The organism is Desulfitobacterium sp., from assembly GCF_035539115.1.
GTDB lineage: Bacteria > Bacillota > Desulfitobacteriia > Desulfitobacteriales > Desulfitobacteriaceae > Desulfitobacterium_A.
Window position 1 is genome coordinate 1 of the sequence record NZ_DATLJA010000107.1, and the last position, 43639, is coordinate 43639.

Below are 43639 nucleotides of genomic sequence, written 5' to 3' on the forward strand. Positions count from 1 at the left end.
AAAATCACCTCAAACTACAGTATAGATAAATTATATTGAGATATCTATGGTTATCTCCACTATACTATATAATTCAACACAATTGAGGTAGATTCCTGCTTTTTGATGAAAAAATCAGAGGGTTTCTGCACCAGAATCAAAGAATATATAAAAATTCCTACGGACGTTCGGACTGTTCCAGTCGAATATTATACTTGGAATTGGTTTTCTTTTGCACATAATACATTCAAGTTTTCGCAATTGCCTTCAAAGGTTATGTTGCTTGACCGCTCCGAGCAAAAACTACAGGGCGGCTCTGACAAATATATATCAAAAATAATTGAGGATACTTTAGAAAAATCTGAAAGTGCCTTATTATCATTGTTATATCGAAAGCAAAAGGAAATATTTTCCAGTCAAGAAAGTATGCAAAAGATTAATGAGCGTTTATCCGAAAACAAAGCAGAGATTACTGACAGAGAAATATCCGTTTCCATTGATATCTCTGCCCGTAGTAATTGGGATTCAAATCTTACACTTTACATTGATGATGTACCTTTTAGATATATAGGCAAAGGTGAACAAGGGGCAATCAAAACAAAACTTGCATTGCAGACTAAAATGGAAAAATCACAAATTGTTATGATTGAGGAACCCGAGACAAATTTGTCATATACTAATCTAAACAAGCTCGTATACAGTTTAGTAAAGGCTTGTTCAGAAAAGCAATTGATTATCACCACTCACAGCACTTTTATGATGAATAAGATTGGAATAGATAAAGTTATATTTATGAGCGGTTACGCAATAGCAACTATGAGTGGTATCAGTGATAGTACGAAACAGTATTTCCAAAAGCTGCCTGGTTATGATACGTTAAGAATGATTATTGCTAATCGCTCTGTATTAGTGGAAGGCCGATCTGACGAATTGATTGTACAAAAAGCATATCACCAACTCCATAAAAGACTTCCCTTAGATGATGGGATCGATATTATTACTGTTGGTGGTCTTGCATTTAAGCGATTTATGGAAATAGCAGAGAAACTCAATAAACAAATTTCTGTTATAACAGACAACGATGGCGATTATGAAGCTACTAAAGCTCGGTATAAGGCATTTGACAAATCCACAAACATTTGCCTTTGTATTGATGATGATATAGCATATCCGACATTGGAGCCACAAATAGTTAAAGTAAATAATTTGGCGGTACTTAATACTCTTTTCCAAAAAAGTTTTACTACTAAGGAAGAAATGTCGGAATACATGCTAAAGAATAAAGCTGATTGTGCTTTGCAAATTTTCGAGAACATTGTTATGCCAAAGTACATTCTCGATGCCATACGATAACGATTTTTTTCTTAGCTTCTGCTGGGGCGGGGAAAACAACGATGGTTGCTGATTATGCGATTAAGCATCCTCTCCAAAAAATACTGTTGACAACTACGCATGAAAACACCTCTCACCTCCATAAGACTATCTGTAAACTTTATGGTGTACAACCTGAAAATGTATCAATAATGAGTTGGTTTTCCTTCCTTTTAACAGAGTGTGTACGTCCATATCAAAATTTTTTATACTCTGATAAAAGATTGAAAATCTTCACTTCATTCCGTATATATCAGCTAAATTTAAGAGTAGAACAGATACAAGACACTATTATTTATCGAATGATACCCATATTTTCAGTGATAAAATGTCTGATTTCGCTTATCATTGTAATATGGCTTCTGATGGGTTAGTTATCAAGCGTCTTGAACAGCTTTTTGATGTGTTTATTCTTGATGAAGCACAGGATATTTCTGGTTACGATTTTGATTTTATTGAATTATTATTGCACTCAAAAATAAAAGTCATCATGGTTGGCGATGTTCGTCAGAAAACATATAGTACTACTAAGTCTACAAAAAATAAGAAGTTCTCCAATGATATTTACAAGTGGTTTCAGCATTTAGAAGCTAAAGGATATGGCGAATTAACAATACTCAATCAATCACATCGGTGTATTCAACAGATTTGTGATTTTGCCGACGCATTATTTCCGGCACTTCCTAACTCAAAATCATTAAATCTTAATATTAGTAACCATGACGGCATCTTTCTTGTAAGCCCTTGTGACTTGACAGCATACTACGCATTATATAAACCACAGATACTTATTTATGATAAAAGGGCTGCTTCAAAAGCTAATGGCTTGCCCGTTAATAATTTTGGGGCAGTAAAAGGACAAACCTATAACCGAGTAGTAATCATTCCAACAAAACCAATAGAGAAGTACCTTTGCAATGGCAGAATAGCTGAAGTGGAGAGCAGCATTGAAAAATTCTATGTCGCGATCACTCGGGCAAGGCACAGTGTAGCTTTCTTGGCAACCAGTACTCCGTCATTACCGTCTATATTAAAATGGGAATGTCCGCAGACAGATTGAAAAAGAAGGAGGAGCTTTATGTCTTTATGGGATAATAAAGGCATTCCACATAAAGGTTGGACTTGCGTAGGTATGATTGACTTGGGCGAAGATGCGGACGACATGGACTTTGAAACTCGCAAGTCTGAATTATATGAGCAATGTCAAATGTGTAACCAAGAAGGTATCCGTTATGTCCACATCATGGAGCATCCAGCGTATGATGGCCAACTTAGAGTTGGTTGTATTTGTGCTGAAAAAATGGAAAATGACTATTCTACTCCTCGCGAACGAGAAAACGCTATGAAGAATAGGCATTACCGTAAAATGAATTTCTTAAAGCGTGACTGGCAATCACGGGCTAATGGATATCTTGTCTTAAAGTATAAGGGAAAGTATATTACAATAATGCGTAGCAAATTTAACCAAACAGAATTTGGCATTGCTTATAACGGAGAATTCATTTGGCACTATCAAAGCCGAAAAATCAAAGACATTCGGACAGCCAAATTAGTAGCTTTTGAAATCTTTGACCAATAAAAAGTTGTGGTGCCCGTGGTGCCCAAATGGTGCCCCACCTTGCAAAACCACTTGATAAAGAGATATAACACTCAAGAGCATGAATTGAGGAAATGCCTATTATAAGCCACTTTGAGCCATTATGTTATAAGAAGGAACGGGCTTTTATAAGTAAAAATATGGGAATAACATTCCTCGAAATCGTTTGACGGGTAACCGTCCGTGGGTTCGAATCCCACCTCCTCCGCCACTACATACGTTTTGGGATCATGCTTGTTTTAGATGCCAGTCTCTTAGCCGATAATCTTTACTTTATTAAAACCCGTGAAGAACAATGCAAGAATATGAGCATCCGCGAAATTATGCGTGCCATTTCTGATAACGCTGATATTATTTATTTTTCCGCTCGAAAATTAGGATGTGCCCGTGGAGGCGCGATCTGTACGAGCAATGAAAAACTATTTGACAAGATGCGGATATTTATCCCGCTTTATGAAGGTTTTCTGACCTATGGTGGGATGTCCGTCCGTGAGATGGAGGCCATGACTGTGGGTCTTGAGGAAACGATGGATGAAGATATGATTAATCAGGGACCCCAGTTTATTGCGTATATGACTGAGGAGCTTCAGAAAAAGGGCGTACCGGTCGTTACACCGTCAGGAGGTCTTGGCTGCCATCTTAATGCGATGGAGTTTGTGAGTCATATTCCTCAGCAGGAGTATCCTGCAGGTGCGTTAGCAGTTGCTCTCTATATCGTCAGTGGAGTTCGTGGTATGGAAAGAGGAACGATGTCCGAGGAAAGGGATGAAAATGGAATCGAACCACTCTCAAATATGGAGCTATTGCGTTTAGCTATGCCACGACGAGTCTTTACGCTTTCTCAAGTTAAATACGCTATCGATCGGATTGTCTGGCTTTATGAGAACCGTAAACTTATCGGTGGATTGAAATTTGTTGATGAACCTAAGATTTTACGCTTTTTCCTTGGAAAATTAGGAACAGTTTCGGATTGGCGAAATGACTTAATGAAGAGATTTAGACAGGATTTCGGAGATAGTTTATAAAAGGAAAAAAGGGGTTTCGCGTTGCGAAGCTCCTTTTTTAAATGCCATTTACACAACAAGTTAAAAAAAGTTTGAAAAGTAACATAAAAACTTCTTATTGCGACATAATTTGCGTGGATACTATGTTATTCTTAAACAAATTGAAATTATAATAAAGCAATTTAAAATTTGTGTAAAAAGGCAAATTTACTGAAAGGTGGAGACGCAAAGCTATGGGTCTAAGGCTATAACATGCTATGACTGCTAGGTTGCTGAGACGGAATAGAGTATGTTTATGATAATGGTCTTTCTCCTAATTACATAGGAGAAAGACCATTTGCTTTTAAAAAATTTATATTCATAAGAGGGGATGGTTTTGTGATGAAAGCAAGAATAAACCAAAAGGTCTAACCGGTTCAGGCATTGTAAATGATGAGATAGCGACTATATTATAACCATTTATATAACCAAGGTCAGCCACAATCGGTGGGGCTTGATTAATCAGATCGGCGAACGGTTGAAAACTAAACGCAGGAATGGGTTTATCATTAAAATCCAGAATACTTATTCCACTATAGCTTACCGTCGCATCACGGGTAAAACCAATACCGGTAATCGTTATAACCCCTGCGGTGTATATCGCTTGGGGGGTCGTACTCCCGGATACTCGGAATTGTTACCCAAGTGACGTGTGATGGAAGTTATATTACGATTACGGGTATAGGTTTTTCGGAAGCAATGATTATTGGTTACGATGGCAGTGCAGGAATTAAGTATGTGGATGGAACTCTAGTTGAACCGTTCAGCTTTCATTACCCATGGTGGTAAAAATATGTAGTCAAACCTGTTTAAAAGACAGCAGGGCGTAAAGCTATGGGTCTAAGGCTATAACGGCTATGGTTGCCAGGTTACTTACAATTCAATTTTAATAGGAAAGCTGCACGACCTAACCTTTTTATCATCTTATGGTACCGCGCAGCGGCATGGGGGTCTATCCAGAAAAGGAGAGAGAAAATGAAAAAGCTTATCGGAATTCTCACAGTGCTTGTGTTAATGCTTAATATTCCAACATTAACACAAGCCAATACCTCGGTTACCAGTAGCTCGACATCGGTCCAAGTTAAACGTCTTTATGGGCAAGATCGCTATCAAACGGCGACTAAGATTGCTGATGAAGTGGCACTTGAAAACGGGATTGACTTTAGTAAGGGACAAAAGTTTAAAGCTGTGGTACTCGCTTCGGGTAATGACTATCCCGACGCAATAGCAGGAGCACCTTTGGCGCAACTGTATGGAGGGTCTATTTTGCTCGTTGATCGTACTCCGGAGGAAAGCACAACGACATGGGATTATATCCGTACACATGTAAATTCAGAAGGCCAAGTTTTTATTCTCGGGGGTAAGGGTGTCATTCCCGAGTCTTTTACAAATTATCTACAGAGCATGGGTTTTAATGTAGGTAATATTCATCAAATTGGTGGGAAAGATCGAAACGAAACCTCCCTTTTGATTGCCAAAGAGTTATTAAATCCGGCTCAAACCGCATTTCTAGTGAGCGATTCAAACTTTTATGATGCACTCACCATTGCATCCTCTGCGGTTTCATTAAATATTCCAATCTTGCTGGTTTCTCCATCAGGACTTTCTCCAGAGCAAAAAAGTTTTTCTGATTTTCTAACTGGTGTTATGTCCGTAGGAGAGATTCAAAAGACGATCGCAGTATCGTACCCGAAAGCAGTAGGTTTCTCAGGTTTAAAATAGATATGATACAAATGCAATTTTTACGAGTAAATTTCTGGTCAACAAACCCAAGGTTTTCTTAACTACGGGGGAAGCCTATCCTGATGCATTGGCAGGAGCTCTATTGGCTGGAACATCTGACGAATGTCCTGTGATCTTTACAACACCGAATAGCTTACAGCCGGAAACGGCTTGGGCTTTAAACCAAATTTCTTATTATGATAAGAGGGATAGTGTCGAAAAAATTAATAATCAACAAGTGACGATCCCGGCAGTTATATATCCGGAATTAGTGGTACTGGGAGGTACAGGGGCGGTAAGCAATGATGTCGTAAAACAAGCTCAGCAGATTCTGAATAATCCCGGCGATCCTACGACAGGGAGCGATGCTGTTAATTCGGTAGGTAACCTGGCCGGGAATATTGTCAATGAGGGTTTGGCTGTTACACAAGGGGAATGGATTTACTATACCGATCTTTATTATGAAGGGTCTCTATACAAGATCAAGAAAGATGGGACCGGAAAAATGAAACTGACGGCTGATGTTCCGCTTTTTCTTAACGTTAGCGGGGACTGGGTTTACTATAAAAATTATAAAGAAGACAAGATATATAAGATAAAAACAGATGGTACAAGCCGAACTAAACTCAGTGATGACAATTCCGAACAATTTATTGTCTCTGGGGACTGGATTTACTTTATAAATGGGTCCAATAATTTTACAATTTATAAAATGAAAACGGACGGAACGAATAAAATTAAACTTAACTCCGATACATCTTCGGATATTAATGTAGTTAACAATACGATTTATTACATCAATTATAATGATAAGGTAAAAATCTATCGGATGACCACTGACGGGTTGGATAACAGCAAAGTTAGCGATCTCGCCCAGGCTTACAATATGATTGTTAATTGGAATACAATTTATTACTCGAATTATTCAGATACAGATAGGTTTGCCGTTTCTAAGATCAATACAGACGGAACAGGAATGACTAAAGTAACAAATGATCATTCACGTAGCTTCAGTATAGAGAATGACTGGATATATTATGCCAATAGCTCAGACGCTAACTCCCTATATAAAATAAAGACAGATGGAACGAATAAGACAAAACTCAATAGCAGTATCACTTCTTATGTGAACGTAATTGGGGATTGGGTTTATTATGTGAAGAACCCACCCAGCAATTCTCAGCTCTACAAGACAAAGATAGACGGGAGCGAGGACAAAATCGTCGACTAGTTTTATTTAAAGACGAAGCGGATCGCGCATGGATCAAAGTCATCTCTCTCGATGGAGAGAGATGGATAGGCTGTTAAAAAACAAGTAACATGTAAAGAAGTTCTAAGGGAAAGCACGAAAGTGATCACCGAAGTTTCGGTGGTCTTGGGTTCGGAATGACTTTATCTATGTTCTAACCGATGAAAATCAAGTTGTCTAGGTAAAAAGCCGGTTAACGGAGATGTCCCATGAAATGGAATAAATACATTTAACTCAAATTGCCATAATCCGACAGAAGATTACCTATTTCTGGATTAAATTTCATTGTTATTTTTGTTCGAAGTCTTTAAAATTTATCTTATAAAGATATTTCGGAGGGAATAAAGATGGAAAAAAAGCTTTTGCGGAGAATTGAGGCGCTGCGAAAAAGGCTAAACAAATTGGGGACAACCCATGATCTTGTCGATGATGAAGTTGTCGCAGTTAGCCAACAACTGGATCAAGTATTAAATGAATATCAAAAAATAATTTCTTATCATCAATTAAGTTTTTGGTGAACCACTTCTTAGTAAATAGAAATCTTTGACGAAATTTGGTTGACAGGCTTTTAACGATAGATTATAATAGCAAACGTCACTTGAAATTCAATAAATTTTTAAATGGCGAACTCGGAGAGGTGGCTGAGCTGGTCGAAGGCGCTCGCCTGGAAAGCGAGTACATGAGGCAACTTGTGTCGAGGGTTCGAATCCCTCTCTCTCCGCCATAAGGTTAACTAGAGCCAAGTTTGATTGCTTTCGTATTCGACTTTGGCTTTTTCTTTTGTTATAATAACTTTGGTCGTGCTAGACGGGGTGGTGGCGGAATCCTGTAACCCGCAATCCGCTATAGCGGGGTGGAATTCCTGCGCGAGGGCAACGCTTGTGGAGCGGCCAGGTCTAACTTGTGATGAAGTTTGGGTCTTACGCAACAGAGCACTTCGAATCGTGTCAGATCCTGACGGAAGCAGCACTAAGAAGCACGCTTTGTGTGCCGTAAGGTTGCCTGAATTGAGCAAGGAAGCCTGGATTCGTCCGGAAGTGTTTGTTCGGACAAAGGTGCACGGCTTATAATTTAAGGTGGTCTTGGAACCATCTTTTTTGGTATATACGGGAAGATTAAAAATCAACTGACTTTGTCTCGGCGGAAAGTGAAGGTGGGACAATGGCCTATTTAGCGCTTTACCGTGAGTGGCGCCCAAAAAATTTCAGAGAAGTAGTGGGTCAGGAACACGTTACGAAGACCCTCACCAATGCCTTAAAACATGAGAAAATCGCGCATGCTTATTTGTTTAGTGGACCTCGCGGAACTGGAAAAACAACGGCAGCCAAGATATTGGCAAAAGCTTTAAATTGTGAGGACCGAGATGGAGTTGAGCCTTGTAATCAGTGTTCTTCTTGTTTAAGCATTGATCAGGGGAATGCGATGGAAGTTCTCGAAATCGATGCTGCCTCGAATCGTGGAATTGACGAAATTCGCGAACTCCGAGAAAACGTTCGTCTCAGCGCAAGTGAAGGAAAATATAAAGTCTACATTATTGATGAAGTTCATATGCTGACGACGGAAGCGTTCAATGCGCTACTTAAGACGCTAGAAGAACCGCCCGAACGGGTCGTATTCATTCTGGCGACGACAGAAGTTCAAAAAATTCCCCTAACGATATTATCTAGGGTACAACGTTTCGAATTTCACCGAATCTCTCTTGAGCAAATTGAGGCGCGGTTGCAAGAGGTTTGCCAAGCCATTAAACGGTCGGTTACTTCGGAGGCTCTGTCGATTATTGCGCAGAAATCTGAAGGTGGTTTGAGGGATGCCTTGAGTATTCTTGATCAGTGTATACTTCTTGATGGAAGTATTGGAGTAGAACAGGTCTATCAGGTTTTAGGGATGGTGGGGGAAGAGTATAGTTCCCGGCTTTTCGATATTCTCCTAACCCGTGATTATTCACAAGCCTTACGTTTATTGACCGATGGAATTAATCAAGGACGTGATCCACGGCAGATTTTAAGAGAACTTATGGAGTATTTACGCCAAGCTTTACTTTACGTTTCAACGCGTCAAGTCCCTAATATTGCTCCACAACTTAAAGAGAAGATTGCGATTCAAAGCGATAAAGCAGGTATGAAACTTATTCTGCAATGGATTAGTATTCTCTTACAAGGAGAGAGTCAGCTAAAATACGCCTCTAATGCCCGACTGGCTGCAGAAATGTTACTGGTCCAGATGATTTATGATACCTGCGAGGAAATTTCCTTGGGTTCCGAAGAGTTGGAGAAACGCCTAACCCTACTTGAGCAGGAAGTTCGTAAACTAGCATCGGGACAACCCATTCAGGTTGTTCAAAGTGCCCACCAGCAGCAAGGCGGAGTCACAAGAGCGCCAGAAGGACTAGAGCGGACAGCGGAAAGCCGGAATTCCTCTGAACAAAAACAAAAAGCCGAATCAAGTGTGATTCCAAAAGCTCAGACTTCGAAGAGCGGGAATAAAGGCCTATCCCTTGAACTCATGCAGAGTAAGTGGCCAGACGTTCTGGATCAGGTTCGCAAATATAAAAAGTCAACACATGCTTTCTTAATGGAAGGAAAGCCAATAGATTTAAAAGAAGAAAAACTGGTCATTGTTTTTAAGGAAGGACTATCGTTTCACCGGGATAAGGTCGACCAAGCCGAGAACCGGGAGACCATTGAAAAAGTACTACAGGAAATCTTCGGAGTTACCATAAGTTTACAGAATATGATGGAGAGCGAATGGGAAAAGCTCAAACCGGAAATGAATCAAGAGGAAAGTAATCCTGTTGTTAAAAAAGCAGAGGATATCTTTGGTGCAGATCTTGTATTTGTTAAGCAGGATTAGACAAGGATAAACTTTTTAAGTACAATCATCTTGAATGCAGTAACGTTGATTATTAATAAGGAGCGTGAATAGTATGGGTTATAAAGGCGGCATGGGGAATATGGGAAACATGGGAAATATGAATAACATGTTAAAACAAGCTCAGAAACTACAAGAAGAAATGGCGAAGACCCAAGAGGAATTGAAACTAAAAACCGTAGAAGCCTCTGTAGGGGGAGGAGCAGTGCAGGTTGTGGTCAGTGGTAAAATGGAACTTGTTGAGTTAAAGATTAAACCGGAGGCTGTGGATCCGGAGGATGTGGAAATGCTCGAAGATATGATTAAAGCGGCTGTCAATGAAGGTTTCCGTAAAGTCGAAGAAATGACTTCCGCGGAGATGGGTAAGTTGACCGGTGGATTAAAACTCCCCGGGCTGTTCTAATCGAAGACGTGAGCTAAGAAGATGGATTTTTTAAACTACCCACAACCTTTAGCTGATCTTATTTCAGGACTTTCCAGACTCCCAGGTATTGGGCCAAAAACGGCTGGGCGTCTGGCCTTTTATCTTTTGCAGCAACCGCAAATAGCCGAATCGCTCACAGATGCGATCTGCAATGCTCTGAAAAATATCAAAGAGTGCTCGAATTGTTGTAACTACACAGATCAAGACCCCTGCCCAATTTGCACCAGCGAAAAAAGAGACTCCTCTTTTCTTTGCATTGTCGAGCAACCACGAGATGTTGTAGCTCTTGAAAAGACGAGGGAATTTAGAGGAAAATATCATGTTTTACATGGGGTTATTTCTCCGTTAGAAGGAATTGGACCTGAACAGTTAACAGTTTCCCAGCTTCTCAAACGACTTGATGGTGTTCAGGAAGTCGTGATGGCACTAAATCCAACGGTTGAAGGAGAGGCAACGTCAATCTATTTATCAAAGCTCCTAAAACCCATGGGAATTAAAGTAACCCGGCTTGCCCACGGCCTACCGGTAGGCGGAGATCTGGAATATGCGGACGAGGTCACGATTGCGCATGCTTTGGAAGGCCGCCGTCAAATTTAAGGTCAACAAGAAAATCTATATGGAAAATTAGCATGAAAAGTCAGGGTCAGTTCTTCTTTGTTAAGTTCAAGCATAGGCTTGGACTAGGATGGACAAAGGAGGACAGATTATGACTTTTCTATTTTTAGGTCTCTTCATTGTTTTAATGGGACTGGTTATTCGTTCGAGCTTAGGAAAGCCGAATCTATTTCTTAAATTGTCGATTCATATCCTCGGTGGAATTGTCGGATTATGGCTTTTGGATCTCATTTTGAGTGTCTTAGGGTTTGGAATTCCTATCAATTTATTCACCGTACTCATCGTAGGTGTATTAGGTTTCCCCGGTGTTTTAGCTCTTGCCGGGCTCCAGGCGTTGGGAATTTGAAATGTTTAAATTTTCACAGCTCTTGACGAATGAAATATATGAAGAGTATACTGATACTAAACATCAGGGGGACTATTCAGGAAATTAACCAGAATAGTGCCCTAATCTGTTTTTTAGGGTTCTTTTATGAATATTCTATCATTTTTCTAAACCTGAATGGTGCTCTTTTACCTTTGAGAAAATTTAAACTAAAGGTAATGCTATACTCCTGGATTTAGGGATAGAGAAGGAGAGTCAGCTCTCTAAGGAACCCTATAATTGATTTATTTACATAATTAAGGAGGATGTATTCAATGGCAAAAATGAAAACCATGGATGGTAACGAAGCGGCAGCTCATGCATCGTATGCGTTTACTGAAGTCGCAACCATCTTCCCCATTACTCCATCTTCGACGATGGCCGAATTTGTGGACGAATGGGCCGCTCATCAAAAGAAAAATATTTTCGGTCAACCTGTTAAGGTTGTCGAGATGCAATCTGAGGCAGGCGCAGCTGGCGCGGTTCATGGTTCCCTTCAAGCAGGTGCGTTAACAACAACATATACTGCTTCTCAAGGGTTGCTTCTGATGATTCCAAACATGTATAAAATTGCTGGTGAATTACTTCCAGGCGTATTTCACGTGAGTGCCCGTGCTTTAGCAACGCATGCGCTTTCTATTTTCGGGGATCACCAAGACGTCATGTCTGTTCGGAGCACTGGTTTTGCTGAACTTTCCTCGCATAGTGTACAAGAAGCCTTGGACTTAGGCTATATCGCTCACTTAGCTGCGATTAAGTCTCGCGTACCGTTCCTTCATTTCTTTGATGGTTTCCGCACTTCCCATGAAATCCAGAAAATTGAAGTTACAGACTATGAAGATGTAGCTAAACTTTTAGATCGTGACGCTGTCCAAGCTTTCCGTGATCGTGGATTGAATCCCGAACATCCTGTACTTCGTGGTTCCGCTGAAAACGGTGATGTTTATTTCCAAACTGCAGAGGCTGCAAACCGCTTCTATGATGCGGTTCCTGATATTGTTGAGCATTATATGCAAGAATATAAGAAAATCACGGGCCGCGAGTATCATCCTTTCCAATATTATGGCGCTGAAGATGCTGACCGCGTTATCATAGCAATGGGCTCCATCTGCGATACCATTGAGGAGACCATTGATTATTTGAGGACAAAAGGAGAAAAGGTCGGAGTTGTAAAAGTTCACCTCTTTCGTCCATTCTCCGCAAAATATCTATTTAACGTGATGCCTAAGACGGTGAAAAAGATTGCTGTACTTGATCGTACGAAAGAGCCAGGTTCCTCAGGTGAGCCACTCTATCTCGATATTAAGGACGCCTTCTACACGAGTGATCTGAAACCCGTCATTGTCGGCGGACGCTATGGCTTAGGTTCTAAAGACACTACTCCTTCACAAGTATTAGCTGTCTATAAAAACCTTAGCGCCGCTGAACCTAAAAACAGCTTTACAATCGGAATTATTGATGACGTAACCCACAAATCCTTGCCGGAAGATGAATTCATTGATACTGCTCCGGAAGGCACGATTGCTTGTAAGTTCTGGGGCTTAGGATCTGATGGTACAGTCGGTGCCAATAAGCAAGCTATTAAAATTATTGGTGACCACACCGATATGAATGCTCAAGCTTATTTCCAATATGACAGCAAAAAATCTGGGGGTACCACAATCTCCCACATTCGTTTTGGTAAGAAAAAAATTAAATCCCCCTACTATGTTATTGGTGCGGACTACATTGCTTGTCATAACCAAGCCTATGTCGGCCAATATGACTTAGTTAAAGGATTGAAGAAGAACGGAACCTTCGTTCTCAACACGCAATGGAAACCGGAAGAAATGGAAGAAAGAATTCCTGCTTCCTTAAAGCAATATATTGCGAAAAATAATATTAGCTTCTATATTATTGATGCTGTTTCGATCGGTCGTGAGATTGGACTGGGTTCCCGTATTAACATGATCATGCAGGCCGCCTTCTTTAAACTTGCTAACGTGATCCCTGTGGATGTAGCGATTGGCTACCTCAAAGAATCCGTAGTCAAATCCTATGGTAAAAAAGGTCAAAATATTGTTGACATGAATAATGCTGCAATTGACCGTGGTGTTTCTTCCCTCGTTAAAATTGAAGTCCCTGCTTCTTGGGCTCAAGCGACTGATGCGAAGGCTGAAGCTGCAGCAACAAAGGAATTACCGGATTTCATTAAAAACATTATGATCCCGATGAATACTCTCGAAGGAGAAAGCCTTCCTGTTAGTGCTTTTATTGGACGTGAAGATGGTACCCTTCCTTCAGGCACTGCTGCTTACGAGAAACGTGGGATTGCTGTTATGGTTCCAGAATGGAAGATGGATCAATGTATCCAATGTAACCAATGTTCCTATGTTTGCCCTCATGCTGCCATTCGTCCGTTCTTAATGAATGAAGAAGAAGCAACGAAGGCTCCCCAAACCTTTGTGGGTAAGAAGGCAATTGGCAAAGAAGCCGAAGGTCTCCAATTCCGTATGCAAGTGGATACACTCGATTGCACCGGTTGTGGAAACTGTGCTGAAATCTGCCCATCTAAGGAAAAAGCACTTGTCATGAAGCTTTCACCAGAGCAAATTGCAGAGCAAGCGGATAACTGGGAATTTGCACTTACCCTTTCCGATAAGAGCAAACGTTTTGACTTGTTTACAGTAAAAAATAGCCAATTTGCACAGCCTCTTCTTGAATTCAATGGCGCTTGCCCAGGTTGTGGTGAAACAGCTAATGTTAAGCTTCTTACCCAACTATTTGGTGATCGCATGATGATTGCTAATGCAACAGGTTGTAGCTCCATTTGGGGGGGGAGTTCTCCTTCCGTACCTTATACCACCAATAAAGAAGGTAAAGGTCCGTCTTGGGCAAACTCCTTGTTCGAAGATAACGCGGAGTTTGGTTATGGTATGTACCTCGGTGTTCGTCAACAACGTGAAAAGTTAGCTGATCTTATGAAGGAAGCCCTGGGAACTGAAATTAGCGCTGAACTCAAAGAAGCCTTCCAAGATTGGGTTACTGGAATGAATGATGCGGATGCTTCTAAAGCTGCAACCGCAAAAATTCTTGCCCTTCTTGACAATTACCAAGGGGATAATGATCTTCTCAAAGAGATTATCGCGAGAAAAGATCATCTCGTTAAAAAATCACAATGGATCGTCGGTGGAGACGGATGGGCTTATGATATCGGTTACGGCGGCCTAGACCATGTCCTCGCTTCAGGTGATGATGTGAATGTTCTTGTTATGGATACTGAAGTTTATTCCAATACCGGCGGACAATCATCTAAAGCAACACCCGTTGCTGCTGTAGCTAAGTTCGCTGCTGCTGGTAAGAAGATTCGTAAAAAGGACCTAGGTATGATGGCTATGAGTTATGGCTATGTTTATGTCGCTCAGATTGCTTTGGGTGCTAACATGGCTCAAGCAATTAAAGCTATCAAAGAAGCAGAAGCTTATAAGGGACCTTCACTTATTATTGCTTATGCACCATGTATTAACCACGGTATTAAAGCGGGTATGGCGAAGAGCCTTGATGAGTCCAAGAAAGCCGTAGAGACTGGATATTGGCACCTCTATCGCTTTAACCCAGATCTTGAAGATCAAGGTAAAAATCCGTTTACAATCGATTCCAAGGAACCGACTAAACCTTTCCGTGATTTCCTTATGGGTGAAGTCCGTTACACCTCTTTGTTGAAAACTTTCCCAGACACTGCTGAGGAACTTTTCTCCAGTGCTGAGAAGTATGCTAAAGTGCGTTATGACTCTTATAAACGTCTTGCTGATCAAAAGTGGGACTAAAAAAACTTAATAGGATCAAATAATTTTAAAATTTCCGGAGAGTGGGTGTAGACCCACTCTTTTTTTGTACTAACAGAAAGTATAAGTCTGGGGGCAGATAATATAAGTGCAACCAGCGGCTTTCGTTCTCCTACGATGCATGTATTTAAGTCCGGCAGGATAAGGCGACTAGAGCCATCGCTTTGGCGCCGGCTAAGTCTTCTTTATCCTACGATGTAAGTGGTTAAGTCCGGCAGGATAAGGCGACTAGAGCCATCGCTTTGGCGCCGGCTAAGTCTTCTTTATCCTACGATGTAAGTGGTTAAGTCCGGCAGGATAAGGCAACTAGGGCTACCACCTTCGCTAGGGCTTGGTGCTAGCCAAGTTTTCTTTATCCGGCAGGATAAGGCGACTATACTGCCATTCCGCGCTAACGTTTGTCGCAGGTTGAGTTCTCTTTAGTAAGAGCAAGGGGTTTTCGGAATAGATGGAGTTTAGCAGGGTTCTTAGCCTTTGCATAATGGGAAAGAATTTTGCCGAAAATAAGCTCAAGAGGGGGGATGAGCATGAAGAGCTGGCTGAAAATGATGAAAGATCTTACGATAAGGCCGCATACCCGAAAAATTCGCAAGCCCCCAACTTTACCGATAGATCAGGAGCGTAATAAGCCATTATCCAGTCAAAGAATCCGGGAGGAACTTGAAAAAAGCAGTGACATTATTTTTCGGGAATTCAGTTTGCGCGCCAAAGAGGAAATCCCGTGCATGCTCGTCGTAGTTGATGGACTGATCGATAAGTCGATCCTCGACAACTTTATCCTCAGGGTTCTAATGGTGGATTTACAAGCTGATCCGGATTTCAAAAAGCTGACTCAGAAGAATATTGTTGACGATGTGCTTAAACTCTTAGCACCAGCCAGTGAAATAAAGAAGATTGATAAGATGGGAGAGGCTATTGATTATATTTTATCGGGAGATGCAGTCCTCTTTTTCGGGAATCTTTCAGAGGCATTGGTTATTGGAGCAAGAGGTTGGGCTTCGCGTGCTATTTCCGAACCTCAGACCGAATCAACCATTCGCGGACCGAAAGAAGGGTTCACAGAAACACTACGGACGAATACCTCACTTCTCAGAAGGAAGATCAAACATCCCTCGCTGCGCTTGGTCTCCTTAAAGCTTGGGGACTTAACCCATACGGATGTTGTGGTTTGTTATATCGAGAAGGTTGCAAGTCCTGATGTTTTGTCGGAGGTCCTTCGGCGGTTAAGCCGGATTAAAATGGATGGAGTAGTTGCAGGGGATTCTATTGAGGAAATGATTGAGGATTCGCCCTACTCCCCTTTTCCTACGGTTTTTCATACGGAACGGCCGGATGTTATCGCTGCAAATTTGTTAGAGGGCCGGGTGGGGATTATGGCTGATGGGACTCCAACCGTCTTGCTTGTCCCGGTTACGTTGGCCAAATTTATGCAAGTAAATGAAGATTATTACGCGCGGGCATTAATTATGATTCTCATCCGCTTCGTCCGGTACTTGGGTGCGATGATTGCCGTTCTAGCACCCAGTATCTACATTGCCGTGACGACCTTTCACCAGGAGATCCTTCCCACTTCCTTGGCCTTGAGTATTGCTGCTGGGCGAGAGGGGGTACCTTTCCCGGCTTTAATTGAAGCATTACTTATGACGTTAACCTTAGAAATTCTTCAGGAGGCAGGATTGCGCTTACCAAAACCGATCGGGCAAACGATCGGGATTGTTGGTGCCTTAGTTATCGGGGATGCTGCAGTGAAGGCAAGTTTGGTGAGTCCTCTGATGGTTATCGTGATTGGGATTACGGCCATCGCTAGTTATATAATTCCTTCTTATGATTTGGGAATCGCAGTCCGCCTTACCCGATTCCCCTTGATGCTGTTAGCAGGGTCAATGGGTTTTTATGGAGTGGGGATTGGGCTCTATGCTGGGCTCATTCATCTTCTAAGCATTCGTTCCTTTGGGGTTCCCTATCTAAGCCCAATAGCTCCCCTGCGGATTCGCGCCTTACTTCAGGACACGTTCGTCAGAGCTCCTTGGTGGGCGATGAAAAGGAGGCCTGAATTGATTGATGTGGAAGACCCAAACTCGGGCTCGAGGGGGACAAAATAAATGGAGCGGATCTCTACTCACCAATTCCTGATGTTGGGTGCAGGTGTTACCTTGGGAACGACCTTCTTTCCAGTGGGGATGACCGTGGCCAGCTCGGCAGGACGTGATGGTTGGATGGCAGTTATTCCTGCGTTTCTTTTTGGTATTCCCTTCAGTCTCATGTTACTGTCTTTAGCTGAGAAATACCCTCAAAAGAATCTTATTCAGATCACCGAGCAAGTTCTCGGTAAGTGGATGGGTAAGATTTTTGGAATTCTTGCCATCCTGATTTCTATCTATTTTGGAGGACTACTCGCTAGACAAGGCGTTGATATGTTTTCCCGTTCTATTTTGCCATTAATACCTTTTTGGGCTTTTTTACTCAGCGGATTTGTATTGGTCTTAATGTTAGTCAATGCCGGAATTGAAGTCATGGCCCGGTTCTGTGAGATTGTTTTTCCAATAGTGGCAGTAGCCTTAATAGGGACAGCCCTATTGTCGATTCCACGCTTTGAGCAGGGAGAACTTCTCCCGTTTCTCGAGAATGGGTTTAAACCCGTGTTATTTGGAGTTATTGAGATTATTCCTTGGCCGATGGAATTCGTTCTTTTTCTAGGTGGCCTCTTAAAGTTTTTACCTCAAGGTCAACAAGAAATCAGACAAATGAGAGCAAAGGTGTGGCATGTTCTCCTCTTTGTCGGGTTACTCAATATGCTCATTACCCTTGTTGAGATTTGGGTTTTCGGTCCTACTGAGGCGACAAGGCTGACTTATGGATTATTGACTTTAGGTAAAATGATTGAGATTTCCCAGACGGTCTCCGGAATAGAGTCCATTTTTACGGTGATTTGGATGGGAGCGAGTTTGATTAAAGTCTCTGCTTTTTATTTCCTTGGTTTGTGGGGAGTTCAGACTGTGTTCGGCCTCAAACGCGGGGTGGCTCATATGTTCATCATTCCTATTATGTCAGTTATTCCCTGGACTTTGACTCGAGGAGCAGATCTCCAAATTGCAATTACTCAAGCTGATCGTTATCTTATTCTGCCGTTGGCGCTTGTATGGGTAATCCTACTTTGGGGGGTGAGCTGGTGGAGGCAAAGAAAATAAAAGTAATACTTAAACGGGGCCTGATCCTGTTCCTCATTTTTTCACTCTTTTTCCTTGAAGGGTGCTGGGGAAAAAAGGAAGTGGATCAGCTGGCTTTTGTTATCGGTATTGGGCTTGATCAAGGGAAAAAACCTGGAGATATTATCTTCACCTTCCAAATTGCTCAGCCCAAAAAAGGTGGACAAAGTGGCTCAGAGATTAATAATTGGATACTTAGCACAGAAGTGACGCATGCTCCTCTCAGTGAAGAAAAAGTGTTTGAAATTCTTAATCGGTATCCCTTTGTGGGGACAACGAAAATCTTGGTCATTGGTGAGGAACTGGCGAAATCGGGGATCAATTCGGTGATTGATTCGTTTCAAAGATACTACCAGTTTAGAAGAACAATGTATATGATCGTGGCAAAGGGTAAGGCCAAAGATATTTTGAATACCAAACTTCGCAATGATCAACTACCGGCTTTAAGTCTTCTTGGTAGGATCGAAGAAAACAAAGCAGTCTCTTCATTTCCAGTGACAAGAATCGGTCATTATCTTACCTTATTATCACGGGAAGGACAGGCCCCCATTATTCCAGTTGTGGACCGGCTACAGCCGGGAGAAGGCGGAATTGATTACAAAGGGAGTGAAGGAGGAGAGGCTGAGGAACTTCTGCTCGAGGGGGCCGGAGTGTTTCGTGTAGGTAAACTCGTCAGTTATCTAACCGATCAAGAAAGCAAAGGATATTTGTGGCTAGAAAACGAAGTAGGGACCCGCTTTATCAGTACAGAGGAAATGAATGGGATTAGTGTTACGGCGAAGGTCATTCGTTCTAAATCAAACTATAGTGTGACACAGGATGAAAAAGGGCCCCGTTTTAATTATCAGCTCAAGGTGATAGTGGCTATGACTGAAGTCATGGGAAGCCAACCTCCGATGTCTCCTGAAAAATGGGCTGCTTTTACAGGAGATGCCGAGAAATTAGTGGCGCAAGCGATTGAAAAGGAATGCCAAGCAGCCATTAACAAAGACAAGGAGATTCCTAACGATTTTTTAGGAATCGGCCGTCATATTGAGCAGAAGAACCCGAGTCTCTGGAAAGAAGTTCGTAATAATTGGGAAAAAACGCTGCAGGATTTGCCTGTCGACTTGGATGTCGAAGTAACTATTGAGCACAGTGGGGTAGATCGGAATACCCCGGTTAGCCCGGTTAACCCAGAAGGAACTCGGCAAGAATAGATTTAGGTCATCAAAAATGGAGAGGAGGTTATGAATACTATGTGTTCTCAAGTCTTGCCGAGTTGTCAATGCTGCCAGGAGGTACCAACACAAGGGTTGTATGATGGGATCCGAATTCAAGGGATGCTTTTTTGCTCACAATGTTGCCATACTTTGAGTTCCAGTTCACCAAGTTCACTCTTTTATCAGAGATTCCTAGCCGGGGTAAAAAAAGCACTTTTCCCCTGATTCCGAATTATTGAAGTAATTAGGTTGCAGATAAAATTGGGGCTTGTTTTGAGTAGATGAATCTTTAAAAATTATGTGATACAATAAAAGGAAATACCTCGATATATTAGGAAACTTACTTCAGGAGGGTTTTTAAACTCCATCGGATAAAGGAACTGGGGGAATGTTTTTGCTATCCCTGGGAGAGGAGCTGTTTAAGTACCAAGAAAAAGGGTTTCTGTCGTTTCATACTCCAGGACACAAAGGAAAACGAGAGTTTTTTGAGGGTTTAAATTTCCCGGAGCAGGATCTGACAGAACTTTCTGGTTTAGATATGTTGCACGCACCACAAGGCGTAATTGCTGAAGCACAAAAACGGGCTGCCCAGGTTTTTGGAGCAGAAGAGAGCTTTTTTTTGGTGAATGGAGCAACCGTGGGAAATCAAGCCATGTTTCTGGCATTAGCAGGAACAAAAGGCAAGGTTTTGGTGGAAAGGCAATCGCATCGATCGGTTATGGCGAGTCTTGTGCTTTCTGGACTGGAACCGGTCTATCTAAAATCGATTATTCATCCGGAGTTCCATTTACCATTAGGGTATGAGTATAAGATTGAACCTCAACTCTGGAGGGGGATCCAAGGGATACATTTGACCTATCCCAGTTATTATGGAACTCTTTCAGATATCGCGCCAGTGGTTCGGGGCCGAGAACTTTGGGCACCTTCCATCCCTATCCTTGTCGACCAAGCCCATGGTTCGCATTTTTTATCCAAGCTTTTTCCTTCCGGAGCTTTAGCCTGGGGTGCGGATCTTGTTTTACATAGCTCTCATAAAACGTTGAGTGCTTTGACCCAGGCGGCAATGCTTCATGTTCAAGGAGAGAGAATATCGAGAAGCCGTTTAAAGCAAGCACTGGAGATGCTTCAATCTTCCAGTCCGAGCTATCTCTTAATGGCTTCCTTAGAACGGGCTGTTGAGTTTGCTCAGCAAGAAAACCGCTGGAATCTTCTGTTTGAGGCAGTTCAGGAACTTCATGGACAAGCGGGGAAGGCTCTCCGAATCTTGAATCCAGGGGATCAAGGTCAGTATGGAATTGATCAGCTGGATTGGTCGAAAATTCTGGTTAATACCTCTTCACTTGGGCTCGCGGCACCCTTAGCTGTTGATTTTTTACGAACTCGCTTTCGGATTGAGCCAGAATTATGGGATCAAGAAAATATTTTGTTTTTATTAGGGATTGGCAATACACCAGAAGAGGTCCTACGCTTAACCGAAGGATTAATCGCCATGGCGGAATGGGCTCATCAGGTAAACGGTCTAGGGGTAACACCATCTAAGCTAAGAGAAAATACGCTAAGGTCTGCTAAGGAACTGGAGATTTCCTTACCACCCCTTCGACTTACCCCGCGTGAAGCGTTCTTAGCACCTAAACGTCAGATTCCTCTTAAGGAGAGCTTAGGGAAAATTCTTGGGGAGAGTATTTCTCCCTATCCACCAGGGATTCCTTGGGTTGTCATGGGGGAAGAAATGACCCCTGAAGTACTTGAGGCTCTATTGAATTCTCCCTCAAAACGTTGGCAAGGGTGGGATAACCCAGAACATGGGATTTGGGTCATTGAGGAGGGATAAGAGCCGATGAATTTCGCACTCGAACTTTTGGTGAAGGCAGCACTCGAAGAGCGTATTGCCCATTTGCTATTGTTCCATAGTGGAGGGGCAAATGAACGTCGCCAAGCGGGTTTATACCTGGCTCAGGCCTTAAATTGCCAAAGTCCTCGAGCAGATGCTCCTTGTTTAGAGTGTCCTGCTTGCCGGAAGATACATTCGGGAAACCATCCTGATGTACAAATTCTGAAACCTCAGAAAGCCTCGTTGGGGATTGATGAGATTATCCATTGGCAAGAGCGAGTATACCGTAAACATTATGAGGGAAAATATAAAGTATTTATTTTAGAACAGTCCGATCGTTTGACACTTCCCGCAGAAAATGCGTTACTGAAGGTGATCGAGGAACCGCCAGAAAGAACAATAATCATTCTGAGTGCCCAAAATGCCGAAACCCTGCTACCGACCATTCAAAGTCGTGCACAGGCTGTCTACTTTCCAATGTCCGGGGAAGAAATATGGCTCGATTCCCTAGACTCTTCGATAAATCGGCAAGAGGCAAACGAGGCCTTTCAATTGAGTGGGAAGGATCCAGATAGTGCTCAGGTGATTCTCGAGTTGGATGTTGCAAAAGTAAAACATTGGGTTAATAGTTTTTGGGAATCCGTTAAGGAAAGAGACTTTCTGAAAGTGTTCGGCCTTTTCCCGGTTGAGAAAAATGAAGCTTTAATCTATCTCCAGGTTTTAGCCTACCAAAAATGTGAGGACTCGAGGAGTCCAGGGGCGATTTTAGCTATAAATAAAGCGCTGGATCAAATCCGAAGGCAAGCTAATCCCCGATTAGCAATTGAAGTGTTGGCCTTAGAATTATTCAGGCAAGGAGGATATTGAAGTGGTAGAGGTTGTAGGGGTCCGTTTTAAACAGGCAGGAAAGATTTATTATTTTTCTTCAGGAGACCTTGGGCTCAAAATTGAGGATAAAGTTATTGTGGAGACCGCGCGTGGGATTGAATTTGGTGACCTGGTGATTGCGTCAAGGGATATCCCAGAAGATACTGTTGTTTCTCCACTTAAGCCAGTCATTCGCAAAGCCACTCTGGAAGATGAGCGGATTGTCGAAGAAAATAAAGTTAAGGAAAAAGAGGCTTTCCGAATTTGCCTCGAAAAAATTGAAGATCATCAGCTCCCCATGAAATTGGTGGATGTAGAATATACATTTGATAGTAATAAAATTATTTTTTCGTTTACAGCTGAGGGACGAGTTGATTTTCGCGAATTGGTTAAGGACTTAGCCTCTGTTTTTCGGACGCGCATTGAACTACGGCAAATTGGCGTACGCGATGAGGCTAAGATGTTGGGTGGAGTTGGTTCCTGCGGCCGAATGCTCTGTTGCTCCACATTTCTCGGAGATTTTGAACCCGTATCGATACGGATGGCCAAGGATCAAAAATTATCCCTTAATCCAACTAAGATCTCCGGAATTTGTGGGCGGCTCATGTGTTGTTTGAAATATGAAAATAGCGCTTATGATGAGGAGTCGAGAGAAAGGGCAAAGCATTCCTGTGAGATGAATCAAGGATGCTGTCACCAGGAGAATGTTTTAAAAGAAGATAAATCCGATAAACCTGAGCAGCCAGCTCAGGCGATTCCAGTTTCAGGGAGAGGACGCCAGGAAGGGCGTCAAAGGAAAGGGGAAAAGAATAAAGGAAAGAGTGAGAAGGTATGAGCCAATTGACCCAGGCTTTAGCTGAGGTTGAGGAGAAAGTCAATTCCCTGCTCGAAGAGGTACGGCGCTTACGTCCGTATGTAGAAAGTCTGGAACAAGAAAATGCCAGGTTAAAACGAGAATTATGTGAAATTCCAGAACAAGAGACCGAGCGGGTCATCGCGAATGCTGAGCACCTCCAGGGCGTTGCCCATGATAACTTGGAAAAGTTATATAAGGAAGGATTTCATATCTGCCATCTCCATTTTGGACAGCCGCTGGAGGATGGGGATTGCTTGTTTTGTATGGGGTTTTTAAGGAAGGATTAGAAAGTGTGGCTTGGCATCCGTTTAGGACAGGCGCTCACCGAGACAAACTAGGACTCAGATTCGATTTGGAGATCGGGTTCCCGCCAAAATCGGCATCCTTGCCTCTGTTGGCGGTGGAGCACGTCCTGTGCTCCACCCTTCTATGAAAGTACTTATCTTCGTCAAGTTTGTCTAACGGTTCGCTTCAGACCTTCTCTTCTGCCAATCCGCACTTCTCTTTGCTACATTTATAGGTTTGATGGGAGAGGTTAGTTAAATTGTCTACAGTTGAAAAGGGGACGCTTTATGTTTGTGCGACTCCGATCGGGAATTTAGGGGATATCACCTTGCGAGTTCTTGAGGTTTTGCGTGAGGCTGATCTGATTGCAGCGGAGGATACGCGGCATTCTCGGAACCTTTTAAAACATTTCGAAATTACGACTCCTTTAACGAGTTATCATCAGCATAATGAGAAAGGGAAAGCTCAGGAACTGGTGCGCAGACTTAAAAACGGAGAAACGATAGCCTTGATTTCCGATGCCGGGATGCCGGGAATTTCCGATCCTGGTCAAGAGGTTATTCGCTTATGTTTGTCTGAAAAGGTGCCCGTCGATGTTCTACCTGGACCTAATGCGGGCTTAACGGCTTTGGTTCTTTCAGGACTCCCCAATGCACACTTCCTTTTTCATGGTTTTCTCCCATCAACACAGAGTGCTCGGAAACGGGAACTTGAAGGGTATGCTAAGCTTCCTTTTACACAGATTTTCTATGAGGCCCCTCACCGGCTGGTAGATACCCTTGCCAATCTTATAGAGGTATGGGGAGACCGCGAAGCGGTAGTGGTTCGTGAACTCACAAAACTCCACCAAACGGTACATCGGGGAAGGTTAGTGAGTTTACTGGCGGAGTTCCAAGCGACCTCTCCGCGTGGAGAAATCTGCGTTCTTTTAGCTCCCTATGAGGAACAGCCAGCACAAGGCGGTCCCGAAGAGTGGCAAAGGGAAGTGGAAGAGGGAATCAAACAGGGACTCCAACCGAAGGAAGCGATGAAACAGGTCGCTAAGAAATACGGGATTAGCAAGAGAGCAGTTTATCAAGCTACTTTAGAGGGGAAATAAGTAAAAAGACTTGGCTTAAACCAAGTCTTGGATATAGAAAACTCGGCTAGCGCCAAGCGTTTGCACAGGCGATAGCCCTAGTTGCCTTATCCTGCCGGACATAAATACATGCATCGTAGGATAAAGAAAACTTGGCTTGTGCCAAGCAAAGCGAAGGCAGAAGCCCTAGTTGCACTTATCCTGCCGGACATAAATACATGCATCGTAGGATAAAGAAAACTTGGCTTGTGCCAAGCAAAGCGAAGGCAGAAGCCCTAGTTGCACTTATCCTGCCGGACATAAATACATGCATCGTAGGATAAAAAAAAGAAGGCATTGACGCCTTCCTATGTATTTCGTTTCAGTTAAACAGCTTCTGATTCATTACTGGTAGCTGTAGCTACTGTTGCTCCCATAGCTGCGGCACATTCGCGACAAACGTTTTTGCCATGAAAAACTTGAATATCGCCGGCATTACCACAAAAAACACAAGCAGGCTCATATTTTTTGAGAATGATTTTTTCCTGATCAACGTAGATCTCAAGAGCATCTTTTTCGTCAATTCCCAAAGTTCTACGCAGTTCGATCGGAAGTACAACGCGGCCGAGTTCATCTACTTTTCGCACGATTCCAGTTGATTTCATCATAAGTTCTTCCTCCTTATAACAACATTCGACAATTTACTACACCCTTATGATACCAACGATACCATTTAAAGTCAACGGGTTTCTGGAAAAAAGTTGTATATCTATAAAAAAAGAATAAAAACGGTTTGGATGTGGATATACTTGACAAAAAAAACCCGTTGTGATTCACTAAATAGTAAATTAAGCTTACTTTAACTATCTCTAAGTTCGACGGAAAACTTCATATTAGATTTTGATCGTCTTAAATTATCTTGGAGAGGATGAGTCTCTTGAAATATTACATAACAACCCCAATTTTCTATCCCAATGCGAGTCCCCATATTGGAACCGCTTACACGACGGTTGCGGCCGATGCCTTTGCCCGGTATCATCGCATGAAAGGAGACGATGTTTACTTTTTGACAGGTACGGACGAAAATGCTCAAAAGATTGTGCGCACTGCTGAAAGTAAAGGCATGGATCCTAAACGTTATGTCGATGGGATTGTGGAAAGGTTTAAGTCGCTTTGGGAGGAGCTGGACATCTCTAATGATGACTTCATTCGGACAACAGAGGAACGTCATCATAAGGTCGTCAAAGCGCTTTTTACAAAACTTCATGATCAAGGGGATATTTATAAGTCCGAATACGAGGGCTGGTATTGTACCCCCTGTGAGACCTTCTGGCCGGAAAGTAAGTTAATCGATGGCAAATGTCCAAATCCTGATTGTGGGCGAGAGGTCGAGCTATTAAAAGAAGAGAGTTATTTCTTCAAGCTTTCTAAATATCAAGATGTTTTGCTGAAACATATTCAGGAACATCCGGAATTTATTCAACCTGTTTCGCGACGCAATGAAATGATTCGTTTTATAGAAGGCGGGCTGGAAGATCTCTGCGTGTCGAGGACGACTTTCCAATGGGGAATTCAAGTTCCTTTTGATCCGAAACACGTGGTGTATGTTTGGCTAGATGCTTTGATTAACTATATTTCTGCTTTAGGCTTCCCTGATGGTGAGCTCTATAAAAAGTATTGGCCTGCAGATGTTCATTTAATGGGAAAAGATATTGTGCGTTTCCATGCCGTGATTTGGCCGATTATTTTGATCGCTTTGGGACTTCCTTTGCCAAAAGAAGTGTATGGACATGGTTGGTTTTTAAGCAAGGAAGGCGGTAAAATTTCCAAGTCGCGAGGGAATGTTCAGGACTCATTTGAGTTAATCCAACGTTATGGATCGGATGCGATTCGCTACTTCCTCCTCCACGAAATGCAAGTGGGGACGGATGGTACGTATTCAGAAGATAATCTTGTAGAACGTCTCAATAGTGATTTAGCTAATGATCTGGGGAATTTCGTTTCTCGAAGCCTGGCGATGATTGTGAAATATAGGAACGGTCTTCTTCCCAAAGCGAGTGAAGATACTGCTTTAGAACAAGAGCTTAAGGCGTTAAGCCAAGAAGTAAAAGCTAAGGTTGAAGAAAGGATGGAAGCTTTGGATCCGGCGGGTGCGTTGGAAAGTATCTGGCGGCTGGTCGCTCGGATGAATAAATATGTCGATGAAACGGCACCATGGGCGCTTGCTAAACAAGAAAATTCACAGGCTAGACTGGATCAGGTGTTGCATACCTTTGCCGAAGCGATTCGTATCTTTGCAATTCTTTGTGCACCGTTTATGCCTAAACTTCCGGGTAAGATGCTCCAACTTCTCGGAGTTGACCAAGAGATGCTTCGTTGGGAAGAAGCAGATCACTGGGATGTCTTACCGGCAGGAATACAGGTTGAGAAGGGCCAACCTTTGTTCCCTCGCATTGATTTATCACAATGGAAAACTGAAGGAGAGAATCAAAACGTGAATCAAGAACAAAACAATGCTCAGCAGTCGACAGAAAAGTTAACTGAGCAAGCGCAAGACCAAACCAGTTCGGAAAACCAAATTTCTGAAGGAAAGCTAGAGTTTGAGCCTATTAAAGAGGAAATTACAATTGATGAATTCGCTAAGATAGATTTGCGAGTTGCCAAGATTCTTCAAGCGGGAAAAGTTGAGAAGACAGACAAACTTATGAAATTAGAGATTGAAGTAGCTGGAGAGAAGCGCACGATCGTTTCCGGAATCGCCCAACACTATGCCCCCGAAGATCTCGTGGGTAAATCTGTGGTCATCGTGGCCAATCTTAAGCCAGCAAAATTACGGGGAATTGTTTCTCAGGGCATGATCTTAGCCGCTTCTCAGGATGGAGTATTAGAAGTACTGACTGTTAATAAAGATTTACCGGGTGGAGCCCGCGTCAAATGATTTGGGATACCCATGCCCATCTCGATGATCCCCGTTATCGGGAGGACTTTGACCAGGTTCTCGAAAACATGAAAAATGCTCAGATTTCCCGCGTGACCAATGTCGGGTATGATTTGGCCTCCTCTGAGCATTCCGTTGATTTGGCCCATCGTTACGATTTTATTTATGCTGCAGTCGGAGTTCATCCCCATGATGCAGAAGGAGTAACCCCTGAAACGTGGGGAACCCTTCTCCAACTGGCAAAGGATGAAAAGGTCATTGGTTGGGGAGAGATCGGGCTGGACTATTACCGTGATCTTTCCCCCCGGCCTGTCCAGCAGGAGATCTTTATTCAGCAGATTGAGCTTGCTGATCAAGCGGGCTTACCGATTATCATTCACGATCGCGAGGCTCACGGAGATCTTCTAAAAATCGTTAAGGAACATCCGCCTAAACATGGAGGAGTATTCCATTGCTATTCAGGTTCCTGGGAAATGGCTAAGATTGTCCTGAATTTGGGCTTTTATCTCTCCTTTGCCGGACCTCTCACGTTTAAAAACGCTCGCCATACGGTAGAAGTAGCAAGTAAGGTACCGCTTGATCGTTTCTTGGTGGAGACTGATTCTCCGTATTTAACCCCTGAACCTTATCGGGGTAAGCGAAATGAACCAACTTATGTTCGCGAAGTTGTGGCCAGAATAGCGAAAATTCGCGAGCTTAGTCTAAAGGAAGTAGCTCAGCAGTCTTTTCAAAATGCTGTTCGTTTATTTAATCTAAATTAATATTGTGAGTCACACTAGAAGATCCGAAAAACTTTGGTAGTTTTTCGGATCTATTTTTTTAAACATTATTTGAGCTTAAAAAGTAATGAATTCCTGTAATTCGAGGAGAGGCAACTTAAAGCAAGATGATGAGGTTGCTGGAGAGTTCTTTTTTGCTTGGCCTAATCATACGTTTAGGATGAGGGGGGAAGAAAATGTATTCATTGCCGATTGCTAACTATATAGATTTATGGCATATTGCCAAGAACCGAAGTATGTACATAGGCAGTGGACTATTATTAGTTGGAACGACTTTGGTTTATCTACCAACAGATAAAGCGATCATGCAGTTTCCACAAATAAAAGTGCCCCAGATTCAGCCGTCAACACCGATCGCACCTTCTCCGCCAGAGAAAGCTGTATCCGAGCCCGAACTGAGTACACAAATTCATACGGAATTTCGGATTGAAGATATAGAAGTTCCGGTTGTGACGGACTATGTTGAGTCAAACCAACTGGCACCTGGTATGAGCAAGGTCAAGGAAGAGGGAGAGAAAGGAATTGAACGGCGGGTCATCAAAATAACCCAAGTAAACGGAGAAATTAATAGCGAACAAATAACATATCAATTTATGCTGGAATCTTCCAAGAAGCGAGTGGTCCTGCGTAACAGTCAACCCGCTGTCGCCAAGAAGCCGGAGGCTAAAGCAGAAATTGATTTGAGCAAGTTGAATGTCCAAATGGTAATGAGTATGGAAGCGACAGCATACACCTATACCGGTAATCGGACGGCAACAGGTGTCGAGCCCAGGGAGGGTTTGATTGCTGTAGATCCACGGGTAATTCCCTTAGGGAGTCAGGTCTATGTTGAGGGTTATGGGTATGCAATCGCAGCTGATACGGGCGGATTAATTAAAGGAAATATCATTGATGTGTTTTTTCCCAGCCTCCAGCGCTGCTTAAATTGGGGGAGACGACCAGCTAAAGTATATATATTAAATGTAAAATAATGTAATTAATTTTGACAACTGACTACACTTAGGTTAAAATGAGGTTGTAGGTTATCTGGAAATCATGCTAAATATTTTATGGGGGGATTCAATGATTGAGGAAACGGGGACAAGAGCTATGTCGTTAGTTCGAAGCTCCCGCAAAGCTCAAATATCCGCAGCTTTATTTGGAATACTATTAGTTATTACGTTCGTTCTTGTGTTAAAAGCGAAGACAATCAACGTACAGATTGACGGGAAAGTCGTTAGTCTAACAACAATCAACAATACAGTAGGTAGCACTCTGAAATACTCACGACTCGGTATTTACCCAGAAGACATCGTCGTCCCTGACCGTTCTGCTCAAGTGACCAAGGGAATGGAGGTCGAGGTCACTCGAAGCCTTCCACTGACGTTAAAGCTCGATGGCCAAGTTTATACTGGTCGCTCACCCAAGCTAACTGTAGGTGAAGCTTTGCGAGATTTATCAGATCGGTTAGGGCTAAATATCCAGGAAACAGATGAAGTAAATACGGATCGCCAAAATCCTTTAGTGGCAAATATGGATTTAGATGTTAAGCGAGCCATGCCGATTCATGTGAAAGTCGATGGAAAACAAATTGATGCATATTTAGCGCCTCGGACTGTAGCTGAAGCACTAACCAAAATAGGAATTACACTGGGTGAGCATGATAAAGTTTCACTACCTTTGGATCAGGACTTAAAAGAAAACGATGAGATCCAGGTCGTAAGGGTTACAGAAAAAGTGGAGACAGTAACAACAGAAATACCTTACCAAGTTGTTGCTAAAGCCTCTGATTTCCCGGTCGGACTACCTGATCGCCTTGTAAATAATGGGGCGAATGGACTTAATCAACAAGTTGTACGGATAACCTACGAAGATGCAAAAGAAGTAACACGGGATGTCCTTGAGCAAAAAGTGCTTCGTTCTCCTGTTAATCAAGTTGTTTCGCGTGGAGCGCAAACCTCGATTTCTCGTGGTGGGCGCATGATAAATTTTTCGAAGGCTATTTTAGTTCGCGCGAGTGCCTACTCCTCAGGATCGGTTACAGCGACCGGAGATGATGTACATTACGGAATCGTTGCTGTCGACCCGAGAGTCATCCCATTAGGTAGTTCTCTCTATGTTGAAGGCTATGGCGATGGGGTCGCTCTAGATACGGGAGGTGCAATCAAAGGAAACCGTCTTGACCTCTATATGAATTCAGAGGAGGCGGCTAATTCCTGGGGTGTACGGTCGGTAGTTGTTTACATCAAATAATAAAAGTCTTAGCTACCAAATTAATGTTAGGGGGAGCTTATCGCAAGATAAGCTCCCTTTTGCTATTTCAACCAAGGTAGGAGAATGTTTACAAGCCTCATTATCATATTTTAAAGATAGAACGGGATTCAGAGGGGGGAGAGGCTTGCGTAAACCAGTGATCTTCATGGGTAGAAATACAAGGGGAATGGCAGTTTTTATTATCTTAATGCTAATGTTGGGTACAATATTTTCCGTTCTCTGGCAAGGTTCAATAGTGGTTATAAGTCAATTAAATACCCTGCATATCGTGGTCATTGATGCTGGGCATGGAGGGTATGATCCAGGAGCAATAACAGCACAAGGGCTATATGAAAAAGAAATCAATCTACAAATGGCGAAACGGGTAGGTGAACTTCTTAAACCGAGTGGAATTCAAGTCTTCTTAACGCGAGAAGAAGATATAGACTATGTTCCTGAGGGGACAAGGGGGAGAAAGACTAAGAAACAAGCGGATTTAAATTATAGGATTGATTTAGCGAAACAAGCGAATGCTGACGCATTAATCAGCTTGCATCTTAATGCTACTGTAACCGGTCAGAATTCTGGTGCTGAGACGTTTTTTCAGACCCAATCTGAAGAAGGAAGAAAATTAGCGGAGAGTATCCAACAGGAATTAATTAAGGTTCCGGGTATGAATCGGCGCATAGCTAAGCCAGGAGATTTTTATATTATAAAGAATACGCCAATGCCAGCAGTCATCGTTGAATTGGGATATATATCCAACCCCAAGGAACGGATCAAGCTGCAACAAGCGTGGTATCAGGATCAGTTAGCACGTTCTGTAGCCAAAGGAATTGCTCGGTATTTTGATCTTCCCTAAAAGCATAAAAACTGTTTATCCTACGATGCATGTGGTTAAGCCCGGCAGGATAAGGCGACTAAGCCTTCTGCCTTCGCTATGCTTGGCACAAGCCAAGTCTTCTTTATCCTACGATGCATGTGGTTAAGCCCGGCAGGATAAGGCGACTAGAGCTTCTGCCTTCGCTATGCTTGGCACAAGCCAAGTCTTCTTTATCCTACGATGCATGTATTTCTATGTAGCAGGATAAGGCGACTAGAGCTTCTGCTTTCGCTACGCTTGGCACAAGCCAAGTCTTCTTTATCCTACGATGCATGTTTTCTATGCGGCAGGATAAGGCGACTAGAGCTTCTGCTTTCGCTACGCTTGGCATAAGCCAAGTCTTCTTTATCCTACGATGCATGTATTTCTATGTAGCAGGATAAGGCGACTAGAGCTTCTGCTTTCGCTACGCTTGGCATAAGCCAAGTCTTCTTTATCCTACGATGCATGTTTTCTATGCGGCAGGATAAGGCGACTAGAGCTTCTGCTTTCGCTACGCTTGGCACAAGCCAAGTCTTCTTTATCCTACGATGCAAGTTTTCTATGCGGCAGGATAAGGCGACTAAGCCTTCTGCCTTCGCTATGCTTGGCATAAGCCAAGTCTTCTTTATCCTACGATGCATGTATTTCTATGCGGCAGGATAAGGCGACTAGAGCTTCTGCCTTCGCTATGCTTGGCACAAGCCAAGTTTTTTTGGTTTATTCTGGATGAATCAAGATACATAAGCTGAATCGAAGAGGGAAAAATAAAATCAGTCACCGAATCAAGATGAAGGAGTTGATCTCTGAATGAAACGGTTTCTGACATTTTCTATAATCGCCGTCTTAGTTTTAGGACTTAACTTAACCGGATGCAATCCGGTGCAAGAGCCTACACCGCCAACACAACCACAAAAACAGATGACGGAGAATGGCCAACCTCCTCAAGCGGAAGCAGATACTCGCCAAGATGTCCTTGGCACTGAAAAGCGCATCGTTATGGGTTTTTACACTGATCCCGAGGGTTCTACGCCGGGTTCGAAAGAATCAATGATGAAGAACATCAAAATGTTAGATGAAGTTTCTTTCTTCTGGTACACCTTCGATGAAAATGGGAAGATTGTGACCTCAGGCAAGAAGGACCTGAGTATTAAAGAGACGGCTCAAAAAAATGGAGCTAAAGCTTATGCCTTGATTCATAACATGAGAGGCGGGGGATTTGATGCTAATCTTGCCCATAAGGTTTTAGCCAATTCCTCTGTAAGATCTGCTTTTGTCAATAACCTTGTTAACCTGACGATTAATGAGAAATGGGATGGGCTTGCGATTGATATTGAAAAAACACCGCCTGGAGACCGTAACAATTATTCTGCTTTTCTAGATGAACTGCATAAGGCCCTAAAGGCCAAAGACAAAGTTCTCAACGTATCGATTCCTGCAAAATATATTGACTATCCCTCAGATTTGTGGTCCGGTGCATATGACTATGCAGCTATCGGGAAGGCCTCAGACCAAGTGGTACTCATGACCTATGATGAACACGGTCTGGGAACGACCCAGGGACCCATTGCTTCCCACGCGTGGGTTAATAAGGTGATTAGCTATGCTGTAGGAAAGATTCCGAAAGAAAAGATCGTCATGGGTCTTCCAGTCTATTCCTTTGATTGGGGCTCTAGCAAGCCTACAGTTCCCGACTATTTATCTTATGCTCAAACAATCGAGCGTGCGAAAAAGCAAGGGGTCCAAGTGCAATTCGATGAAGAGCATAAAGTACCTCATTATGCTTATACGGCCAACGGCATCCGTCATGAGGTCTATTTAGAAAATGCCAAGAGTTTGCAACCGAAGATGGAGTATGCTAAAGAGCATAAGCTACATGGGGTCGCGGTCTGGCGAATTGGCATGGAGGATCCCGATATCTGGGATAGTTTGATCAAAACTTATGGTACAAATAAAAACAAACAGTAATTTGAGCCATCTTGCAATTAGAACCGGTTTAGGGGAAAAATGAAGAGCGGGGGAATGCCTCCGCTCTTATCGATTTGAGAAAAATTTGAGAAAGCAAGAAAGATAAGATAAGATAATAAAGCAGTGTAAGAAGAGGAAGGTTATTGGATGATTGAAGAATTGATTGTTGTCGAAGGCAAAAATGATGCCCAGGCCGTGCGTCGTGCTTTAGGCGCAGTTGATATTATCTGGACGGAAGGGTATGGCTTAACACGTGAAAAGCTTCAGTATATCAAGGAAATGGCTGCCCGGCGAGGAGTCATCGTCTTGACGGATCCAGATTCGGTGGGGGAACAGATCAGAGAACGCATACGTCATACGGTACCTGAGGCTAAACACGTTTATTTGTCTAAAAAAGATGCTCGTTCGCAAGACGATAAGGATATAGGAGTTGAAAATGCTACTCCAGAGGACATTCGCCGGGCCTTTAAATTTATTCAAGTGGAACATGATGAAGCAGGAGATCCTATTTTTATTATGGATGACCTAGTTCGAACAGGGCTCACTGGGCTTCCAGATTCGGCAGAGAAACGGCGAACGGTTGGCCGGATCTTGGGATTAGGGGATACTAACGCGAAGCAGTTTTTACACCGGATAAATCGTTTTCGAATTTCTCGTGAAGATTTTAATAGGGCGATCAAACAGGAGTAGGAGGTACGGATGGAAAACGCAGCTGATTATACACGTCGTTTACTCAGGAAAGGTGCCCGGGCCCATAAATCTCTGGGGCAGAATTTTCTGATGGACGATCAGGTAATTTCTGAGATTGTAAGAGCAAGTGTGATTGATTCCGAGACTCCACTTGTGGAGATTGGTCCTGGTCTTGGAGTATTGACACGGATTCTTGCCCGCGCAGTTGATAAGCTGTGGGCGGTAGAAGTGGATCAAAGTAAGATTGAAATACTTCAGCGTGAACTTCAAGGACTCCCATTGGAGATTTTAACTATGGATGCCTTGAAGCTAGAATTGAGTGAGATCTGGGGCGATCAAAAAGGATTTTTGATCGGAAATTTGCCTTATTATATTACCAGTCCGCTCCTCATGCATTTTCTGGAGCAAAAAGAATCTCTGATCGGGATGACAGTAATGGTCCAGAAGGAGGTTGCTGATCGTTTAGTTGCTAAACCGGGGAGTAAAGCTTATGGAGTTCTGTCTATCGCAGTGCAAGTTGCAGCAGAGGCTGAAAGAATTTGCAATGTTTCACCCCAAGCCTTTTGGCCAGCACCTAAAGTTCATTCGGCAGTTGTCCGCCTTAATTTGCGTCCCTACCCGGGCCTTCAAGTGAACTCCAAAGATTTTTTCCGGGTGGTAAAAGCAGCTTTTGGTCAACGCCGAAAGACCTTGGGAAATTCACTCTCATCTGGGTTGGGAATTGAGAAACAGATGGTAGTTGGAATTCTGAAACAGGTAGGTATTGATGATCAGAGACGGGCAGAGACCCTAAGTATCGAGGAGTTTCAGACGATAACTCAAATCTATAAAGAAGACTTAGCCAGCACCAAGCAATAGCGCAGGTGATTGCTTTAGTCGCCTTATCCTGCCGGACATAAATACATGCATCGTAGGATAAAGAAGACTTAGCCAGCGCCAAAGCGATTGCTCTAGTCGCCTTATCCTGCCGGACATAAATACATGCATCGTAGGATAAAGAAGACTTAGCCAGCACCAAGCAATAGCGCAGGTGATTGCTTTAGTCGCCTTATCCTGCCGGACATAAATACATGCATCGTAGGATAAAGAAGACTTAGCTTGTGACAAGCGATAGCGAAGAGTATAAAGAAAGAGTATCTGTTCGTCAAAATTGAGACTTGACGAATAGGCGCTCTTTAAAAATTGTTGCTTATTTGGCAACATCCTTTTTGGGGTCAGCTTTTGTTTGTGAATTGGAAGCTTCTTCCTCTGAAGTAGGTATTCCGAGGATCGCGGCAGAGTGGTCGCGTCCCAAATAGAAGTTTGACCAACCCGAGGTTTGATAAAGATCCCAGTTTGCGGGTGGAAGATGATAGGAATCCAGTTGCTGTTCTTCGCCGATTTTCTTTAAGCGCGAATAGGCTCTGACATAGACACATTGTTTTTCATTGGGATATACTTCACACCAGCCCTGAAAACTCCCGCCGCAGGCTCCATTTCGTTGATTTTTGGGGCATTGGGACATCGGGCAAAGATATGCCATATCGAGTAAGGCACAATCACCACAGTCTTTACAGTCATTCGAGATGACCTTTATGACATGTTCTAGACCATGTTTGCGGGGGTTCTTTCGAGATTTATAAATACTCCGCATGATTGGGAAAAAGGCCTTATTGGGGGTGAAAATGAGGCTGTGCATAAGCCGTAAGGCATGGAAGCCTGCTCCGACAGGCGCATTAAGCGGAAGGTTTTGGCGATTAACAGGGATCGTTGTGTTAAGTCCTGTTTTTTCGTCCTTTTCATAATAATAGAATCCATCAGGGATAGGATAGTCGAATTCACGGACGAGATCCATCCAGTTCGAACTGAGTTCTTCACCCTTATCAATAATGTATTCGACTTGCTCGTATTTGACATTATTTCCGCCGATGTGCACCCCAGCAAAGCCCATGCCTTTCAGGATGGCGTACATTTTAGCGGCTCTCAGGAGGCGAACGCTTAGCCCTTTATCCTCAGCTTTTCTTTCTTGATCCAGTTCAGCAAGTAGTTTATCAGTAACAACGCATCCTGGAAGCTGATTCTGATTCATAATCCGAGCAGCTCCATAAGGTAGAATGTAGATATTACCAATGATCGGCATATTTAAATCATTCAACTTCATAAATTGTAATACTTCATGGAATTTCCGAGCATCATAGCCAAGCTGAGTGACAATAAATTGGGCTCCGCTGGCTATTTTCTTTTTCAGTTTATAATATTGAATCATTTGCTCCGCTTCTGTTCCTTTAAAGGGAGAGATTGCGGCGCCGGCAAAGAAATCACTCGGTTGTTGACGGATGACCCCTTTGGGAGTGGGAACTTCCAAGCCCTGATCCATTTCCGTGATCAGCTCACAAACATGAGTCGGATCAAGGTCGAAAACAGGCTTAGGGCGTCCCGCGAAGCCCGAAACGGTATAGTCTCCAGTCATTACTAAGAGATTACGCACCCCAGCGCGGTCAAGAGCATAAAGTTGGCTTTCCATTTGGTTGCGGTTTTTGTCTTTGCAGGTAAAGTGAACGAGAGGCTCAATCCCTAATTTTAGAATTTCTTCTCCTAAATAGTCGGCAAGCATCGCTGGATTGCCACCCGGGTTATCTGTGATCGTTAAGGCATGAACTCTTCCTCCTTTTGCTGCTTGTTCAGCAGCAAAGAGAGCATTTTCTTGGGCCTTTTCTCGTGCTCCTCTACCCGGAACTAACTCCCAGGTCACAGACATTGTTGTTTTATCGAGGAGAGACTTTTTAAATTGGTTATCCATCTTTTTTCCCCTTTCCTACCCTTCCCTTGGTCAAAGTGAAGATCGATAAGTACGTGTCCATATACCTCTTCTAATTGTAGTACAATTACGACAATCCTTTCAATAGGCTTTTTTATGTTTTCTTTTGTAATTAATAGAAATTAAGGTTGAAATATATTAGAAATAAGATAATATTAGAAATGAAAGTCGGAAAATGATTCCAATTGTTAAAGAATTATCTATTATAAATGACTTTTCCCTTTTTAAATTTTTTTATGGTTTCCATATCATTAATATATATATGCTAGAAGAGTTGTCTAAAGGCGAGGAGGAGAGGATTGAATTGAAGAAAATTAAGTACAAGTTCATCGCAGCTTTTTTGCTCACGTCCATGATCATGGCTGTTATTGTGGGAGGTTACAGCATCTACAGTCAAGTCCAGCTTGTGGGGACTGAAATCAAGGATTATCGTGCGAACTTATATCAAGATTATGATAATATGCTGAAAGCAGAAGTTGATACCGCCGCAAGTTTGGTTCAAAGCGTTTATGCCGAACAACAGAAGGGCTTACTGACCGAAGATCAAGCCAAGCTAAAGGCAGCTGATCTCGTCCGAAATTTGCGTTTTAATGAAGGTAACTATTTCTGGATTGACACGACAGATGGAGTGAATGTCGTTCTTTTGGGAAGGACGGAAACGGAAGGGAAAAGCCGGCTTGAGGCTAAAGATCCAAACGGTGTTGCCTACGTCAAGGAGTTTATGAAGAATGGGCAGCAAGAAGGCGGGGGTTACAGCGATTATCAATTCGCCAAACCCAATACAACAGAGCCTTTACCGAAAAGAGGGTATACTCAACTTTTTAAGCCCTATAATTGGGTCATCGGAACAGGGGATTGGGTCGATAATATCGAGAAAAATGTAAGTCAAAAACAGGCTGTTTACAATGGGAATATGCTCAAAAATATAGGGGTGAATGTAGGAATGATTGGCTTAGCCTTAATCGCCGTCATCGCAGTTGCTCTTTATTTTAGCCGTAAAATATCCCAACCAATAATCGAGGTGTCCAAAGGGAGTAAAGCTGTTGCCGGAGGCGATTTAACGTTGGAAAAGTTAAAGGTGACTTCGAAGGACGAACTAGGTGATTTAGCAGAATCCTTTAATTTGATGACAGAGGGGTTACGTGAGCTTGTTCAGAAGGTCTCCCATGCTTCATCGCAAGTTGCAGCGTCTTCCCAAGAGTTAACTGCTGGAGCTGAACAATCTGCTCAGGCTTCTAGTGAAGTTGCTGTCTCGGTGACTGAAATGGCCCAAGGTGCAGAAAAACAAAAGACGACTGTGGATGAAGTGGCAGCCGTTGCGGAAGAGCTCGCTGCAGGTATGGAACAAGTCCAAGTGAATACAGGAAATGTTGTCGGCTTTGCCGAAAAGACATCAGAATCGGCAGATAAAGGCCGCACCGCGATTACGACGACCATCCAACAAATGAATGAAATTCAGTCTGTTGTCAATCGTTCTGCTGAACTTACCCAACAGTTAGGCGAGAGATCCCAGGATATTGGCAAGATTGTTGATACTATTTCGGAAATTGCTGACCAAACGAATTTACTTGCCTTGAATGCGGCGATTGAAGCAGCCCGCGCTGGTGAACAAGGGAGAGGGTTTGCGGTGGTTGCGGATGAAGTACGCAAATTGGCTGAACAATCTCAGGAAGCAGCAAAGGAAATTGCCCACTTAATCTCCGCAATGCAGCAGGATACAGATAAGGCAGTTAGGGCTATGAAGAATGGGACTTCCGTCGTGGAAACGGGTTCCAAGGTTGTGGCTCAAGCTGGCGAAGCCTTTGAAGAAATTGCGCAACACATCGAAAAGGTTGTGACTCAGGTCAAGGAAATTTCTCAGGAAATGAACCAGATGACTGAAGGAAATGAACGGATTGCTTCTTCTGTTCGTGATTTGGATCAAATTAGCCAAGTTATTGCTGAGCAAACCCAAAATGTATCGGCTTCTTCAGAAGAACAAGCGGCTTCGATGGAGGAGATTGCCTCTTCCAGCCAGGTCCTAGCGACGATGGCGGAGGATCTAGAACAGGCTTTAGCAAAGTTCAAGGTTAAAAAAGCGTAGCTAGACTGAAAGCTCTTTAACGCTTATTAAACATAATGGGAAATACAAAATTAAGCCGCGATTCTTTGTACAACGAATAAGATAGACAAAAGAATAGGCTGGTGGATGAGATAGATGAGCAAAGAGTGTTTGCTCATCTTTTCTATTAATGGGGGTAAGGAATAAGAGGAGCGCATATCAAGAGGAGCATATTTAAATCGGTAGAAAAGAATCCCTAAAGCAGAAACTCCGCTATAAGGAAAGAGAGGATAAATATCGATCGTTGAAAACCCCGGATAATATATTCCCAAAGGAAGGAGCCAAGGCCCAGAGATGACGGTGCGGGAGAAAAGAAATCCCAAGATTAGGGCAAGCAGAGAGTATAAGATTAAAAAAGGGGTGGAGCGTTTTTGGAGAATGGGATAAAGAAGAGCTATGACGCCAAGGAAATGCAAGATGCCAAAGCGGACATAAGACTCGGGCATCGCGATATAGGTAACCAAGGTGATAATCAGAGCCCAGGATAAGATCTTGAGCGCGTTGCGTAAAGGATGATGACTAAAACCGCTACTAACTCCCGCCAGGAAAATAAACAGAAGGGCTGATATCTTGCCCTCTACGAACCAGTACCAAGAGTCAACCTGAACTGGGGCAGAAGTAAAAAAGTCTAAGTCATAAACAAAGTGATAGAGAATCATCAGGATCAAGGCCAAGACTCGCAATAGATCGATTTCTCGAATCCGGGAGGAAGTACTCACAACTTACACCTTACTTTCTCAATAAAAAGTTCATAGGAAGATGCCAGTTATTAAATTTCGAAAGGGTCTGTTTCTGGAGAAAGATGTGATTGAGGTATAACAATCCGATAGGGAATGATAAGATGCTGTTCACAAAAGGGATGAGAAACAGCTAAAGACTCATTCCAGAGATTGAGAATATCGAACCGTCTTTCGGGATGATAGCCTAACAATTGGTGCTTTCCTAACGAACGCGTCAAGGGTTCATCGTGGGCCAGAGCAAAGCCCATGATACAATCACCAATAATCGTTTCCGCGATTAAGCGGGCATGTTTTCGGTGTTTACGCGGAGATTTCAAGCTCTGATGGCGAATCGAAGTTGCTACCTGGGTCTTTAAGCCCAGTTTGGCGGCCCATACCAAAGATAAAGGGGGGATAGCGATCCCTTCAGGAGGGATCATTTCTAGGGCTTTAACAGATAAGGCGTGGGGGCCGTGAGTTGGAGTAGCAAGACCTAAGGCCTGGAAAAGACCGAGTTCTTTATTAAGATTAGCCCGAAATCTTGAAACAAGCTGTGCGAGATTGGCTCGATCGGTGATATAAGGGTAACAGTTGGTGAGTGCGACATCAACCTCTTGATCCAGGGCGGCAAGAAGTTCCTCCAAATTTTTAAAGATATTTCCCGACATATCACCATCTACAAAGAGTACTCCCTCGGAGTTCATTTTACGCGCATAGAGTGCACCGACTGCCCGGGGAACATCAATGCCGAGCGGTTCGGAGAAATAAATGGTGTGGATGCGTGAGTCGGGAACGGAGCGGGTGAGTTCCAGGGTCCGATCGGTACAACCGTTCAGCACAAGGATAATGTACCTGAGGGGAAGTTCCAAGACTGTTGCCAGGACGGCCAGAATACTCTTTTCTTCGTTGTAGACGGGAATCACAACGTCATACATGCTTCTCTCCTCCCGACATATGATTCAATAACATTATATGCCGTTTCCCTTCGCTCGTCATAGAATAAAGAAGAGATGGGAAGGAGGGAGAAGGTTGTTTGATGTAGGAGACATTGTCGCTAGGCGCTCACACAAACAGGATCTGTATTTCCGGATCGTTCAGATTCAACCTGGTGGAGGAGAAAAAACAGCCTTACTTAAGGGTATTAACACTAGACTTCTGGCTGATGCTCCTCTGAATGATCTTGTTGAGAAAAATTCATCCGAGGTTGCTCATTATCAATTGGAGGATTTCCAGGGAATTTACCAAAAGCTAAATATTGTCGTCAATCAAAGAAAGGCCACTCAGGAGAGAGATGAGACTGGGGAGTATTTTGAAATACCCGGCCGGGTCCTTCATCTCGATGGAGATGAGGACTATCTTAATCAGTGTCTTAAAACCTATCGGCAGTTGGGGCTGGAGGCTAAGGGATTTTGTAAAGCAGAGATAGAACAGCCTAAAGTGATCTACCAGATTCTCGAGGATAACCCCACAGACATTCTCGTCTTGACTGGACATGATGGGTTTCTTCATGGGAAAAAAGACTTTCGGAGCCTTGATAGTTATCGGAGTTCGCGCTATTTCGTAAAATCGGTGATCGAGGCTCGGCGTTTCCAACCAAACAGGGATGCCTTGGTGATTTTTGCAGGAGCATGTCAGTCAAACTATGAAGCGATTTTGTCAGCTGGCGCAAATTTTGCTTCTTCTCCGAGGCGTACGTTGATTCACGCTTTTGATCCTGTATTTATTGTGGAGAGGATTGCTCATACGCCAATTGATGGTATGGTTTCCTTAAAAGATATTATTAAGCATACGGTTACGGGGACGGATGGGGTCGGCGGGGTTGAGACGCGTGGACAGCTGCGGCGGGGATATCCGCGAAGCCCCTATTAAGACAATGGTTCTATAGAATTGATTTAAAAATTTAGCTTAAATAGTTTGACCCTAGAGGTGTCGTTTTGGATTGCAACATCCCCGCGCCTAAGATAACTCTTATCTTAGGCGCGGGGATGTCGCGTCTGAACCTTCATTAGACGCTGTACCCCGGCTCATAGCCATTCCCGAGCAAGAACTCCGTACACTGCATGGTCAACAAAATGGTCATATAGCCATTCCGCTTCTCTAATCATCGCTTCTTTAACAAAACCCAATCGTTCAGGAATTCTTTGTTCCATCAACCCAGGGAAGCCATTCTTTGAGATATGAACGGCATGAATGGGTCAAATCGAATAACTGACTCGCATGTATAGTATCTAGCATTTAAGTACTACTTCATCATCAATCACAAACTCAAACATTCTTCATCTCTCTTTCGACCCTTTTAAGAACTTCCTCAATCTTTATACTCCTCAACCCGATTCAACCACTCTTTTATCATAGTATTGAATAATGCCTCTTGTTCAATTTGTAGGTTATGTCCTGCCATATCTAATACTGCAAACGTTCCTCTGGGATAGTTCTCAAAGATGTCCCATGCATCACGATAACCAACAGTTGAATCCTGTCGTCCTGTAATAATCAGCGTTGGTTTTGGAAAAGGCTTCGATAGGTTATGTATCTCAAATAAAAATTCATAACCGTCTTGTTGAATCCTATCCAGAAACGGTCCATCTGCAACCAAAACACCAGATAAAATTTCATCTCTAAAGCGTTCCCAGTTCTTTTGGCTCTGAACTACTGCCATTGATTCAAATTCATTCGCTTCGTCCTTTGTTAAAGAAGACAATACATCGATATCCTTAACTATAACGTTGTGTTCAGGAACATTCCTTTGGGAGCTGTTAGCAACCACAGCAGGGCATATTAAGACCATTCCATCAATAAGTTCGCGTTTTCTAGTGACTAATCCTTGTGCTAAATAACCTCCATAGGATTGACCTGCGATTAGAAAATGCTCGTTAGGAATTACCTTTTCTACAAAATCCACTACAATTTTAAGAATATCATCTGAATTTCTAATCCAACTTTCTCCCTTTGTTTTCCCCATACCAGGTAAATCAAGATAAATCCTTTGCCACCCACTTCTTTGGTTAAATATAGGTTCCATACACCCAGCCATTAGACGGTGATCGGGATAGAAACCATGAAGCATTAGAATCGGTCGGCCTTCTCCGCAGATATGATAGTTAACAATAATATTATCCAACTTGCACTCCATAATTTTATCCCCTTATTTCGTCAAATGGTACATAGCGTCTCGAGAATTCCCGACGCGCCCTAACCGCTTTCATCTTGGCTAAGTGTCGGGAATTCTCTCGGAGCCGTACGCTCCACGAAGCCAGAGGCCGCCATGGACGGTGGCCCCTTAAGCCCACCGCTTACCAAACTTCACTTTAGTTAGTTACTAACTCGTAAATTCATGACATTTACAGCATTTGTTTTCTTTTCCTTCTCAAAAGTCGCTTCCTTGATTTTAATGTAACCTAATCAGACCAAAATTTCTTCCCCTTATAATTATCTTAATCATTCAATAAATTCAACGTAGTTCTCAACAAATTCTTTTGGCATCGATGTTTTATTACAAATATCTTCTGTGCTCATGCCAGTTCTATAGTACCGTATAACAATTGACTCCATGGTCTCTCCAACTTCAATAATGTGAAAATCAGGATCATAAAAACGCATAACTCTTTGCCCCCATGGCTGTTCTCTTATCTCATGTAAAAATTCCACTTCATTTTCTTTAAGTTCGCTAAAAACTTTATCAATTTCTTCTGTTTCAAAATATAGTTCAAAATCCTTAGATTTCCTTAATATCCTGCAATTTCTTTCCCCTAGAAGCTTCTCATAATGTTCTTCTAAATGGATTGAAAAATCTCCTTCAAAAGTAACATTTTCTCCAAAATCATATTTTACTTTCTGGCCTAGTAAGTTTTCATAGAAGTTCCTCGCTATTTTTACATCTTTAACTACAACCAATGGACACACATATTTCATTTTTCATCCTCCATAAGATTATTTCTATCAGTTAAGCGACATGATGTCGCGACATCTCGTCCGATTTCAGTTAACTACCGGATTTCCGTATAATTCATTCGTATAATCTCCATATATAGTGGGATTCGCGAACCTATTTCGTGATTTCAGTGCAAAAAGTCTTTGAAATTGTAACCTATTTTTCCTCTGTAGACTGTTATAAATTCATTTTACCATCTTATGGATAATATTATCTGGATCATCCATCGAAAATGGCGATATTAACACAAGGTGGTGAGGTA

The 43639-nt window shown here is 42.8% G+C and carries 38 protein-coding genes, 1 tRNA gene, 1 other RNA gene and 2 riboswitches; of the genes, 33 read left to right on the forward strand and 7 right to left on the reverse strand.

Translation table 11 applies throughout. The annotated features are described in order from the left end of the window. The first annotated feature begins 105 nt into the window (after positions 1-105). The 23 genes from VM640_RS16495 (at position 106) to rsmI (ending at position 24402) form a co-directional block, all read left to right on the forward strand. On the forward strand, positions 106-1332 hold the full coding sequence (locus tag VM640_RS16495) for an ATP-dependent nuclease (RefSeq protein WP_325394202.1): 1227 nt from the start codon (positions 106-108) through the stop codon (positions 1330-1332). A gap of 346 nt (positions 1333-1678) precedes the next feature. Next, a complete protein-coding gene (locus VM640_RS16500; RefSeq protein WP_325394204.1) occupies positions 1679-2410 on the forward strand; it encodes a UvrD-helicase domain-containing protein in 732 nt (243 codons plus the stop codon). Positions 2411-2428: 18 nt separating this feature from the next. After that, a complete protein-coding gene (locus tag VM640_RS16505) occupies positions 2429-2929 on the forward strand; it encodes a hypothetical protein (protein ID WP_325394206.1) in 501 nt (166 codons plus the stop codon). Between the two features lie 248 nt (positions 2930-3177). Further along, positions 3178-3972, forward strand: a complete 795-nt coding sequence (locus VM640_RS16510) for a tryptophanase (RefSeq protein ID WP_325394208.1) — start codon at positions 3178-3180, stop codon at positions 3970-3972. Positions 3973-4141: 169 nt separating this feature from the next. Further along, positions 4142-4228: riboswitch (cyclic di-GMP riboswitch) on the forward strand. A gap of 407 nt (positions 4229-4635) precedes the next feature. Beyond that, positions 4636-4779 (forward strand): hypothetical protein, encoded by a 144-nt coding sequence (locus tag VM640_RS16515; RefSeq protein WP_325394209.1) that lies wholly within the window; start codon positions 4636-4638, stop codon positions 4777-4779. Then, positions 4779-4867: riboswitch (cyclic di-GMP riboswitch) on the forward strand. (Overlaps the previous gene by 1 nt.) A gap of 98 nt (positions 4868-4965) precedes the next feature. Further along, complete coding sequence (locus VM640_RS16520; protein ID WP_325394211.1) at positions 4966-5712, forward strand: cell wall-binding repeat-containing protein; 747 nt, start codon at positions 4966-4968, stop codon at positions 5710-5712. Between the two features lie 34 nt (positions 5713-5746). After that, positions 5747-6943, forward strand: coding sequence for a DUF5050 domain-containing protein (locus VM640_RS16525; protein WP_325394273.1), 1197 nt, complete (start codon positions 5747-5749; stop codon positions 6941-6943). Positions 6944-7308: 365 nt separating this feature from the next. Next, entirely contained in the window at positions 7309-7479 is a 171-nt protein-coding gene (locus VM640_RS16530; protein WP_325394213.1) for an aspartyl-phosphate phosphatase Spo0E family protein, read from the forward strand. A 113-nt stretch (positions 7480-7592) separates the two neighbouring features. Further along, positions 7593-7685, forward strand: a tRNA-Ser gene (locus VM640_RS16535). A 74-nt stretch (positions 7686-7759) separates the two neighbouring features. Beyond that, positions 7760-8024: signal recognition particle sRNA large type (ffs, locus tag VM640_RS16540), an RNA gene on the forward strand. A 98-nt stretch (positions 8025-8122) separates the two neighbouring features. Then, complete coding sequence (gene dnaX / locus VM640_RS16545; RefSeq protein WP_325394215.1) at positions 8123-9811, forward strand: DNA polymerase III subunit gamma/tau; 1689 nt, start codon at positions 8123-8125, stop codon at positions 9809-9811. 73 nt (positions 9812-9884) lie between these two features. Continuing rightward, positions 9885-10232 (forward strand): YbaB/EbfC family nucleoid-associated protein, encoded by a 348-nt coding sequence (locus VM640_RS16550; protein ID WP_325394217.1) that lies wholly within the window; start codon positions 9885-9887, stop codon positions 10230-10232. 21 nt (positions 10233-10253) lie between these two features. Further along, on the forward strand, positions 10254-10850 hold the full coding sequence (recR, locus tag VM640_RS16555) for a recombination mediator RecR (RefSeq protein ID WP_325394219.1): 597 nt from the start codon (positions 10254-10256) through the stop codon (positions 10848-10850). A gap of 109 nt (positions 10851-10959) precedes the next feature. Next, positions 10960-11214: a pro-sigmaK processing inhibitor BofA family protein gene (locus tag VM640_RS16560; protein ID WP_325394221.1), complete on the forward strand. Its 255-nt coding sequence runs from the start codon at positions 10960-10962 to the stop codon at positions 11212-11214. Between the two features lie 293 nt (positions 11215-11507). Then, on the forward strand, positions 11508-15038 hold the full coding sequence (gene nifJ / locus VM640_RS16565) for a pyruvate:ferredoxin (flavodoxin) oxidoreductase (RefSeq protein WP_325394223.1): 3531 nt from the start codon (positions 11508-11510) through the stop codon (positions 15036-15038). 545 nt (positions 15039-15583) lie between these two features. Next, the gene (locus VM640_RS16570; RefSeq protein WP_325394225.1) at positions 15584-17158 is read left to right on the forward strand and encodes a spore germination protein; all 1575 of its coding nucleotides are present in this window, start codon (positions 15584-15586) and stop codon (positions 17156-17158) included. Beyond that, positions 17159-18244: a GerAB/ArcD/ProY family transporter gene (locus VM640_RS16575; RefSeq protein ID WP_325394227.1), complete on the forward strand. Its 1086-nt coding sequence runs from the start codon at positions 17159-17161 to the stop codon at positions 18242-18244. After that, positions 18226-19461, forward strand: coding sequence for a Ger(x)C family spore germination protein (locus VM640_RS16580; RefSeq protein ID WP_325394229.1), 1236 nt, complete (start codon positions 18226-18228; stop codon positions 19459-19461). The genes VM640_RS16575 and VM640_RS16580 overlap by 19 nt, the downstream gene beginning before the upstream one ends. A gap of 397 nt (positions 19462-19858) precedes the next feature. Then, positions 19859-21295, forward strand: a complete 1437-nt coding sequence (locus VM640_RS16585; RefSeq protein ID WP_475394585.1) for an aminotransferase class I/II-fold pyridoxal phosphate-dependent enzyme — start codon at positions 19859-19861, stop codon at positions 21293-21295. A gap of 6 nt (positions 21296-21301) precedes the next feature. Next, positions 21302-22162: a DNA polymerase III subunit delta' gene (locus VM640_RS16590; RefSeq protein WP_325394233.1), complete on the forward strand. Its 861-nt coding sequence runs from the start codon at positions 21302-21304 to the stop codon at positions 22160-22162. 1 nt (position 22163) lies between these two features. Further along, entirely contained in the window at positions 22164-22997 is an 834-nt protein-coding gene (locus VM640_RS16595) for a PSP1 domain-containing protein (protein WP_325394234.1), read from the forward strand. Next, a complete protein-coding gene (locus VM640_RS16600; RefSeq protein WP_325394236.1) occupies positions 22994-23305 on the forward strand; it encodes an initiation-control protein YabA in 312 nt (103 codons plus the stop codon). The genes VM640_RS16595 and VM640_RS16600 overlap by 4 nt, the downstream gene beginning before the upstream one ends. A gap of 257 nt (positions 23306-23562) precedes the next feature. Continuing rightward, a complete protein-coding gene (gene rsmI / locus VM640_RS16605) occupies positions 23563-24402 on the forward strand; it encodes a 16S rRNA (cytidine(1402)-2'-O)-methyltransferase (RefSeq protein ID WP_325394238.1) in 840 nt (279 codons plus the stop codon). Between the two features lie 344 nt (positions 24403-24746). Here rsmI and VM640_RS16610 read toward each other — a convergent pair whose 3' ends face one another. Beyond that, positions 24747-25025: an AbrB/MazE/SpoVT family DNA-binding domain-containing protein gene (locus tag VM640_RS16610; RefSeq protein ID WP_325394275.1), complete on the reverse strand. Its 279-nt coding sequence runs from the start codon at positions 25023-25025 to the stop codon at positions 24747-24749. Positions 25026-25297: 272 nt separating this feature from the next. Here VM640_RS16610 and metG point away from each other — a divergent pair, with 272 nt between their 5' ends. From metG to rsmA, 8 genes are all read left to right on the forward strand, one after another. Beyond that, positions 25298-27298 carry a methionine--tRNA ligase gene (metG, locus tag VM640_RS16615; RefSeq protein ID WP_325394240.1) on the forward strand — a complete coding sequence of 667 codons (2001 nt, stop codon included), beginning with the start codon at positions 25298-25300 and terminating at the stop codon, positions 27296-27298. Continuing rightward, entirely contained in the window at positions 27295-28059 is a 765-nt protein-coding gene (locus VM640_RS16620; protein WP_325394242.1) for a TatD family hydrolase, read from the forward strand. Before metG ends, VM640_RS16620 begins: the two co-directional genes overlap by 4 nt. 194 nt (positions 28060-28253) lie before the next feature. Further along, the gene (locus VM640_RS16625) at positions 28254-29048 is read left to right on the forward strand and encodes a G5 and 3D domain-containing protein (RefSeq protein WP_325394244.1); all 795 of its coding nucleotides are present in this window, start codon (positions 28254-28256) and stop codon (positions 29046-29048) included. 91 nt (positions 29049-29139) lie between these two features. After that, complete coding sequence (locus VM640_RS16630) at positions 29140-30309, forward strand: ubiquitin-like domain-containing protein (RefSeq protein ID WP_325394246.1); 1170 nt, start codon at positions 29140-29142, stop codon at positions 30307-30309. A 145-nt stretch (positions 30310-30454) separates the two neighbouring features. Then, positions 30455-31171 (forward strand): N-acetylmuramoyl-L-alanine amidase family protein, encoded by a 717-nt coding sequence (locus VM640_RS16635; protein ID WP_325394249.1) that lies wholly within the window; start codon positions 30455-30457, stop codon positions 31169-31171. An 810-nt stretch (positions 31172-31981) separates the two neighbouring features. Then, the gene (locus tag VM640_RS16640; protein ID WP_325394251.1) at positions 31982-33139 is read left to right on the forward strand and encodes a glycosyl hydrolase family 18 protein; all 1158 of its coding nucleotides are present in this window, start codon (positions 31982-31984) and stop codon (positions 33137-33139) included. Between the two features lie 147 nt (positions 33140-33286). Next, positions 33287-33829, forward strand: a complete 543-nt coding sequence (gene rnmV / locus VM640_RS16645; RefSeq protein WP_325394253.1) for a ribonuclease M5 — start codon at positions 33287-33289, stop codon at positions 33827-33829. 9 nt (positions 33830-33838) lie between these two features. Beyond that, positions 33839-34687: a 16S rRNA (adenine(1518)-N(6)/adenine(1519)-N(6))-dimethyltransferase RsmA gene (gene rsmA / locus VM640_RS16650; protein ID WP_325394255.1), complete on the forward strand. Its 849-nt coding sequence runs from the start codon at positions 33839-33841 to the stop codon at positions 34685-34687. Positions 34688-35018: 331 nt separating this feature from the next. Here the strand turns inward: rsmA and VM640_RS16655 are convergent, their stop codons facing one another. Continuing rightward, entirely contained in the window at positions 35019-36608 is a 1590-nt protein-coding gene (locus VM640_RS16655) for a methylenetetrahydrofolate reductase C-terminal domain-containing protein (protein ID WP_325394257.1), read from the reverse strand. A 322-nt stretch (positions 36609-36930) separates the two neighbouring features. Here VM640_RS16655 and VM640_RS16660 point away from each other — a divergent pair, with 322 nt between their 5' ends. Then, positions 36931-38709: a methyl-accepting chemotaxis protein gene (locus tag VM640_RS16660; RefSeq protein WP_325394259.1), complete on the forward strand. Its 1779-nt coding sequence runs from the start codon at positions 36931-36933 to the stop codon at positions 38707-38709. 50 nt (positions 38710-38759) lie between these two features. Here the strand turns inward: VM640_RS16660 and VM640_RS16665 are convergent, their stop codons facing one another. After that, complete coding sequence (locus VM640_RS16665; protein WP_325394261.1) at positions 38760-39446, reverse strand: heparan-alpha-glucosaminide N-acetyltransferase; 687 nt, start codon at positions 39444-39446, stop codon at positions 38760-38762. A 50-nt stretch (positions 39447-39496) separates the two neighbouring features. After that, complete coding sequence (locus VM640_RS16670) at positions 39497-40381, reverse strand: glycosyltransferase family 2 protein (protein ID WP_325394263.1); 885 nt, start codon at positions 40379-40381, stop codon at positions 39497-39499. Between the two features lie 94 nt (positions 40382-40475). On the opposite strand from VM640_RS16670, the gene yabG reads away from it, so the two are divergent. Further along, the gene (yabG, locus tag VM640_RS16675) at positions 40476-41315 is read left to right on the forward strand and encodes a sporulation peptidase YabG (RefSeq protein WP_325394265.1); all 840 of its coding nucleotides are present in this window, start codon (positions 40476-40478) and stop codon (positions 41313-41315) included. 155 nt (positions 41316-41470) lie between these two features. Here the strand turns inward: yabG and VM640_RS16680 are convergent, their stop codons facing one another. The 3 genes from VM640_RS16680 to VM640_RS16690 all read right to left on the reverse strand — a co-directional run bounded on the left by VM640_RS16680 (position 41471) and on the right by VM640_RS16690 (position 43358). Next, a complete protein-coding gene (locus VM640_RS16680; protein WP_325394267.1) occupies positions 41471-41596 on the reverse strand; it encodes a GNAT family N-acetyltransferase in 126 nt (41 codons plus the stop codon). Between the two features lie 158 nt (positions 41597-41754). Next, the gene (locus tag VM640_RS16685; protein ID WP_325394269.1) at positions 41755-42579 is read right to left on the reverse strand and encodes an alpha/beta fold hydrolase; all 825 of its coding nucleotides are present in this window, start codon (positions 42577-42579) and stop codon (positions 41755-41757) included. A gap of 305 nt (positions 42580-42884) precedes the next feature. Next, the gene (locus VM640_RS16690) at positions 42885-43358 is read right to left on the reverse strand and encodes a VOC family protein (protein ID WP_325394271.1); all 474 of its coding nucleotides are present in this window, start codon (positions 43356-43358) and stop codon (positions 42885-42887) included. Between the last annotated feature and the right edge of the window lie 281 nt (positions 43359-43639).

What these genes read in the sequence shown, in the direction of transcription:
- VM640_RS16690 (WP_325394271.1), bottom strand. Translation starts at nt 43,358, where the DNA reads ATGAAATATGTGTGTCCATTGGTTGTAGTTAAAGATGTAAAAATAGCG.
- nifJ (WP_325394223.1), top strand. Translation starts at nt 11,508, where the DNA reads ATGGCAAAAATGAAAACCATGGATGGTAACGAAGCGGCAGCTCATGCA.
- VM640_RS16520 (WP_325394211.1), top strand. Translation starts at nt 4,966, where the DNA reads ATGAAAAAGCTTATCGGAATTCTCACAGTGCTTGTGTTAATGCTTAAT.
- VM640_RS16495 (WP_325394202.1), top strand. Translation starts at nt 106, where the DNA reads ATGAAAAAATCAGAGGGTTTCTGCACCAGAATCAAAGAATATATAAAA.
- VM640_RS16620 (WP_325394242.1), top strand. Translation starts at nt 27,295, where the DNA reads ATGATTTGGGATACCCATGCCCATCTCGATGATCCCCGTTATCGGGAG.
- VM640_RS16590 (WP_325394233.1), top strand. Translation starts at nt 21,302, where the DNA reads ATGAATTTCGCACTCGAACTTTTGGTGAAGGCAGCACTCGAAGAGCGT.
- VM640_RS16610 (WP_325394275.1), bottom strand. Translation starts at nt 25,025, where the DNA reads ATGAAATCAACTGGAATCGTGCGAAAAGTAGATGAACTCGGCCGCGTT.
- rsmA (WP_325394255.1), top strand. Translation starts at nt 33,839, where the DNA reads ATGGAAAACGCAGCTGATTATACACGTCGTTTACTCAGGAAAGGTGCC.
- VM640_RS16685 (WP_325394269.1), bottom strand. Translation starts at nt 42,579, where the DNA reads ATGGAGTGCAAGTTGGATAATATTATTGTTAACTATCATATCTGCGGA.
- VM640_RS16625 (WP_325394244.1), top strand. Translation starts at nt 28,254, where the DNA reads ATGTATTCATTGCCGATTGCTAACTATATAGATTTATGGCATATTGCC.
- VM640_RS16510 (WP_325394208.1), top strand. Translation starts at nt 3,178, where the DNA reads ATGCTTGTTTTAGATGCCAGTCTCTTAGCCGATAATCTTTACTTTATT.
- VM640_RS16550 (WP_325394217.1), top strand. Translation starts at nt 9,885, where the DNA reads ATGGGTTATAAAGGCGGCATGGGGAATATGGGAAACATGGGAAATATG.
- VM640_RS16600 (WP_325394236.1), top strand. Translation starts at nt 22,994, where the DNA reads ATGAGCCAATTGACCCAGGCTTTAGCTGAGGTTGAGGAGAAAGTCAAT.
- VM640_RS16560 (WP_325394221.1), top strand. Translation starts at nt 10,960, where the DNA reads ATGACTTTTCTATTTTTAGGTCTCTTCATTGTTTTAATGGGACTGGTT.
- VM640_RS16570 (WP_325394225.1), top strand. Translation starts at nt 15,584, where the DNA reads ATGAAGAGCTGGCTGAAAATGATGAAAGATCTTACGATAAGGCCGCAT.
- dnaX (WP_325394215.1), top strand. Translation starts at nt 8,123, where the DNA reads ATGGCCTATTTAGCGCTTTACCGTGAGTGGCGCCCAAAAAATTTCAGA.
- VM640_RS16575 (WP_325394227.1), top strand. Translation starts at nt 17,159, where the DNA reads ATGGAGCGGATCTCTACTCACCAATTCCTGATGTTGGGTGCAGGTGTT.
- VM640_RS16655 (WP_325394257.1), bottom strand. Translation starts at nt 36,608, where the DNA reads ATGGATAACCAATTTAAAAAGTCTCTCCTCGATAAAACAACAATGTCT.
- VM640_RS16670 (WP_325394263.1), bottom strand. Translation starts at nt 40,381, where the DNA reads ATGTATGACGTTGTGATTCCCGTCTACAACGAAGAAAAGAGTATTCTG.
- VM640_RS16505 (WP_325394206.1), top strand. Translation starts at nt 2,429, where the DNA reads ATGTCTTTATGGGATAATAAAGGCATTCCACATAAAGGTTGGACTTGC.
- recR (WP_325394219.1), top strand. Translation starts at nt 10,254, where the DNA reads ATGGATTTTTTAAACTACCCACAACCTTTAGCTGATCTTATTTCAGGA.
- VM640_RS16680 (WP_325394267.1), bottom strand. Translation starts at nt 41,596, where the DNA reads ATGGAACAAAGAATTCCTGAACGATTGGGTTTTGTTAAAGAAGCGATG.
- VM640_RS16630 (WP_325394246.1), top strand. Translation starts at nt 29,140, where the DNA reads ATGATTGAGGAAACGGGGACAAGAGCTATGTCGTTAGTTCGAAGCTCC.
- VM640_RS16530 (WP_325394213.1), top strand. Translation starts at nt 7,309, where the DNA reads ATGGAAAAAAAGCTTTTGCGGAGAATTGAGGCGCTGCGAAAAAGGCTA.
- rnmV (WP_325394253.1), top strand. Translation starts at nt 33,287, where the DNA reads ATGATTGAAGAATTGATTGTTGTCGAAGGCAAAAATGATGCCCAGGCC.
- VM640_RS16500 (WP_325394204.1), top strand. Translation starts at nt 1,679, where the DNA reads ATGTCTGATTTCGCTTATCATTGTAATATGGCTTCTGATGGGTTAGTT.
- VM640_RS16640 (WP_325394251.1), top strand. Translation starts at nt 31,982, where the DNA reads ATGAAACGGTTTCTGACATTTTCTATAATCGCCGTCTTAGTTTTAGGA.